54 protein-coding genes (2 of these 54 running past the window's edge) are annotated in these 57,671 nt (G+C 59.8%); 12 read left to right on the top strand and 42 right to left on the bottom strand.

All coding sequences use genetic code 11. The features are described from left to right. Positions 1-695 carry the end of a phosphogluconate dehydratase gene (gene edd, locus J3A65_RS21025; RefSeq protein ID WP_062579135.1) on the top strand. The gene continues 1,123 nt to the left of window position 1, outside the view, so 695 of the gene's 1,818 nt are visible here — the last part of the coding sequence; its start codon lies off the left edge, out of view; the stop codon is at positions 693-695. A gap of 71 nt (positions 696-766) precedes the next feature. On the opposite strand, the gene J3A65_RS21020 is transcribed toward edd, so the two are convergent. From J3A65_RS21020 to J3A65_RS20880, 29 genes are all read right to left on the bottom strand, one after another. Next, the gene (locus J3A65_RS21020; protein WP_092661221.1) at positions 767-1,123 is read right to left on the bottom strand and encodes a hypothetical protein; all 357 of its coding nucleotides are present in this window, start codon (positions 1,121-1,123) and stop codon (positions 767-769) included. A gap of 183 nt (positions 1,124-1,306) precedes the next feature. Further along, positions 1,307-2,395: a sn-glycerol-3-phosphate ABC transporter ATP-binding protein UgpC gene (ugpC, locus tag J3A65_RS21015; RefSeq protein WP_062579131.1), complete on the bottom strand. Its 1,089-nt coding sequence runs from the start codon at positions 2,393-2,395 to the stop codon at positions 1,307-1,309. Between the two features lie 33 nt (positions 2,396-2,428). Beyond that, positions 2,429-4,096, bottom strand: coding sequence for an alpha-glucosidase family protein (locus J3A65_RS21010; RefSeq protein WP_209903203.1), 1,668 nt, complete (start codon positions 4,094-4,096; stop codon positions 2,429-2,431). Positions 4,097-4,122: 26 nt separating this feature from the next. After that, positions 4,123-5,289 carry a carbohydrate ABC transporter permease gene (locus tag J3A65_RS21005; protein WP_209903201.1) on the bottom strand — a complete coding sequence of 389 codons (1,167 nt, stop codon included), beginning with the start codon at positions 5,287-5,289 and terminating at the stop codon, positions 4,123-4,125. A gap of 1 nt (position 5,290) precedes the next feature. Further along, on the bottom strand, positions 5,291-6,304 hold the full coding sequence (locus J3A65_RS21000; RefSeq protein ID WP_192087043.1) for a sugar ABC transporter permease: 1,014 nt from the start codon (positions 6,302-6,304) through the stop codon (positions 5,291-5,293). Between the two features lie 153 nt (positions 6,305-6,457). Beyond that, the gene (locus tag J3A65_RS20995; protein WP_209903199.1) at positions 6,458-7,819 is read right to left on the bottom strand and encodes an ABC transporter substrate-binding protein; all 1,362 of its coding nucleotides are present in this window, start codon (positions 7,817-7,819) and stop codon (positions 6,458-6,460) included. Positions 7,820-7,931: 112 nt separating this feature from the next. Beyond that, positions 7,932-8,831 carry a bifunctional methylenetetrahydrofolate dehydrogenase/methenyltetrahydrofolate cyclohydrolase FolD gene (folD, locus tag J3A65_RS20990; protein ID WP_174195632.1) on the bottom strand — a complete coding sequence of 300 codons (900 nt, stop codon included), beginning with the start codon at positions 8,829-8,831 and terminating at the stop codon, positions 7,932-7,934. Between the two features lie 128 nt (positions 8,832-8,959). Next, positions 8,960-10,792, bottom strand: a complete 1,833-nt coding sequence (locus tag J3A65_RS20985; protein ID WP_209903197.1) for a hypothetical protein — start codon at positions 10,790-10,792, stop codon at positions 8,960-8,962. A gap of 83 nt (positions 10,793-10,875) precedes the next feature. Next, a complete protein-coding gene (locus tag J3A65_RS20980) occupies positions 10,876-11,469 on the bottom strand; it encodes a hypothetical protein (protein ID WP_209903195.1) in 594 nt (197 codons plus the stop codon). A 145-nt stretch (positions 11,470-11,614) separates the two neighbouring features. Further along, positions 11,615-12,151, bottom strand: a complete 537-nt coding sequence (locus tag J3A65_RS20975) for a hypothetical protein (RefSeq protein WP_209903193.1) — start codon at positions 12,149-12,151, stop codon at positions 11,615-11,617. Continuing rightward, a complete protein-coding gene (locus tag J3A65_RS20970; RefSeq protein ID WP_062453786.1) occupies positions 12,151-12,516 on the bottom strand; it encodes a hypothetical protein in 366 nt (121 codons plus the stop codon). The genes J3A65_RS20975 and J3A65_RS20970 overlap by 1 nt, the downstream gene beginning before the upstream one ends. Positions 12,517-12,535: 19 nt before the next feature. Continuing rightward, on the bottom strand, positions 12,536-13,108 hold the full coding sequence (locus J3A65_RS20965) for a rod-binding protein (RefSeq protein ID WP_062579116.1): 573 nt from the start codon (positions 13,106-13,108) through the stop codon (positions 12,536-12,538). 30 nt (positions 13,109-13,138) lie between these two features. Beyond that, positions 13,139-13,558, bottom strand: a complete 420-nt coding sequence (locus J3A65_RS20960; RefSeq protein ID WP_062453788.1) for a hypothetical protein — start codon at positions 13,556-13,558, stop codon at positions 13,139-13,141. Positions 13,559-13,582: 24 nt separating this feature from the next. Beyond that, positions 13,583-14,335 (bottom strand): flagellar biosynthetic protein FliR, encoded by a 753-nt coding sequence (gene fliR, locus J3A65_RS20955; protein WP_062453789.1) that lies wholly within the window; start codon positions 14,333-14,335, stop codon positions 13,583-13,585. Next, positions 14,332-16,416: a flagellar biosynthesis protein FlhA gene (flhA, locus tag J3A65_RS20950; RefSeq protein WP_062454866.1), complete on the bottom strand. Its 2,085-nt coding sequence runs from the start codon at positions 16,414-16,416 to the stop codon at positions 14,332-14,334. Before flhA ends, fliR begins: the two co-directional genes overlap by 4 nt. A 193-nt stretch (positions 16,417-16,609) precedes the next feature. Continuing rightward, positions 16,610-16,876, bottom strand: coding sequence for a flagellar biosynthesis protein FliQ (gene fliQ / locus J3A65_RS20945; RefSeq protein WP_062454868.1), 267 nt, complete (start codon positions 16,874-16,876; stop codon positions 16,610-16,612). Between the two features lie 156 nt (positions 16,877-17,032). After that, positions 17,033-17,464, bottom strand: a complete 432-nt coding sequence (flgD, locus tag J3A65_RS20940) for a flagellar hook assembly protein FlgD (protein WP_092661202.1) — start codon at positions 17,462-17,464, stop codon at positions 17,033-17,035. Next, complete coding sequence (flbT, locus tag J3A65_RS20935; protein ID WP_062453791.1) at positions 17,455-17,904, bottom strand: flagellar biosynthesis repressor FlbT; 450 nt, start codon at positions 17,902-17,904, stop codon at positions 17,455-17,457. Before flbT ends, flgD begins: the two co-directional genes overlap by 10 nt. Continuing rightward, positions 17,901-18,248 carry a flagellar biosynthesis regulator FlaF gene (flaF, locus tag J3A65_RS20930; protein ID WP_062453792.1) on the bottom strand — a complete coding sequence of 116 codons (348 nt, stop codon included), beginning with the start codon at positions 18,246-18,248 and terminating at the stop codon, positions 17,901-17,903. Before flaF ends, flbT begins: the two co-directional genes overlap by 4 nt. A gap of 48 nt (positions 18,249-18,296) precedes the next feature. After that, positions 18,297-19,325, bottom strand: coding sequence for a flagellar hook-associated family protein (locus J3A65_RS20925; RefSeq protein ID WP_092661200.1), 1,029 nt, complete (start codon positions 19,323-19,325; stop codon positions 18,297-18,299). Between the two features lie 3 nt (positions 19,326-19,328). Next, on the bottom strand, positions 19,329-20,768 hold the full coding sequence (flgK, locus tag J3A65_RS20920) for a flagellar hook-associated protein FlgK (protein WP_062453794.1): 1,440 nt from the start codon (positions 20,766-20,768) through the stop codon (positions 19,329-19,331). A 16-nt stretch (positions 20,769-20,784) separates the two neighbouring features. Next, positions 20,785-22,053 carry a flagellar hook protein FlgE gene (locus J3A65_RS20915; RefSeq protein ID WP_062579112.1) on the bottom strand — a complete coding sequence of 423 codons (1,269 nt, stop codon included), beginning with the start codon at positions 22,051-22,053 and terminating at the stop codon, positions 20,785-20,787. Positions 22,054-22,232: 179 nt separating this feature from the next. Next, a complete protein-coding gene (locus J3A65_RS20910) occupies positions 22,233-22,904 on the bottom strand; it encodes a winged helix-turn-helix domain-containing protein (RefSeq protein WP_062579110.1) in 672 nt (223 codons plus the stop codon). A 271-nt stretch (positions 22,905-23,175) separates the two neighbouring features. Continuing rightward, positions 23,176-23,691 carry a transglycosylase SLT domain-containing protein gene (locus J3A65_RS20905; protein ID WP_062454870.1) on the bottom strand — a complete coding sequence of 172 codons (516 nt, stop codon included), beginning with the start codon at positions 23,689-23,691 and terminating at the stop codon, positions 23,176-23,178. 169 nt (positions 23,692-23,860) lie between these two features. Beyond that, positions 23,861-25,468 carry a flagellar hook-length control protein FliK gene (locus J3A65_RS20900; protein WP_209903191.1) on the bottom strand — a complete coding sequence of 536 codons (1,608 nt, stop codon included), beginning with the start codon at positions 25,466-25,468 and terminating at the stop codon, positions 23,861-23,863. Further along, entirely contained in the window at positions 25,465-26,742 is a 1,278-nt protein-coding gene (locus tag J3A65_RS20895) for a chemotaxis protein (protein ID WP_209903189.1), read from the bottom strand. Before J3A65_RS20895 ends, J3A65_RS20900 begins: the two co-directional genes overlap by 4 nt. 6 nt (positions 26,743-26,748) lie before the next feature. After that, the gene (locus J3A65_RS20890; protein ID WP_092661192.1) at positions 26,749-27,957 is read right to left on the bottom strand and encodes a MotB family protein; all 1,209 of its coding nucleotides are present in this window, start codon (positions 27,955-27,957) and stop codon (positions 26,749-26,751) included. Further along, on the bottom strand, positions 27,954-28,601 hold the full coding sequence (locus tag J3A65_RS20885; RefSeq protein WP_192078243.1) for a hypothetical protein: 648 nt from the start codon (positions 28,599-28,601) through the stop codon (positions 27,954-27,956). The genes J3A65_RS20890 and J3A65_RS20885 overlap by 4 nt, the downstream gene beginning before the upstream one ends. 304 nt (positions 28,602-28,905) lie before the next feature. Further along, positions 28,906-29,787: a flagellin gene (locus J3A65_RS20880; RefSeq protein ID WP_062453801.1), complete on the bottom strand. Its 882-nt coding sequence runs from the start codon at positions 29,785-29,787 to the stop codon at positions 28,906-28,908. Between the two features lie 585 nt (positions 29,788-30,372). On the opposite strand from J3A65_RS20880, the gene J3A65_RS20875 reads away from it, so the two are divergent. Continuing rightward, positions 30,373-31,251: a flagellin gene (locus J3A65_RS20875; RefSeq protein WP_062453802.1), complete on the top strand. Its 879-nt coding sequence runs from the start codon at positions 30,373-30,375 to the stop codon at positions 31,249-31,251. 278 nt (positions 31,252-31,529) lie between these two features. Further along, entirely contained in the window at positions 31,530-32,405 is an 876-nt protein-coding gene (locus J3A65_RS20870; protein WP_062453803.1) for a flagellin, read from the top strand. A 105-nt stretch (positions 32,406-32,510) separates the two neighbouring features. Here the strand turns inward: J3A65_RS20870 and fliP are convergent, their stop codons facing one another. The 10 genes from fliP to flgB all read right to left on the bottom strand — a co-directional run bounded on the left by fliP (position 32,511) and on the right by flgB (position 38,678). After that, positions 32,511-33,248, bottom strand: coding sequence for a flagellar type III secretion system pore protein FliP (gene fliP / locus J3A65_RS20865; protein WP_062453804.1), 738 nt, complete (start codon positions 33,246-33,248; stop codon positions 32,511-32,513). Further along, complete coding sequence (locus J3A65_RS20860; RefSeq protein WP_209903187.1) at positions 33,245-33,751, bottom strand: flagellar basal body-associated FliL family protein; 507 nt, start codon at positions 33,749-33,751, stop codon at positions 33,245-33,247. The genes fliP and J3A65_RS20860 overlap by 4 nt, the downstream gene beginning before the upstream one ends. A gap of 46 nt (positions 33,752-33,797) precedes the next feature. Next, positions 33,798-34,520 carry a flagellar basal body L-ring protein FlgH gene (flgH, locus tag J3A65_RS20855; protein WP_062453806.1) on the bottom strand — a complete coding sequence of 241 codons (723 nt, stop codon included), beginning with the start codon at positions 34,518-34,520 and terminating at the stop codon, positions 33,798-33,800. After that, positions 34,517-35,074, bottom strand: coding sequence for a MotE family protein (locus J3A65_RS20850; RefSeq protein ID WP_209903184.1), 558 nt, complete (start codon positions 35,072-35,074; stop codon positions 34,517-34,519). Before J3A65_RS20850 ends, flgH begins: the two co-directional genes overlap by 4 nt. Beyond that, positions 35,071-36,189 carry a flagellar basal body P-ring protein FlgI gene (locus tag J3A65_RS20845; RefSeq protein ID WP_209903182.1) on the bottom strand — a complete coding sequence of 373 codons (1,119 nt, stop codon included), beginning with the start codon at positions 36,187-36,189 and terminating at the stop codon, positions 35,071-35,073. The genes J3A65_RS20850 and J3A65_RS20845 overlap by 4 nt, the downstream gene beginning before the upstream one ends. Then, positions 36,186-36,638 carry a flagellar basal body P-ring formation chaperone FlgA gene (flgA, locus tag J3A65_RS20840; RefSeq protein WP_245341600.1) on the bottom strand — a complete coding sequence of 151 codons (453 nt, stop codon included), beginning with the start codon at positions 36,636-36,638 and terminating at the stop codon, positions 36,186-36,188. Before flgA ends, J3A65_RS20845 begins: the two co-directional genes overlap by 4 nt. A gap of 84 nt (positions 36,639-36,722) precedes the next feature. Continuing rightward, the gene (gene flgG / locus J3A65_RS20835) at positions 36,723-37,511 is read right to left on the bottom strand and encodes a flagellar basal-body rod protein FlgG (protein ID WP_062453809.1); all 789 of its coding nucleotides are present in this window, start codon (positions 37,509-37,511) and stop codon (positions 36,723-36,725) included. A 17-nt stretch (positions 37,512-37,528) separates the two neighbouring features. Further along, entirely contained in the window at positions 37,529-37,867 is a 339-nt protein-coding gene (locus J3A65_RS23510) for a flagellar hook-basal body complex protein FliE (RefSeq protein WP_062453810.1), read from the bottom strand. 2 nt (positions 37,868-37,869) lie between these two features. Beyond that, positions 37,870-38,283 (bottom strand): flagellar basal body rod protein FlgC, encoded by a 414-nt coding sequence (flgC, locus tag J3A65_RS20825; RefSeq protein WP_062453811.1) that lies wholly within the window; start codon positions 38,281-38,283, stop codon positions 37,870-37,872. A gap of 5 nt (positions 38,284-38,288) precedes the next feature. Further along, positions 38,289-38,678, bottom strand: a complete 390-nt coding sequence (gene flgB, locus J3A65_RS20820; protein WP_062453812.1) for a flagellar basal body rod protein FlgB — start codon at positions 38,676-38,678, stop codon at positions 38,289-38,291. 297 nt (positions 38,679-38,975) lie between these two features. On the opposite strand from flgB, the gene J3A65_RS20815 reads away from it, so the two are divergent. After that, a complete protein-coding gene (locus tag J3A65_RS20815; RefSeq protein WP_062579095.1) occupies positions 38,976-39,941 on the top strand; it encodes a flagellin in 966 nt (321 codons plus the stop codon). A 143-nt stretch (positions 39,942-40,084) separates the two neighbouring features. Here the strand turns inward: J3A65_RS20815 and J3A65_RS20810 are convergent, their stop codons facing one another. Genes J3A65_RS20810 through flgF form a run of 3 tightly spaced genes read right to left on the bottom strand, consistent with a single transcriptional unit; the run spans position 40,085 to position 42,787 of the window. Next, entirely contained in the window at positions 40,085-40,630 is a 546-nt protein-coding gene (locus tag J3A65_RS20810) for a flagellar protein (RefSeq protein ID WP_174195621.1), read from the bottom strand. Positions 40,631-40,642: 12 nt separating this feature from the next. Next, entirely contained in the window at positions 40,643-42,034 is a 1,392-nt protein-coding gene (gene fliI, locus J3A65_RS20805) for a flagellar protein export ATPase FliI (RefSeq protein WP_062453815.1), read from the bottom strand. Positions 42,035-42,052: 18 nt separating this feature from the next. Beyond that, complete coding sequence (gene flgF / locus J3A65_RS20800; protein ID WP_062453816.1) at positions 42,053-42,787, bottom strand: flagellar basal-body rod protein FlgF; 735 nt, start codon at positions 42,785-42,787, stop codon at positions 42,053-42,055. A gap of 205 nt (positions 42,788-42,992) precedes the next feature. Between flgF and motA the strand changes: the two genes are divergently transcribed. From motA to J3A65_RS20760, 8 genes are all read left to right on the top strand, one after another. Next, positions 42,993-43,865: a flagellar motor stator protein MotA gene (motA, locus tag J3A65_RS20795; RefSeq protein ID WP_062453817.1), complete on the top strand. Its 873-nt coding sequence runs from the start codon at positions 42,993-42,995 to the stop codon at positions 43,863-43,865. Positions 43,866-43,867: 2 nt separating this feature from the next. After that, positions 43,868-44,806, top strand: coding sequence for a FliM/FliN family flagellar motor switch protein (locus tag J3A65_RS20790; RefSeq protein ID WP_192078242.1), 939 nt, complete (start codon positions 43,868-43,870; stop codon positions 44,804-44,806). Between the two features lie 55 nt (positions 44,807-44,861). Continuing rightward, on the top strand, positions 44,862-45,458 hold the full coding sequence (gene fliN / locus J3A65_RS20785) for a flagellar motor switch protein FliN (RefSeq protein WP_062453819.1): 597 nt from the start codon (positions 44,862-44,864) through the stop codon (positions 45,456-45,458). Between the two features lie 28 nt (positions 45,459-45,486). Further along, on the top strand, positions 45,487-46,524 hold the full coding sequence (fliG, locus tag J3A65_RS20780) for a flagellar motor switch protein FliG (RefSeq protein ID WP_062453820.1): 1,038 nt from the start codon (positions 45,487-45,489) through the stop codon (positions 46,522-46,524). A gap of 225 nt (positions 46,525-46,749) precedes the next feature. Beyond that, the gene (glf, locus tag J3A65_RS20775; protein ID WP_209903180.1) at positions 46,750-47,901 is read left to right on the top strand and encodes a UDP-galactopyranose mutase; all 1,152 of its coding nucleotides are present in this window, start codon (positions 46,750-46,752) and stop codon (positions 47,899-47,901) included. Positions 47,902-48,559: 658 nt separating this feature from the next. Continuing rightward, complete coding sequence (locus tag J3A65_RS20770; RefSeq protein WP_209903178.1) at positions 48,560-51,565, top strand: ice nucleation-like protein; 3,006 nt, start codon at positions 48,560-48,562, stop codon at positions 51,563-51,565. A gap of 215 nt (positions 51,566-51,780) precedes the next feature. Next, positions 51,781-53,832, top strand: a complete 2,052-nt coding sequence (locus J3A65_RS20765; protein WP_113166251.1) for a glycosyl transferase — start codon at positions 51,781-51,783, stop codon at positions 53,830-53,832. A gap of 107 nt (positions 53,833-53,939) precedes the next feature. Continuing rightward, positions 53,940-57,671, top strand: the 5' portion of a protein-coding gene (locus J3A65_RS20760; RefSeq protein WP_209903175.1) for a hypothetical protein. The gene runs 3,105 nt beyond the window's last position; 3,732 of the gene's 6,837 nt are visible here — the first part of the coding sequence; its start codon is at positions 53,940-53,942; its stop codon lies off the right edge, out of view.

Genomic DNA, 57,671 nt, shown 5'->3' with positions numbered 1-57,671 from the left:
TGTTCGGCCACGGGCTCGAGGCCTATACGGTGGAAGCCAAGCTCGACGAAAAGGGCCTTGTGGCACGCCATACGGTTCCGCAGACAAGTGGCGACCCGAAGGTTCTGGCGCAGATCGAAACCCCCTTCCAGCCGACCGGCGGCCTGAAGATGCTGACCGGCAATATCGGCAAGGGTGTCATCAAGATTTCCGCCGTCAAGCCCGAGCGCCATATCATCGAGGCGCCGGCCATCGTGTTCCACGACCAGCAGGAACTGCAGGACGCGTTCAAGCGCGGCGATCTGAACCGCGACTTCATTGCCGTCGTGCGCTTCCAGGGACCGCAGGCGAACGGCATGCCCGAGTTGCACCGTCTGACGCCGCCGCTCGGCGTACTGCAGGACCGCGGCTTCAAGGTGGCGCTTCTCACCGACGGGCGCATGTCCGGCGCATCTGGCAAGGTACCGGCCGCCATCCACATGACGCCTGAAGCCTGCGATGGCGGGGCGATCGCCAAGATCCAAAACGGCGACATGATCCGTCTCGACGCTGTTGCCGGGACGCTGGAGGTTCTGGTGGATGCCGTGGAATTCGACGCGCGCCTGCCTGCCAAGGCGGACCTTTCCGAAAACGAATTCGGCATGGGCCGCGAACTCTTCGCCGCCTTCCGCCGCAACGTCGGCCGCGCCGAGCACGGCGCCAGCGTGTTTTCCTGAAATAACAAAGGGCGGCCTTGAGCCGCCCCTTCAATAACTCCGACAGTGCCCACGGTCCTTGGACAGGTGGCTTACCAGGCCCGGAGATCGATCGTCATGTCGCGGTGGTTCGGATGCGTCGAGAAGACGAAGATGCGGTTCATCTCCTTCTTCGTCAGCATCTTTAGAAAGCGAACCTGAATGGTGTTGTTGGTGTTGACCCGCATCAGGATGCAGCCGACCTTGGAGATGCGGGCGTCCGGGATGTCGAGATAAAATTGCTTGGGCAGGTGGTACTGGGTGATGATGCCGAGAACCGCTTCGGTTTCGGATATCTGCAGAACGTCGCAGCGGCGCTGCGCCATGTTCATCACGCCGTTCTCGGTATACTCGATGCGGGCTGCGTTCATCGTGTCATGCATCTGGAACCGCGCTTCGCGGTCATACATGAACGACTCTTCCTTATTCAGAAAATGGCTTTTTCCAATGGGGGCCGCGGTCACGACAGTGTCTCCTATTCCAATGTCAAAAGAGTAGGGCCTGAAGTTTAACAGAGCGTTGGAATTTCATCTGCGGCCCGAATCGGAGCATTAGTCACAAAATTCCGGTAAATGTAAAGTTATACCGACCCGTCAGCGGCGATAGGTTTGCCCGTCCGCGTCAAAGAGATGCAGCTTCTGCGGATCGGCTGAAAAACGCATGGTGTCGCCTCTTTTCACGTCGATGATCCCAGGCAGTTTGGCGATGATCGGCTCCTTGGCCGACAAGCCTTCGATGTAGAGGAGCGTGACCTCCCCGAGCGCCTCGACGATGGAGACCTTGCCTTCGAAGAGATAATCCTCGCCGGTCGCGATGGTCAGATCTTCCGGCCGGACGCCGAAGCTTGCGCTCTTGCCGTTCGCCCCGGTTTCGGTCGAGATCGGTACGATGACCGACTTTCCGTCGACAAGCGAAACGGTGGTCACGGCGCCGGTTTCCTTGACGGTGACGGGCATGATGTTCATCGCCGGCGAGCCGATGAAGCGCGCGACAAAGAGGTTTTTGGGGCGCTCATAGAGTTCGAGCGGTGGCCCCACCTGTTCGATGCGGCCGGCCGACAGCACGACGATCCGGTCAGCGAGCGTCATCGCCTCCACCTGATCGTGGGTGACGTAGATCATCGTCGTGTCCGGCATCTGCTCCTTAAGCCGGGCAATCTCAATGCGGGTCGCGACGCGGAGAGCTGCGTCGAGGTTGGACAGCGGCTCATCGAACAGAAAGACTTTCGGGTCACGGCAGATCGCCCGGCCAATCGCCACGCGCTGGCGCTGGCCGCCCGAGAGCGCTTTCGGCAGGCGGTCGAGATAGGGCGTCAGTTGAAGGATATCGGCGGCCGCGCGGACACGGCGGTCGATCTCCTCCTTGCTTTCCTTGGCGATCCGCATGCCGAAGGCCATGTTGTCGTAGACGGTCATATGCGGATAAAGCGCGTAGGACTGGAACACCATGGCGATGCCACGGCGCGATGGCGGAACGTCATTCACCACCTGACCATCGATGAGCATCTCGCCGCCGGTGATCGTCTCGAGCCCGGAGATCATCCGCAGCAGCGTGGACTTGCCGCAGCCGGACGGGCCGACAAACACCACGAACTCGCCCTGCGCAATGTCCAGGTCGATGCCGTGCAGCACCTTCACCTGGCCATAGGACTTGCGGATATCCTTCAGTACGACACCGGTCATGACGTGATCCTCCCCGTTACCCTTTGTTGTCTCTTACGTGTGGCGAGCGAAATACGCCCCCCAAGGTGGCAGCTCGACACGATTGCCTTCGACACGGCTGTCAAAACCGTGGCCGACGAGCATGTCCCACTGACCGATCGGCAGGTCGGTCGCGACCTCGCCCGCACTCATGTTGAATAGGCAGAGCAGCGTCTCATTGCCGTATTGGCGTTTGTAGCCCAGCACCGTGTCATCGACCGGAAGAGACATGAACTGCCCCTTGCTCAGGGCCGGATGCAGTTTGCGGAAGGCAAGAAAGCGGCGGTATTGCTCCAGCACCGAAGCCGGATCGCCATACTGGGCGCCGACGGCTTTCAGCTGGTGTTCGACCGGGATCGGCAACCATGTCTTTTCGGCCGTCGAAAAGCCGGCCTGAAGCGCCTGGGCATCCCAGACCATCGGCGTGCGGCAGCCGTCGCGGCCCTTGAATTCCGGCCAGAACTGAATGCCGTAGGGATCGCGCAGGTCGGCATAGGCGATATCGGCCTCGGTCAGGCCCAGTTCTTCCCCCTGATAGATGCAGACGGAGCCGCGCTGGGTCAAAAGAATGGCCGAGAGCATTTTTGCGTAGGCTTCACGGTCGAGCACGTTCATGCCCCAGCGGCTGACATGGCGCACGACGTCGTGGTTGGAAAAGGCCCAGCATGCCCAGCCCTCAGGCGCGGCCTCGGAAAAGGCGGTCTGCACTTCGGCCACGCGGGCGGGTGTCAGAGCGTCGGGCGCCAGGAATTCGAAGGCGTAGCACATCTGCATCTTGTCATCGCCGGACGTATATTCGCCGACGATTTCCAATCCGCGCTGACTGTCACCCACTTCGCCGACGGCAGCGATTGCCGGGAATTCGTCGAGAACGGCGCGGAAGCGCTTCAGGAACGCGATATTTTCCGGCCGGTTCTTGTCGTAGATGTGTTCCTGGAAATTGTAGGGGTTCACGGCGGGCGCCGTCGACGCGTTGCGGCGCGAGGGATCGAGCGCCGGATTGTCGCGCAATTGCTTGTCGTGGAAGTAGAAGTTGATCGTATCGAGGCGGAAACCATCGACGCCGCGGTTCAGCCAGAAGCGCGTCATGTCCAGCAACGCATCCTGAACCTCGGCATTGTGCAGGTTGAGGTCCGGCTGCGCGGTGAGGAAGTTGTGCATGTAATATTGCATGCGGGTCGGATCCCAGTGCCAGGCCGAGCCGCCAAAGATCGACAGCCAGTTGCTCGGCGGCGTGCCGTCGGGCTTGGCGTCTGCCCAGACATACCAGTCGGCCTTGGGATTGTAGCGCGAGGAGCGGCTTTCGATGAACCACGAATGCTGATCCGACGAATGCGACATGACGAGATCGATCATCACCTTGAGGCCAAGGCGATGGGCTTCCGCGATCAGGCCATCGAAATCCGAAAGCGTGCCGAACATCGGATCGACATCGGAATAATTGGAGACGTCATAGCCGAAGTCCTTCATCGGCGACGGAAAGAACGGCGAGATCCAGATGGCATCGGCGCCAAGCGCTGCGATATGCGGCAGGCGCGCGGAAATGCCCTTCAGGTCACCGATGCCGTCGCCGTTGCTATCCTGGAACGAGCGGGGATAGATCTGGTAAATGACGGCGCCACGCCACCAGTCCCGATCCTTTGCTGCGTCCATTGCTCCGGAGACTTCCGCCGAACTTGTCATCCACTATCCCTGTTGGTTCACAGACATCATCCGCCCTTGACCGACCCGGCGAGCAGGCCGCGGACGAGGTATCGCTGCAGCGCAAAAAAGACGATAATCGGGACGATGATGGTTATGAAGGCCGAAGCGGTGAGAATTTCCCATTTGCCGCCCATCGACCCCAACAGCGCGTTGAGAGAGCCGGTCAAGACCAGCTGATCCTTGCCGGTTCCGAGAAACACCATGGCGACGAGAAGGTCGTTCCACGTCCACAGGAACTGGAAGATCGAGAAGGAGGCGAGTGCCGGAAACGACAGCGGAAGGACGATCTTGACGAAGATCTCGAAATCGCTGGCGCCATCGACACGGGCGGATTCGATGATCTCCTTGGGCAGACCTGCGATGTAGTTTCGCAGGAGATAGATCGCGAGCGGCATGCCGAACGCCGCATGCGCAAGCCAGATGCCGACATAGGAGCGCGACGACACGCCGAACAGGTTGCCGATGTCGTTATAGAGCGTCAGCAACGGGATCAACGTCATCTGCAGCGGCACGACGATCAGCCCGACCACGAGCGCGATGATCAGCGACCGGCCGGGAAACTGCATCCAAGACAGGGCATAGGCTGCGAAGGCTGCGATCAGGATCGGGATGATGGTGGCGGGTATTGCGACCGTCAGCGAATTGATAAAGGACTGGCCGATGCCGGCGGACGTCAGTACCGTGCGGTAATTGTTGAGGGTGAAGTTCGGCGGTTGGGTGATCGAGAGATAGATGCGCTTGCCGCGCTTGTCGTCGAATGGGCCGCTCTTCACGTAGGAATAGCTGCCATCCGTGTTGACGGTGAGCTTTTCACCGTCTCCCAGATCGGCTTCCTTGCCGGCCTCGAATTCTGTCGGTGCAGCGACCCTGGTGCCGAAGGCGACGACACTGCCGCTCTTGACGTCGCCGCCATCGAAGACGGAGCCTGAAATGATGTAGTTGGGTCCGTCCTGCAGGGCGCTTGCGGGATCGCCGAGGCGTGCTGCGCTGGTTTCGGCGGCACCGGTCAGCGCCGTCCACCAGCCCGAGGAGGTGATCTGGCCGGCATCGCGGAACGAGGTGACGAGGATGCCGAGCGTCGGGATCAGCCAGATGATACAGATCAACAGAACCGAGGCATGAAGGATCAGTCTTTGAACGCCGATGCGGCGAAGGCTTGCGACAGCGCTCATCTCAATGGTCTCCCATGTCGCGGTTCGCCTGACGGATGTTCCAGATCATGATCGGCGTCACCGCCGCCATGATGACCAGCGCGATGACGGCACTTCGGCCGCTGTCGCCGCCGCCGCGGAACATCCAGTCGAACATCAGGTTGGCAAGCACCATCGTGTTCCACTGACCGTTGGTCATGGTCAAAACGATATCGAACACCTTGAGGACGAGAATAGTGATCGTGGTCCAGACCACTGCGATCGTGCCCCAGATCTGCGGCACCATGATTTTCCAGAAGATCTGCCAGCCATTGGCGCCATCGATGACGGCCGCTTCGACGGTTTCCTCAGGAATCCCGCGTAGCGCTGCCGACAGGATGACCATCGCAAAACCGGTCTGGATCCAGATCAGGATCGCCATCAGAAAGAAGTTGTTCCAGAAGGGCAGCGAGATCCATACCTGCGGATCGCCGCCGATTGCCCGGACGATGGCGTTCAGGAGGCCGATCTGCGTTTCGTTGCCGCCACGGAATTCGTAGATGAATTTCCAGATCACCGAAGCGCCGACGAACGAGATCGCCATCGGCATGAAGATCAGGCTCTTGGCGAGATTTCCCCACCAGATACGGTCTGTGAGCACCGCGATGACCAGGCCGAGGAAGGTGCAGGCTGCCGGCACGACGGCGAGCCAGAGGATGTTGTTGAAGATCGACTGGCGGAACTGCGCGTCGAAGAAGGCCCAGCGGTAATTGGCCAAGCCGACGAAATTGCCGCCGGAACGATCGTAGAAGGACAGGATGAACGTCGCGATGACGGGATAGACGAGATAGACCGCGAGCAGCAGGAGTGCGGGTCCGAGAAACAGCCAGGGGCGGATCGTGGCTCTACGGTTGAGATTGGCCGAGGCCTTGCGGGCATCGCCTTCCGGCACCGGAAGTGCCGCTGATAGCAGCTTGTCGGAAAGCCAGTAGTAGAGCGCGCAGGCAAAAACGCCGGCAACGACGACACCCATGGCAGATGCAATCTGAGCTAACATAGGCCCTCCCCCTTTTCTGCAGTGCTAAGCAGGTCTTCCGTCGTCATATCCGGGAAATGCCAACCCTGGAAATGCCCCTCGCCCCCGCATCCACCCTTCTCCCCGTGGTCGAGGGAGAAGGGCAGTCGCGAGCGCAGCCTTCGACGCGAATGACTACTTCAGACCGTCCCAGGCCTTCTGGATATCGCCGCCCACAGCCTTTGCATCCTTGCCGCCGACATAATCGATCATGCCGGTCCAGAAGGCGCCGGCGCCGATCTTGCCGGGCATCATGTCGGATGCATCGAAGCGGAAGGTGGTGGCGGTGGTCAGCAGTTCGCCCTGCTTGCGCAGTGTGTCGTTGGCATAGGCTTCCGTCTTGGCGCCCTTGAACGGCGTGAGGAAGGAGGCCTGGGCCATCCAGACTTCATGGGCGATCGGCGTCTTCAGGAATTCGATGAAGGCCTTAGCCGCAGGAGAATCCTTGGTGATGGCAAACATCGTGCCGGCACCGAGGACCGGGGTGCCGAGTTCAGGCTTGGAGGCATAAGTCGGCAGGTAGAAGAAGTCCGCATCGAGGCCCAGTTCCTTGTCAGCAGGGAAGAAGGACGGCACGAACGAGGCCTGGTGATGCATGTAGCACTTCGGCGGGATGTCGAAGAGGCCCTTCGGGCTGTCGCGGAAGTCGGTCGAGGCGACCGCTGCAACACCGCCCGCGACGTATTTGTCATTGCGGGCGAACTTGCCGAATTCCTCGATGGCGCCAACCACTGCCGGATCGTCGAACTTGATCTCGTTGGACACCCACTTGTCATAGGTTTCGGCCGACGACGTCCGCAGCATCATATCCTCGACCCAGTCGGTCGCAGGCCAGCCGGTGGCACCGCCCGATCCGAGACCGATGCACCACGGCACGCCGCCATCCTGGACGATCTGGTCGGAGAGCTTGATCAGGTCTTCCATCGTCTTTGGGACTTCGTAACCGGCTTCCTCGAAATTCTCCGGCACGAACCACACGAGCGATTTCAGGTCGGCCTTGAACGGGAAGCCGAAATAGGCCTCTTTGCCGTCCTTGCCCTTGTAGGTGCCGTAGCGGATCCAGTCCTCGCCGGAGCCGTAATTGGTCTTGATCCAGTCGGCATTTTCCTGGCCGAGCGGCGTCAGAAAGCCCTTGGTCGCGAGATCGGCCAGAAGACCCGGCTGCGGGATGATGGCAATATTGGGCGGCGAGCCGGCCTGGGTATCGATGACGATCTGCTGCTCGTAGTTCTCGGACGACGAGTATTTACCGTTCGCACCCGTCGCGGCATTGAAATAGGCGAGCACGCTGTTGAACAGCACCTCGTCCTCGCCACGCCAGGGACCGAACAGGGTCAGGCTCTGGCCCTTCAGGTCACCATGCGCGGATTTGAAATCCTCGTAGCTTTTCCAGTTGAACTTGGCATCTTCGCCGGGCGCGAACTTCAGTTCCTGCGCACCTGCGGCACCAGCCAGCAATGCGACGAAAGCCGTGCCGATCCAAAACGATTTCTTCATCAAAATATCCTCCCCTTTGAAGCGTAATCTACAGGGGGATTTAAGGCAGAGCCAGAGGTTTCAAGGGCGACGATGCAAGCAAAGCGCCTTGAATGTGATGAATGGTCCGAAATCAGAACTTTGGCGCAGGCAGCCCGGCGGCGCGATGGGCGGCGATTACGGTGTTGGCCATCAGCATGGCGATGGTCATCGGACCGACGCCGCCTGGAACCGGTGTGATGGCTGCGGCGACCTCTGAGGCCTCGTCAAAAGCAACGTCGCCGACGAGACGGGTCTTGCCCTCGCCCTTTTCCGGTGCCGGCACCCGGTTGATGCCGACATCGATCACGGTCGCGCCGGGCTTGACCCAATCCGCCTTGACCATTTCGGGCCGACCGACGGCGGCAACCAGGATATCGGCGTTGCGGCAGACGGCGGCGAGATCCTTCGTCTTCGAATGCGCCATGGTGACGGTGGCGTTTGCGGCCAGAAGCAACAGGCCCATCGGCTTGCCGAACAGGTTGGAACGGCCGATGACCACGGCGTTGAGGCCGGACAAGTCTTCGCCGTGGATGCGCTTGACCAGCAGCATCGATCCGGCCGGCGTGCAGGAAATCATTCCCGTGGTCAGATCACCGGTGGCGATCTTGCCGGCATTGGCGATATTGAGGCCGTCGACATCCTTTTCGGGCAGGATGGACTGGATCACCGGCTCCTGATCGAGATGTCTCGGAAGCGGCAGCTGGACGAGAATGCCATGGATCGCCGGATCGGCGTTGAGCGTATCGACGAGAGACTGAAGTGCCTCCTGCGTCGTCTCTTCCGGCAACGTGTGCTGGATCGAATTGAAGCCGCACTGCTTCGCCATCCGGCTTTTGGAGCTGACGTAAGCGTGGCTGGCCGGATCGTTGCCGACGATGACGACTGCGAGGCCGGGCTTTGCGCCGCCGGCCCGTTCGAGGCCTTGCGCTGCCTCCGTGACTGCCGAAATGACCGATGCTGCCGCCTGCTTGCCGTCGATTACCGTGACCACGTGCCATCTCCCGTTGACCGAACAGATCTAAGCCGGAGGCTACTGCCCGAACTGGCTCACCTGCGCCTAATGCTGTCGGGAGCAAACAAAAGCAAGGTCAAATCTTGATCCGGGTGACCGTGCCTGCCCTATCGTCCCGACGCGGTGCGCAGTTCGGAATAGCTCTGCACGCGGTCGCGCAGTTCTATCATTTCCTGTCGCAGGAGCTGCAATTCTTCGATCGCCCGGCGATCCTCATGCGAGAGTTCGGAATAGGCAAGCTCTTCCTCCCGCATCGCATGCCGGTGCGGATCCGAAATTGCGACCGCGAGAAGCGGTGGAACGGCGGCCTGATCGTAAGGCTGTCTGTTTGCCATCAGCAGTTCGCGAAGCTGAGCGGACAGCGGCAGGCCATTGGCGGCCTCGCGCTCCTCCATTTCGTGTCTGTAATCCCCGGACACGGCATAGGTCTCGACATCCTGCGCCCAGGCGTCGGAGCCCGCACCGTGGTCATATTCGTAGGCGGCTGCGATCTCTTCGGAATCATCGGTAAGATCCAGATCGGCGGCCCAACGCGCATCCATCGGCAGCGCGGCGACGTCCTCGACTTCATCCATTTCAATCGGCGCGTGCTCTGTGTCGAGATGCTCGATCGCGGGTTCCTGCGATGGACGGCGTCCCATCAGCATTGCGCCGGCAGCACCGAAAAGAAGGCCAGCCAAGGCGCCAAGACCGCTCAGCGCGTACCAGGGCAAGCCGAGCCAGACGGTCGCTGGTGCTTCGTTGGGGGTGACGGTCAGAGGCTTTGATATCTGCACCCGTGGGGCGGCGACCAGCTTGGAAGAACCTGGGCTGTTGAACCGACCGCTTGAGTAATTGTCGCGCGCTTCCGCAACGGCCGTTTCCAGCCCCGAGAGCGCTGCGATCTCGTCAGACACCGTCTTGTCTGCGGAAAGCTGTTCCAGCTTGGCGCGAAGTTCCGCAAGCTGCGCGGCGGCATGCACCTGCTGGCTGTTCAGCGACTTCACCAGTTGCTTCAACGCGTCCTGGATCGAGAGGCGCGCCTGTGCAAGCACTGCTTCGGCTGCCTGGAAACGCGGATGAAGCGGGCCGAGATCGCTGGAAAGCTGATCGACGGCAAGCTGTGCTTCCACATGCCGCTGGCGCTGATATTCGAGGCCGGTATAGTCCAGACTGTCCGGCAAAGGCTTGTTCAGAACGTCGGCGACCTTCATGGCGGAGGCCTGGCTCAGCCTGTCTTTCAGAGCAACGAGATCGCTCTCGGCCTGCTCGACATCGCGGCTCAGGTCGCGCATTTCGGAGGCCCGGCTTTTCAGTTCGGCAACCTTGTCTTTGCCGGTTCGGCTGACAAACCCTGAAAGCGCCGCTTCTGCGCGGCCAAGCGTGTCGCGAAGGGCTTCGACGGCCGGGTCGCGGCCATCGAAGGCGCCGACAGACAACGCTGTCGGCACGGCATTGCCCAGCATGCCGACGATCTGGCGGGCCTCTTCAGGCTTTCCGGCCGTCGCCGCAATGCGCAGATCCGTGCTGCTGCGGTCGTATGAAATGGTGATTGCGCGGGTCAGGCGGTCGCGCAGACCCGCTTCGTCCTGCAGGGTCGTCGTCCCGGTGCCGGACAGGATTTCGTAGAGAAGGCCGGTCACGCTCTGGGGTTCGGTCGCAAAACTGCTGTCCTTGCCAAGGTTCAGGGCATGGATGAGATTGTCGATCGTGGTTCTGGCGAGAAGCTGCCCCGTCGCAGCAGATACGGTCTGCTCACTGACTGCCCCGACCTTCAGCTGCGTCTGGGCGGTAAACGTCGCCTCGCCGCTGCCAAGGAGGACGAGCGGCGCCACGCCTCCGAGGGCCGTCATCAGACCGATCCCGAGCAGCGCGGACGGGAGTGCACGCCGCGCCGGAAGGTTGTCCCGGGCGCTATCCTCGAGCAGGCTGTCGGGCTTTTCGATCTCAGAATTATCCATGGAAAGACCGTCTTGTTTCGCGGGCAGCACCGAAGCGCTCCGATTTTCTTAAGACAGTCTAAATTTCCATGGCAAAGAAAGCGTTAACGACGCGAAACCTGACCCGGCAGACGGAAGAGATCATCGTTTGCGGCAATCGTCAGAGCTGCGGAGGCAATGGCCGGCAGATGGACGAGGCGATCGAGATCCTGTGGACGGCGAAGATCGGCGATCACGAGATCAAAGCCGCCTTCCAGAACCGACGACGGATCGACAGTCTCGAAACGGTGCCAGGGCGCATGGCGGGAGAACGCGGTGCGCAGTGGCTTGAGAATCGCCACGTCGTTGCCAACCAGGCCGATGCGGCGGTTCTTCTCGGAAAATGTCAGGAACGCCGGGACGAAGGCCGAGGCGGTGAAGCGGTCACGCAGGCCGGGGCCGAACAGGCGTGCCGATATGCCGGCCAGACGTACGCTGCCACGAACCGGAAGCCGCGCGCGCGCAACGTTCTCACCCGTTTCTGAAAGGGTCCGATATTCGACGAGACCGCGTGAAAACGTTATGGTCGACGATGGATGTGGATCGTTGAGCATAGCCTCCGCACGCTCGAATGCGGCAGTCCAGCTCAGCTCTTCGATGCCGTTGCCCAGACCGTGCGGGACTGCCTTGAAGGCGTTGATGTGTACCGAGGCGTTCACGTGTGCTCTCCGCTCGAAAATCCAGTCGTCCTGGAGCCTAGCGGAAAGCGCTGAACCGGCCTTGAAGCCAACCGTTAAAATGCGAGCGATGTGTCGAAAAGACATGGCCGTTGAAGCGGCATGCCTGATCCGGAGCGACGGCTGCCTAGTGCGACGGAGCTGCCGCCGGTGCCTCGACCTTGACGCCCTCGACGATTTTTTGGGCCGGAATGGGGTTGCTGCCGCGTCTCGCCGTGTTCGTGTCGATCGTCTCCTTCGACATGTAGTCGAGCTGTTCGATCAACACGTTGGCGACGACCGTATCGCCGAGCTTGGCGTTGATGCCGTCCTTGATCTTCGTGCGGAAGCTTTCCGGATCAAAGGTGCCGACGCTTTTCAGGTCGATCATCTTTTCGCCCATCAGAAGCGAGAACAGTTGGTCCGTCAGAACGACTTCCATCGGAAGCTGAACGTGCTTGGACTTCATGCTGTCGACCGAAAGCGAGATGCGGCCAAGGAAATAACCCTGCACCGCGCCATTGTTGATGACCGGCAGGCTGACCGGGTTGCCTCGCACGATCGTGGTCACGACCGCGGCTTCCGCCTCGGTCGCCACGGGCGCCTTCGACATCTGCGCAGAGACATACACGCCACCGATCGTGGCGATGCAGACCCAGAGCCCGATCAGCAGAACCTTGATCATCAGGACGTGCCGAACCGGAACTGATGTTCCGAATAGGTGCCGTCGGCGTCCATGTCCTTGACGGCGTTCTTGAGGATGTCGGCAACGGCGCGGACGGCCTCAAGATGCGCTTCGACGCGCTGGGCGTTGAGCTTCAGCTTCTTCTTCAGGCCCTGCAACTGACCAAGATAAGGTGCCGACGTTTCCTTGACGTCCGGCCCGCGGAACAGGGTCGTCAGTTCATAGAGGCAGCGGCTCTTGTGGGCGTTCGACACTTTGAGGTCGAAGCCGGAGTCGCGGCCGATCCGATCATTCTCGTTATCGATGATCATCTCAAGACGGGAGAGCACGGTCTTGATGCGGTAGTCAGTGGAAACGACGTCCATATCAACCTTCTAATGTTAATTAATTTGATTTCTTGGCTGCGCCGGCGTTTTCCGACGGAGACAGGATCTGCCGCTGGAAATCAGTGATCATGCCCACCGCCATCTGGCGATCGCCTTCATCGGTCTTGGCATTCGGTGCCGTGCCACGTGCATGCTGAACCGACTGCGAGAACAGTTTTTCGGCAATACCGAAACCGCCCTGCTTGGAGACGGCATCAGCAATCTGTTCCGCCATCATGCCCTTCCAGAAATCGCCGGCGGAACCCTTGCCGAAGACTTCTTCGCTCTCGGATGGAAGCATGTTCTGGATAAACGTGGAGGCAACGCTTGCCTCGAACTTCCGGTAGGTCTCCGGAATATCCTTGTGGCGCGAAACACGGACGTTTTCGACCGTGGCGTCGGACCCGGCGGACTCTGCGGACTTGGCAGTCTGGCTTACGGCCTGGGCGAAACCCACACCGTTGGAGGCCAGCATGACCGATTGCGCCGTTGCTTCGTTTGCCTTCAGCTTTTCACGTGCGGCCTGAAGCAGGCCCGGATCTGCGGCCTGGACAACATCCAGGACAAGATCGCTCGGGGGGGAAATAGCCAATTCCAGTTCCTCATTATTTAGCGAACTGGATCATCCCTTATCAAGCTTGCTGGAAGCTGGTGTGGAGACCATCAGGCCGAGATCAACGAGATCGTACATGCGCTCGTCCTCGGCAAGCCGGCCTTCCAGCTCCTTTGCGTCGCCCATGCGCTCCTCGAGCCTATCGCCCTTGGTCTTTTCGCGCAGGACCCGCTGTTCCTGCGCCTTCTGCTGGGCAACGATCTGCTGGCTTCGCGAAAACAGGCGTGTCAGCCGGTCGGCGTAATTCTTGGAGAACTGCTGGTGTACGGGATCGGTCGAGGACAGCGCATCAACAGTCGTGTCGATGGATTGATCGATTTCCGCCTTGCGCTGCACCGTGGTGCTGAGCTCGAACTCGGCGAGCTTTTCTAGCTGGCGCTGGACATCGACCAGACGCCGCAGCTTGTCGGATTTCTTGTTGCCTGCCACGCGCGTCCTCCTTGGAAGCCTTGCCTACAGCCCGGTGAATACAAGCGGAAACCCGCGCACGAATTCCTCGATCATGGAGGCGATGCCGAGATAGAGCAGGAAGATACCACCCATCAGCGCATACGGCGTCGAGATGAAGTAGACCGGGATCTGCGGCGCCATCTTGTTGATCATTCCGACAGCGACGTTGAACATGATGCCGTAGACGAGGAAGGGGCTCATCAGCCTCAGGACGATCATGAACGTGGCCGACAACGTATCCGTCAGAGTGATCAGGATGCGCCGCGGATTGAGACCTTCGGCGAGCGGGATTGTCGTGTATGAATCGACCAGCGACCTGATGACGATGTGATGGAAGTTCAGCATAAACAGGACAAGCAGGCCGGACAGAGTCAGAAGACTGGTCAGCTGGCTTTCCGACGAATCTTCCAGCACGTCGGATCCGGGCGGACCGCTGAAGGAGATCGACATGGCGATGGCGGCGCCGGCAAACTGCAGACCCGACGCATAAAGGCGGGCGATCAGGCCGAACACGGCCCCGACGAGGGTTTCAGACGCAATCAGCAGGCCGAGACCCGCAGCGTCACCGGAAACCCTGGGGTAGATCGTATCCCAGACCATCGGCAGCACCGCCATGGACAGCGCCACCGATAAAAACAGCCGGACTTCCATGGGCAATCTGGCAGATGAGAACCCGGGCATGATCATGATGCAGCCGCCGATTCGGCAGAATGCAAGAAAGAGAGCGATGACCGTGCCCTGCGGGTCCGTTATCATGAGATCGATCCAAGTACCTTGATCTCGGTGCCCTTTGCCAGCTCGACATGCGACAGGACGGGAAGGGTTGCGAACAGCCGCTCGATGATCATGCGCACATAAGAGCGTGTCTCCGGCGACGTGACAAGTACGAAGGGCATGCCCTTGTCCATGTATTCACGGATGACTTTGCCCGCCTGTTCGCTGAACTCTTCGAGCGAGCGCGGATCGATGTCGAAATCGATGATGTCGCCCTTCGGATCGCGCTTGATTGCCTGGTGGAACAGAAGGTCCCATTTGGAGCCGAGACGCAGGACGCGAAGGATGCCGTTGTCGGCGAGATCGCCGCAGATCTGCTGGGCCATGCGGACCCGCACGTGCTCGACGAGCTGCTCGGTCTTGCGGACATGCGGCGCGAGTTCGGCGAGCGCTTCGAGAATGAGGTGCAGGTTGCGGATCGAGACGCGTTCGGCAAGCAGAAGCTTGAGAACCGCCTGAAGGCCGGAATAGGACATGTGCGACGAGCACATCTCGTCGGCAAGCTTCTTGTACTCCGGATCGAGACGTTCGATGAGGATCTTGACGTCCTTGTAGGACAAAAGCTGCGGCAGGTTGTTGCGGATGACTTCGCTGACATGGGTCAGAAGCACCGAGACGTTGTCGATCGGGTGGAAACCCTCGCGCTTTAGATCCTCGACGAAATGCTCCAGCACCGAGACGGCCGGCATTCCGAACGTGGGTTCGCGAACCTCGTCGCCGGGAACCGACGGCTTGCGATCCTTGCCGACGATGACGAGGACTTCGCCCAGTCGCAGCGTGCTGCTGGCGACCGTCGTTCCGTGGATGCGGATCTGGTAGGACTTTTCCGGGATCTGGATATCGTCGACGACCTTGATTTCCGGCACAACGAACCCGTATTGCGTGGCAAACCGCTTGCGCATCTTGCCGACGCGGAACCCGAGTTCCTGGTGTGCGCCGAGAAGACGCGGCGAGACCTGCTTGCCGAGCGCCAGTTCGATTTCTGCCGTCTTGAGGACGTTCTTGACCGAATCCTTTTCCGATTCGCGGTTCTCGACGACCTTCTTTTCCTCGCTCTCGCGCACCCTCTGGTTCTCGGCTTCGATCTGCCGCGGAATGACCCAGCCGGCACCGGCGAGAAGGAATGCAAGCGTCATGAACGGCATGAACGGCAGGCCGGGCACCAGTGCCAAGGTCGCCATCATGCCGGCTGCGACCCACAGAGCGCGAGGATAGCCGCTCAGCTGGCCGATAACAGCTACGTCGGTGGAACCCTGGGTACCGCCGCGGGTGACGATCAGGCCGGCTGCGAGCGAAACGATCAGCGCCGGAACCTGGGAAACGATACCATCGCCGACCGACAGCTTGACGAAGACGTCGGCGGCTTCGCCGATTTCCATGCCGTGACGGAAGTACCCGATGATGATGCCGCCGAACACGTTGATCGTGGTGATCAGCAGGCCGGCGACAGCGTCACCGCGAACGAATTTGGAGGCACCGTCCATGGCGCCGAAGAACGAGCTTTCTTCTTCCAGCTCGCGGCGGCGCAGCTGCGCCTCCTTCTCGTCAATGATGCCGGCGGACAGATCGGCATCGATCGACATCTGCTTGCCGGGAATGGCGTCGAGGGTGAAGCGCGCGCCGACTTCGGCGATACGCGTCGCACCCTTGGTGATGACGATGAAGTTGACGACGATCAGGATCAGGAAGACGATCAGACCGATCACGAAATCGCCGGACATGACGAGGTTCGCGAAACCCGCGATCACGCCGCCGGCGGCGGTATGGCCTTCGTGGCCGTGCGAAAGAATGACGCGGGTGGTGGCGATATTGAGCGCCAGCCGGATCATCGTCGCGATCAGAAGGATCGTCGGGAAGGACGAGAAGTCCAGCGGCCGCTGGATCCACAGCGCCACCATCAGGATCAGAACGGAAAAGGCGATCGAAAACGCCAACCCGATATCGATCATGAAGACCGGCACCGGCAGGAACAGGATGCACAGGATGGCCATGATACCGACGGCAAAGCCGATATCGCGGCCATTCGGCGCGGCCTTCACGGGGGTAATGGACGTCTTCGTCATTGCCATATGCGGTATCTCTTCATGAGATTAGAAAGGCGCGTGCTGCGCCCATGGATCGCGCAAAAAGCAAGACATGATAATGCCCGGACCTGTTGCGACAGATCCCTTCTAGGCAGCGAAGCTTGTGTGAGGGTGTCCGCCATCATCGCAGGCGAAGCGTGCGAGCAAGCCTCGCAGCCTTGGCAGCCGTGCGCTAGAAACCGGACTGGACGCGCGAAAAGACGAGATCGGTAAAGAGCGAGATCTGGCCGCCGATGAAGGGAGCGGCAATCCCGAGCGCCAGCATGACGGCGACGATCTTGGGCACGAATGTCAGTGTCATTTCCTGGATCTGGGTCAGCGCCTGAATGAGCGCCACGACCATGCCGACAATCATCGCGGTCAGCACTGCCGGGCTTGAGGCGATTAGAATCGTCCATATCGCCGAGTGCATCATGTCGAGAGCATCGGCTTCATTCATTGCAGGATCATCCGGGGCATTGGTGTCGTGGCCATCATCATCTGGCGCGAATCGCATGCGGATGATGACAGCCACCGACCGCCAATGCAATTGAGCGACCGGTACTGCCCCCGGCAAAACCGCAGGCTCGCCTGCAATTTCATGAATTCAGTCGGATCAGGACTCCGAGGACTTCGTCGCAGATATCGTGATGCCGTCGCCGATCGTGATCTCCTTGCCAGCCTCGGTCGTTGCAACCAGACCGTCGGACGTGACTTCGATCGATTCGACCACACCGCTGGTCTTGCCATCACTGCTGGTGATCGTCTTGCCGATATAGGACGAGGCGTTCGATAGCGACGACTGTGCGATCAGGCTTTCCAGGTTGGTGTTCGTCTGGATCGACTGTTCGACCTGCGAGAAGGTTGCCAGCTGCGAGATCTGTTCGCTGGCATCCAGCGGATCCGTCGGATCCTGGTTCTGCATCTGGGCGATCAGAAGCTGCAGGAAAGCGTCGTAATCGAGCGAAGCGCTTGCCGCAGCGGATGAAGCCTTCGACGAACTGGTTGCAGTCGTCGAGGTTGCGGACGATACCGTATCTACTGCCATAGCCCCATCTCCTTGCGCAGACCGGCGATAGCAGCCGGCGCGACTTCCTTGCTGTTCAGGATTCGCTCTTCGACAGGATAGAGCGCGCGGATTGCCTTCAGTGCTTCAAAAGCGCGATCGGAGGCGACAAGCGCATCGATCTGCTTGAGCTCGTCGATGATTTCCGGATTGCGGAAGCATGCGAGCAGCATCATGACCGACCGGCGGAACATGGTCACGGCCTGGTCCTTGCCTTCCGGATTGATCAGCATCATCTGTGCGATGAAGTACAGCTGACGAAGCGGGGTCGTCGTATCCTCGGGCTGGAGAACATGGTTTTCTAGCAGGAACGTAACGTTGTTGAGGAATTCGAGAGAAACCTTGCGATCAACACGCAGGACTGCGCCGTTGATGAAGATCTTTTCGCCGGACTTCAGCGAGATACGCAGTGTGCTTTTCATCTTAGGCCATCCCTGATGATGGTAGTCACGTCGATAATGCCCTGGTAATTGTCGGACTGCTTCTTACGAATGCGTTCGCATTCCTTCAGTATCCAAAGGGCGATGGAGATCAGCTTTGCGCGCAGCTCGATGCCGAGCTCGTTGTCGGGCTGGTTGAGGTCTTCGATAAACCGGGTCCAGACCCTGCGCGTATAATGGATGGCCTCGACGGCCTCGCGTCCATAATGCGATTTGTTCGGGACTGCAGAGAGGAGCTCAATGGAGCGGGCCAGAACCTGGCGTTCTCTCTCTCTAGCGCTTGCGAGGTCATCCTTGATTACCTCGGCATACGCAAACTGGAACATGCTTGCTTCCTTCATGTTGCAAACCAAATGCCGCGGGGCAACTACCCATTATAGATAGTTGACGAGGCTCAGTCCCTGGATCTTGGAGGTGATGGTGTATGAGGTCTCTACTTGCGTCAACAACGTGTTGAGACGCACCGAAGCATCATAAGTATCCACGCCGACGAGATCTGTCAGTTGGGTGTTGATGATATCCATTTGCGCCGACATGGCGGTATTGGCCTTTTCGACGCGCTCCTGGGAAAGCCCCATGGAAGAGCGCTCAGCATCGATGCCGGACACCGATAGGCCGGCAAGATTGGTAACGGTCGCGTTGACCTTGTTCAGTGCATCGGCGGACAGGCCCGCCGTTGCCAACTGGGACGTGATCAGGCTGCCGAGAACGAGGTTTTTGAAGCCATCGGCATTCAGGCTCGTCGAAGTGGTGACGGTCTCAGACGTGCTGACACGACCGGTCATTTTGGTGTCGGACGCGTTTGTCCAGCCGGACCAGTCGAAGGACGACGTATAGTCGTCGAGGAAGGTCGCCATCTGGCTGGACGATATATCCGATGCGCTGGAGATACCGTTGGCCGACATGAAGCTCGAAAACTGCGTGTTGAAGTCGTCCGTAAGGTCGGTGATGAAGCTGTCGTCCAGAGGTGCGGCATCGGTGTTGATGCCGGAAAACAGATACTCGCCATTGACCGAGACGTTTGCGTAGCTGACGAAATTCTCGAGCACGGACGTCGCCGTATCGGCAGAAACCTGCAAGCTCGTCTTGTCGCTGCTGCCGGAGAGCGCGACCAGCGAATCCAGCAGCGTCTGGCCGGAGTCGGACATCTGCTCCATCGCAAGCTGCGAGGAATCCATTCGCTGATTGGTCAGCGAATTGGAATCGATGATTGCCTGCAGCCGTGATGACTCGCGGCCGTAATCGAGGCTTGCAGACGTCCGCGTACCGAGTTCCAGACCCGTATCCGCATAGGTACCGTTGACCGATTCCTTCTGCAGTTTGGCGATCTCGGTCTGCGAGTTCTGTACGGTCAGCTGCATTGTCTGGCTGACGGACAGGGTTGAGATGGATGTCGTCTTCATGACTTAGTTCGCAGCCTCCATCAGCGCCGCCAGCATCTCGTCGATGGTCGACAAGAGCTTTGAGGCCGCCTTGTAGGATTGTTCGACATCGAGGAGGAGGATCAGTTCCTCATCGAGATTGACGCCCGTTGCGTTGGAATAGGCCTCGGTTGAACGCGACAGCATGGCCGTCGTGGTTTCCGCAGCATTCGTGGCTCCGCTCCGGTATTCCTCGACCCAGCCGACTGAATCCGTTGAGTAATCCAGCAATGTGGCCTTGTCGCCGATCTTGGCGGCAGGATCAAATTCCATGGAAGTCTCGAAGCCCGAGACATATTCGCTGAGCAACGTGGAAAAGCCGCTCGCGCTTTCGGTGTTGACGCTGGCACCCGAAATCGAGCCGTCCCTGAGCTTGGTGGGGTCGGCGACCGCCTCGGCATTGACCGTGATGATCCCAGCGAGGCCGGTGATGATCTCAGCCGTTTCGAAATCGACTTCGTCGCCCGTGGTCGTCGTGAAAAGACCGGCGATCTGGCTTGCGCCATCTGTTTCGGAAAACAGGGAAATCAGGCCGCGGGCGATTTCGTCGAGCTGGTCCTGGTACGTTGGATAGACCTCGTCACGCAGCTGGACGAGTGCCTGAAGCGACCCTTGTGCCGTCGTGTCGCTGCTCTGGCCGGCCTTCAGCTCCACGCCGTCGATATAGACTGCGCCGCCGACCGTCGTTGCATCGTAACCCGCAGTCGAATCGAACGTTACAGGCCGTGCCGTGCTTTCGAACAGCGTGATGCCGCCATTCGTATAGATCGACATGTCGTTGTTGTCGCGCGTCGCTGTGCTGATGCCGACGATGCCGGAAATCTGCTTGAGCAGGCTTTCGCGGGTATCGAGAGCATTGTTGCCGTCGGTGCCGGCCGCAGCCGCCGTCACAACCGCCTTGTTGGCCTGCTCGAACTGCGCAAGCAGCTTATTGAGCTTGTCAACCTGGCCGGAAATCTGGGCGTCGGTGCCAGCGCGAAGCTGCTGCACTTCGGTGGTGCTGGTATTGAGAGCCGTCGCAACATCGACCGCCGAGTTGACCGCGGCCGAAGCGAGCGTGACGTCTCCGGGGGTCGCCGCGTAGGTCTGCAGCGCGTCCCGCAGTTCAGACAGTGCCGTGGACGGAGCAAGCGAATACCCGTCCCCGCCCATGATTGTGTAGACGGATTCCAGTCCGGCCAGCAATGTCTGCTGTCCCGCATCGTCGGCCGTAGACGAGAGTGTCTGCTTCAGCAGCGCGGCGTCTTCCGTCCGCGCTGTCTGAACGGTCGTGGCACCGGTATAGGCGTTCGTGACAGTCGCTGCGGAACGGCGGTTGTAATCGCTGTTCCCGACGTTTTGAACGTTTGTCGACAACACCCCCGTCTGCGTGGCGGTGTTGTTCAAGATATTCTTTGTCGTACTCAGTGCCGATGCGAGTGACATCGCTTAACTCCTGAAACTACCGGACCAGATTAATCAGTACGTCCATCAGATCGGAACCGGTCTGGAACACTTTGGAATTGGCGCTATAGCTGCGCTGCGCTTCGATCATCTCGGTCAGTTCGTTGGCCAGATCGACGTTGGAGGTTTCGAGCGCGCCCGAAACGATCTCGCCAAATCCACTGGAGCCGGCAAAGCCGAGGGTGACCACGCCGGAGCTACTCGTCGTGCGGTAGACGTTGCCGGAGGAGACTTCGAGGTTGTCGGGGCTTTCGACCGTCGCCATGGCGATCTGGTACAGCGACTTCGACGAACCGTCCGCATAGACCGCGTTGATCGTGCCGTCAGATTCGATCTTGACGCTGGAGATGGAGCTCGGCGCGCTGCCGTTGACGCTGCCGCTCGAGATGTTCGACTTGGCCGACAGCTGCGTCATGCCGGCGAGATCGAACTTGATCCCGTTGACCGTGACAGAAAGCTCCTCGGCACCGTCAACCGTTTCAAGCTTGCCGGACGAATTAAACGCGAGCGACAGGTTGGCGAGTTCGCCATCACCGCCATAAGGGAAGCTGCCGGTGCCGGTCGTGCTTGCGTCAGCTGCGTTATAGACGCTGAGCTGCCATTCGCCTGCAGCCGTCTTCGAGAAATAGAAGTCGTAGACGATCGGGTTGCCGAGGCTGTCGTAGCTGGTCAGCGACGTCTTCAGCGTGCTGTCCATGTCGACGTCGACATCTTCGGTGTTGTCGGCCGGCAGGTCGGCGGCGACGACATCGGACGCGCTGTTGAGGTTGCCGGAGAGCGACCCGGAGGTCGACGCGACCGCACTCAGTTCCGAGCCGCCGACATTGATCGGGACCAGGCCGTCATAGCTGTTGACGACGGTCGTCGGGGTTCCGGAATCGTAGGAGTAACCGAGGAGCGTATAGCCTGCAGAGTTGACCAGGTTGCCCTGCTCGTTCGGCGTAAAATCGCCGGAACGGGTCAGAAAGGTCTCGCCCGCTGAATTCTGTACGACGAAAAATCCGTCGCCCTGGATCGCAAGATCGGATCCTGACGTGGTGTATTCGAGAGCACCCTGCTCAGAAATAGAATACTTCACGCTGGTTTCGACACCACCGGAATTGTATGAGCCGGCCGTCGATGGCAGCACTAGCGACGCAAACTGCGTGGACGACTTTTTGTAGGCAGTCGTCGACGAGTTAGCAATGTTATCGCCAACGGTGCCCAAACGGTTTGCCTGCGCATTCATGCCCGATACGGCGGTTTTCATAGTTCCGAAAAGGCTCATAGCAATCCTCGTTGCACTTAGGCTTATGACTTTAGGGGATGGGCCTTGCGTGAAGCTGTCTGCGTGCTGGCATCGAGCGCTGATCTGCGTCGAAGTCGAGGGCCCTATCTGTCTGACAAAAATGACAAATCGAGCACGCAAAAAAAATGGCACCTCATATTTGGGTGCCATTTTCAGTGTTAGTTCCAGTCGATGCAGTATCCTAGGAACCGCTTCGAATCGATGGGATCGAAGCCCAGTTTCTTGCGAAGCTTCTTGCGAAGCTTGCTGATGTGGCTTTCGACCACGTTCTCTTCGACGTCCTCGTCGAACACGCCGTAGATGGCGTTGAAGATCTGCGACTTGGAAACACGACGGCCGCGATTGGCAATCAAGTATTCCAGGATGCGGCGTTCGCGCCGTGGAAGTGCAAACGCTTCGCCTTCGACTTCGGGATCGCGGCCATCGGAGAAAACCCGGATCGCGCCGATGTCGGTGTGATTGGCAACCGCGTTCAGGCGGCGGCGGATAGCCGCTGCCCGTGCCAGAATTTCCCTCGGATGAACCGGCTTGCGCACAACATCGTCGACACCGCAGTCGAAAAGCGCAAGCGTGGATTCCAGGGACGGCTGATCGCTGACAGCGATTACCGGTGCACTGCTGCGTCCACGGATTGCCCGTGGCAAATCATGGATCAGGTCGCCCTGACCAATCAAAAACGCCTCGATTGCAGCAATATCGGCTTCCGCTGCCGAATTCACCCAATCTGTAAATTCTTCCGGATCAAACCCGGTAGAAGGAACGCCTTCGCGCCCAAACAAAGACGTGTAACCGTCTTTCACTATTTCTCGTTCATCAACCACTACGATCATTCGTCCGCCTCCGAATCAATATCGCATCTCTGTGAGAGAGTGATACGAATCGTCAGGAATCTGGGCAACTAGAGGAAGTAACAGGGGCTTGCTAATAATTGATTAACCATGTTGCGCCGATTTGGTACTAGATCTAGTGGAAAAAGGGTGGCCTCCCCATAATGCGCGGTGGAAAATTAATTTTTGAGAAAATGCTCACTTGAAAACGCAGTTTGAACGCATTCTCTCATCGGCAGCCGTAAACAGATATTAGATTTCACTAATTTCTATTTCAGGTTGCGCTCGGACCACAAAAATTCGTCGCGTTCCGCGTCCATTTTCCGAAGTCGGTGGCAACAAGATTGGCGATCACCCGGCACACATAGCGCTGCTGCGCCGGATTGTTGTTGGGACCGGCATGATATCTGGCGACTGCCATCGTCCATGTCTCGTGCTTGTCGTGCAGCCGTTTCAGAAATAGCGCCGCATATTCGACGTTCTTTCTCGGGTCGAGCATGTCCGGAACCGAGGCAAACTCCTCGCCATGGAAGTGGTGATTGATCTGCATGCAGCCGAGATCGATCAGCTTGGCGCCCGTGCTCTTCGCCTGGGTAAAGAGCTGCATTGCCTCCTGCACAGACGACGCGAAATAGGCCTTGCCTTCGATATTCAGCGCATAGGGACTGAGCGATCCCTTGCGTCCGGTCTCTGTCAGTCCCACCGAGTAGAGGATGCCTTCAGGGACGCCGTATTTGCGCGCTGCGGCCTGGATCTGGGCCTCGCAGATGCTGACCTGTTCCGAGGTGATCTTGCCGTTTCCAGCCTGGCCAGTCCCTGGCTGGGCGGTTCGGGCCTGATCGCGCCGCTGCGGCGCGCCGGCGCGCTTCTGCGTCCCCGGCTGCGCGGCGTTGGGCACGTCTGCCTGCTGAGGAGGCTGCTGGGTGGCGTAGAGCTGCCAGGCGCGGGTTTCGACCGCGCTACAGGTAAATGTCGCCAGTGCCAGCGCTGCCGATGTCAGTTTCAACGACAGTCTCATTGCGCTTCTCCATGTCGTTGCGATTGCCGTCGTTGGAGCGGCCACCCTGAGCCTGTCCCTGCTGGCGAGCTGCCTCGCCGTCGCGGGCGAGCTGCTGCTGTGTCTGGGCGCCGCTGCCGCCCTGCTGCTGGTCTGCAGACGAGTTCGAGCTGTCGGTCGACGGTGCCATGCTGACGGTCACCTGGTCGACGTTGAAGCCTTGGGCCCGCAAGGCATCGAGCATCGGCTTGCTGTCATCGCTGAGCTCGCGATAAGCCATGCTGCTGTGGACGGTAAGATGGATGCTCAGCTGATCTCCCACCAGCCGCATATGCGCGGTCACGGTGCCGAGATTGTCGGGCGTCAGCTGGAGCTTGAGCGTATTGACCACGCTGCCGGTGCCGGATGTGCGGGTCGGATCGGTCAGAGCGGAAGACGGCTGCATAGCCGCGGTCCATTCCCTGTTGCTGGAGGCGGCACTCAAAAGATTGCTGGCATTTTCGCCGACGCCAAAGCCGAGATAGCGCCGCGAGTCGAGAACCGTGACGGTTTCGGTGTTGGCTGTGCCCGGAAGGCTGTCCTGCAGGTCGGATCCACCGTCCGCGCCTGTGACGATCGACAGGCTGACAGCCGCAATCGCATCTCCGGCTTTCTGGAAGCGGTAGGATTTGACGTCTGTCTGGGGTTCTGCCTCGCCCGTATCGAGGAAATCGAACGACGTGGCAGCATCCGTGTCGTCGGACGGCATGCTGGCGTCCGTCTTATCGTTCGGGATCCCCGTCTCGGTCACGGAGATCATGGCCGACAGTGCGGCTATATCCGCGGACTGGGCCGGGTTACCGGTCTCGACGCTGGCCGTCAGATTGAGCAGTGCCGCTGTTGAGAGTGCAGCCGTTGAATCTGACACAGCGGCCGCGAGGGCCAATCCTTGGCTTTCATCGTCCGGCACGTCTTTCGAAAGCACATCGGCGATCTTCGCCTTTCCATCGTCGCCAGCAACAGTCGTGACGCGCTTGGTTGCAGTAGCAACCAACTGGGTAACGTCGATCTGGCCGCCGGCCTTATCCGGGCTACCGGTCTGTTTGATGTTGCCTGTTTGGTTGAGGCTGTCACTCTGGTGCTGACCCGGAATCTCTTCCGGCAAGGTTTGTCCGACAAGCTCTTCATTGACCGCTTCGTCTACAGACGGCGCCGGAACCGGCTGGGCGACCGGGTGCGGCACGTCCACCTGCGGGGCTGCGACCGGAAGCTCGGCTGCAGCCTGGACAAGCGTTGCAGCGGATGGAGCAGCGGTATCCGCAGGTTCCGTCGGCTTGAAGTTTGCGGCAAGCGATGTCAGGTCGGTAAGCGTCTTGAAGCGGGAACTGCCGAGCGAAATCTTTCCCGTCCCGGATCCGTCCTCGGCAACCGCCGTGCCGTTCTCTGTCGATTTCCCGGCATCGGCGTCCGCGTCTGTCAGCACCTGGGCAAATTCGCCGGCTTCGCCGTTCTGCGGCGATGCCTTTCCGAAAAGAGTCCCGACCTGCCCGTCTGATACTGCCTTAACCGAAGCGCCTGCTACGTTCGTCATTCATATGCCTCATCGCTGAGCAGGTCGTCGATCTGCTTCAGCTTCATTCTGTTCTGCTCTACATAGGTCTGGAGGCTTGCCTCCATTTCCGGGTTCTCGGTCTTTGCTGCGGGCTTGGCCACAGAGGTGGCGGGTGCCGGCGCCGAAGGAATGGTGGCGGACGCCGTCGCAGCCTGACCCGCTTCGCCCGCGGGCATCACCACCGGCTCTGACGATACGCTCGACGTTTCGGGTGCCATCAGGATCTGTTCGACGACCTTTTGCGCCGCTGCACGCAGGTTCCTGTCGCGTTCGGAAAGCGCGCCATCGGGGATCTGCGACAGACTCTTTGCCGCTTCCACCACGTTACTGGACGAAATGCTGGCAAGATCGCCATACAGCTGCCCGATCGCATTGTTCTCCGAACCGGGACTGGGGGAGAGACGTTCCGCGTTCAATGCCGCAAAGCGAGCCAGATCCTTGTTGCCCGCGAGCAAGGCGCGCCTGGATACCCGGAGGTAGAACTCGTGCGCGCGCGGATCGTCCATCATTGAGACGACGTCGGTCCAGCGGCTCCGGTCACCCTTGCCGTCATCGTCAGTGGCAAGTTGCACGAACATGTCGATAAACTGGCTGGCATAGGGAGAATAGAGAAAACGACGGACGTATTTCGCCGCCAGATCGAAGCCCCTGCCCGGCTCCGTCGGTAGGATCACGGCAAGCGACCGTCTGAGCGCTGCCTCTTCCAGATTGGTCCCGGGTGCGAGCAGCCGAACCTGATCGAAATAGCCGATCGCCTTGGCGGGGTCGGCATTCGCCGTGATGTTGCCGGCGACGAGCGCCAGATAGGGGCCAACCGGGCTTGTGCCATACTCCTTGACCAAACCCTCGAATGCAGCGACCGCCGTCAGGCCCTGCCCCTGGAAATAGCGACGGAGAACGCGCGCCAACCGGCCATCGAATTCACCGTAGACATCGCGTGCCGCAAGAAAATCCAGCGTCTGCGGATTGCCGCCACTCATGGCGAATACGAAAACCGCATCGACGTTGCGGGGATCCTTGAACACATCAGGTGATGCCGTGCGTAGCCGCTGGTCGAGTGTCTTGAGAAGGAAGCGCTGCATTTCGTTGGCGGAATGATCGCCCGCGACGATCGCGTCCTGCAGATATTGCAGGGAGCGGATCATCTTGTATGGCTCAAGATCCTCACTGGCCACGGCGTTGCCCGCAGCGGCGAGAAAAACCCCGGCGACCAGTGAGCGCAGCAAGTTATGGCGATCGCGCGAACGCATCATCTCGATTTATCCGTTGCCCAGCAGGATTTCGATACGGCGGTTGGCGCCGCTCATCGGATCTTCGACGTTTTGAAGTCGCCGGTCGGCAAATCCAGAGACCTGCTTTACCCTCTCCTCGTTCAAGCCGCCCCGCACGAGCATGTAATAGGCCGCATGCGCGCGGGACATAGACAGGCTCCAATTGTCTCCGGTGCGTCCCTTGAAAGGCCGTCCGTCCGTGTGGCCACGAATGATCACCGACCCTGGACGCGCGGCCAGGAGTTTGCCGATCTTTTCCATGGCGAGCACGAGCTCCTTGCCGGGCAATGCGGATCCAACATTGAACATCGCGGTATTTGCTTCGTCCGAGATCGTGATCAGCGTGCCGCCTTCGGCCGGCTGCACCACAATGCCCTCGGCCAGCTTGCCGGCAATCCCGGCGACCTGCGCCTGAATTTCCTTCTGAAGCTCTTCGGCCTTGTCCTGTCCGGCGGCGTCGAGTTCAGCCTTTGCCGTCTTGACCGATGCATCGGAAGCATCGGGTGCTGAGACGGCATCCGGCTTTACCGATACTGGGACAGTTTCCACGGCGGGCGGCTGGGAAAAGGCGCTCGCCTGCTCGCCCGGCAGACTCGTGTCCGAAGCAAGCTTGGCTTGCGCCGGGGTGTCGAGCTGCTTGCTCCAGAAATCCGGATCGAAAGGATCGCGATAGGCTTCTCCGCCATCCGCACCGGTGGACGGACCGGAATCGCTCGCGCCGCCCTCGCCTTTCGTGCTGACATTGGCCTGTTGGCCTACTTCCTGAGCGATGCTGGCAAGCACGGAATAGGGATTCTGGAACAGAGCTGCTTCGGAAAAGGTCATGTCGTCGCCAGAGGCGGAAATGGACTCGCCATCCATGCCCGCCTTGCCGCCGCCCGTCTTGTCGTTCTCCACGGTGGACTTCTTGTCGGAATCTTCGCCCTTGGCCTGATCCGACGGCTTCTTGATGCCCTTCGACGCGGGCGTGTCGTCAGACAGCGGCACGGGATTGAAATAGCTCGCGAGCGATGCCTTCGTTTCCTCATTGGCGGCGTTGACCAGCCACATGACGAGAAAGAAGGCCATCATGGCGGTCATGAAGTCGGCGAACGCAATCTTCCACGCACCGCCGTGATGGCTGTCGTGATCGCCGCGGTGACGCTTGATGATGATGATTTCGTTTTTGCCGTGATGATGGTTCTCAGCTTCGCTCATGCCAGCACCCTCTCAAGGTCGGCGGCAAAGGCAGAAAGGCGCGTCACGAGAAGCGAATCACCGATCTCGACGCGGATGTCGGTGTCATCTGTGTGGACGAACGACACCGCATCGCCTTTCTCCTCAAGCTGGGCTTTGAGAAGATCGCAGAGGTGCTCCGGTCCGAAGACCGTAATCTGCTCCAGAATTTCCTTGGCGAGCGTCGGTTTCAGCTCCTCGACAAGCTCGTTGATAGCGCCGCGCATCACCTGTTCTTTGAGCAAGGGAGACAGAACGCGGGCCGTCGCCTCGGACAGTTCGGCAGAGACCCGCGACGCGAGATCCGGAAGAGCCTTCGAGAGATAATCGGCCAACCCGTCCTCGAACTGGAGACGCTGCTGTTCGATCTCCTGCGCATGCTGTTCCTTCAGCGCTTCGAGCTCTTCGGCATGCTGCGCCGTCAAGGATTGGGTCGCCGCAAGATGACCTTCATCATAGGCTTCGCGACGCTCGGCCTCGAGATCGACTTCTACGGTCTGCGCAAAGCTTTCCAGCGCCGGCATCTCGGCGGGCGACGCAAAGTGAGAGGGCGTTTCTATCGGGGCCGCAAGCAGCGCAGCCTCGGCGCCGAAATCTCTGAGATACCGCGCAAGTGGGGAATTCATCAACGCACTCCATCAACGTCGTTTGCGGAATAAGGCCGCAACGTCTCACGCATCGCCCGTTCTGTGATGCTCCACACCGGCCTCCGGCCCGCGCCCGATCGCCGGGGCGGCGGAGTTCGCCATGGGAATAGATCAGAAATTAGGAAGTTAAACTTGTGCGAGGATGATGCAGTCCTCGTGAACCTGAACGACAAGGTGCGACGACACCAAGATACCTGACACCTACGCCGCAAGAGCCGTACAGCAAATGCAATCGGCCGCGCTCGAAAGCGCGGCCGGCATAATTTCGCTGGTATGTTCAATCTTACTGCTGGAAGAGCGTAAGAATGTTCTCGGAGCTGGAGTTTGCAATCGACAGCGACTGGACGGCCAGCTGCTGCTGCGTCTGCAGAGCAGACAGTCTGGCAGACTCTTCTTCCATGTCGGCATCGACGAGGCGGCTGATGCCTTCTTCGATCGCATCCGTCAGAGTTCCGGCATAGCTGGTCTGAAGGTCGATACGGGTGGTCAGCGCGCCGAGGGCAGCTCCAGCATCCGTGAGGCTGGAGAGAGCCAGTTCGACATTGTCGAGATATTCTGCGAGTTCTGTGTCCGTGGTGTCGGCCGTCAGCGCAATGTCCATGACATCGCCGAGGAGACCGCCCGAGCCGACGCCGTCAGTGATAACTTCGAACATGGCGTTGGTTGAAACGTCATAGGATGCCGTCGTGACTTCGACCGTACCGTCGTCGTTGCGGATAAAGCCGTCGACGACCGATTCTGGCTCGGCGCCGTCTTCTGCAACCATCCAGTTCTCACCGCTGAACGAAGCACCTTGGGCGATCGAGGACAGCTGTTCCTGCAGCTTGGTGATTTCAAGCTGGATCTGTGCCTTGTCGGTCGAGTTTTCGTTCGCGGTGACGATCTTCGACTTGATTTCGTTGACGACGTCGATAGCGCTTTCCATGGCGGCGTAGGCCGTATCGACCTTTGCAGCACCAACTCCCAGAGCGTCGGTCGCAGCCACCAAAGCGTCCTTGTCGGAACCCATCGTGGTCGAGATCGACCAGTAGGCAACGTTGTCGGAGGCCTCGGATACGCGATAGCCCGAGGATACACGGCTCTGCGCCTGCTCCAGGCTATCGTTGATACCCCTCAACGTCTGAAGTGCAGAGTTTGCGGCGTTGTTGGTCAAGATGCTGGTCATTAAAACTGCCCCTTATGGCATTGGATGGGAGGGCATCCCGGGTGTTCCGGTAACGACGATCAGCTTCATGCCTGCCGCGCCCTTGCATTCGGCTCGCCGTTGCGATGGACACAGAAAATCATCTTATGGTTAATGTAGGGTTAAAGCGGGAACAAAAGTTAACGCGGGCTGGAACATTTTTAGCTTTCGCGAACGAAGGTTAATGGGCGGTAGGTTTTAGGGGACCCTGAATGACTGCCTCCACTGTTTGTTCGCAGGATAGAAGTGGAAAGGATCCCATCGTTGCACCGCAGCTGCAACGCGGCTCCGACGCCGCGGCGCGTTCCACCTCCGGACAGCCTTCTGAACCAACCTGCAATGGCATGAATTTGCTTTTGTTTTGAAGTCATTAACCACGCTGGAAGCTGTTTTAGCAATGCCACCAGATTTAATACCTTGGCAAGGAATGGCTGCGAAATTGCAGCCTAGATGACGGGCTTGGATCCGGTAAGGAACAAGAGGCATGAAGCCGGGCCGTCATTTGCCGGTGACACTACCGAACCCGGTATGTCCTCCTTTTTTGTATAGAGTCCAAGGGGACAATCCATGACTAGCATCAACTTTAATTCTTCTGCTTCGTCCGCTCTTCAGACACTGAGCACCATCAACAAGAGCCTGGAGCAGACGCAGAACAGCGTTTCGACCGGCTACAAGGTGAGCAAGGCTTCGGATAACGTTGCCTACTGGTCGATCTCGACCACGATGAATTCCGACAAGGGCGCCCTCAACGCTGCTTCCGACGCTCTGGGCGTTGGCGCTGCCAAGGTTGATACCGCCTATGCCGCCATGGAAAGCGCCATCGACGTCGTCAACGAAATCAAGGCCAAGCTTGTTACCGCTTCGGAAAGCTCGACCGACAAGGCTCAGATCCAGCTCGAAGTCGGCAAGCTGAAAGAACAGCTGTCCTCGATCGCCGAAGGCGCTTCGTTCAGCGGTGAAAACTGGATCGTCCAGGGCGACCAGACAACTGCAAGCGTTGTCGACGGCTTCGTTCGCGACTCCGAAGGTGCGGTCAAGGTTACGACGGCAACCTACGACATCACCAACAACGCATTGTTCGAGTCTGTTGACGCTGGCGTCGGCACGGGCGGCATCCTCGGCGACCTGATGGAAACCGCAGACCTCACGGACGCGACGACGGACGCGGAAATCGCGACCTACCTCGAAACCGTTGAAACGGCTCTTTCCAGCATGACGATCGCTGGCGGCGCACTTGGTGCTCTGACCACCCGTATCGACCTGCAGTCGGAATATTCCGGCCAGCTTTCTGACGCGATCGAAGAAGGCGTAAGCCGCCTGGTCGACGCCGACATGGAAGAAGAATCTGCCAAGCTGTCTGCCCTGCAGACCCAGCAGCAGCTCGCCATCCAGTCGCTGTCGATCGCGAACTCCTCTTCGCAGAACGTGCTCTCGCTGTTCCAGTAAGAAGACCAGCCTTCACGTCTGGTTTGTTCAAGGAAAGCCCCGGGTCATCCCCGGGGCTTTTTTCGTACCTTCGATCCGGCCATGGTAAAGAAAGATCTTTTTTCTCGTCAAAGACCGTCTACCTTCGGACTTCATTAACGTTAATGCTGTTATCTAAGCTCATCTAAGCGGCGGGCCGGAATGAGTGAGTATTTTCCGACTGGCATGATGCACTCAGGCCGCTTTCCGGTGCTTCCGGAATGTCCCCTCTTTTTTGTTTTGCCTAGGGGTTTAGTAACATGACGAGTATCCTTACCAACAGCGCAGCCAATGCTGCACTCCAGACGCTCAGCAGCATCAACAAGGGCCTGGAAGACACTCAGGACCGCGTTTCTTCCGGCTACAAGGTCAGCAAAGCATCGGACAACGTTGCTTACTGGTCGATCTCCACCACAATGAATTCCGACCAGAAGGCGCTCAATGCCGCTACCGACGCACTTGGCGTTGGCGCTGCAAAGGTCGACACTGCCTACGCCGCGATGGAAAGTGCCATCGACGTCGTCAACGAGATCAAGTCCAAGCTCGTTACGGCAACGGAAACCTCGACCGACAAGGAACAGATCCAGCTCGAAATCGACAAGCTGCAGGAACAGCTGTCGTCGATCGCGCAGGGTGCATCCTTCAGCGGCGAGAACTGGATGGTCACCGGCGACCAGACCGACGGTACGGTCGTAGACGGCTTCGTCCGCAGTGACGACGGCACCGTAAAGGTAACGTCCGCCACCTATAGCATTTCCACCTTTGCACTGTTCGACGACGTTACCGGCGGCGTCGGCACCGACGGCATCCTCGGCGAGGTCATGGACATCGATCTGTCCACGATCGCTGACGAAACTGAAATCGCGGCGATGCTCACCACGGTTGAAGATGCTCTCGCCACGATGACCATCGGCGGCGCCGCGCTCGGTGCTCTGACTACACGTATCGATCTCCAGACAGACTATTCCAACCAGCTTTCGGACGCCATCGATGAGGGCATCAGCCGTCTCGTAGACGCCGACATGGAAGAAGAGTCTGCCAAGCTGTCTGCCCTGCAGACGCAGCAGCAGCTCGCTGTCCAGTCGCTGTCGATCGCGAATTCCAGCTCGGAAAACATCCTCACGCTCTTCCAGTAAGACGCGTTTGGTCCAACATACGAAAGAAAGGCCGCGCTCAATGCGCGGCCTTTCTTCGTCACGTTGTCCGGGAATAAAACTTCGCCTTGGAGAAGGCGCCGTGCCTTACGAGAACGATCTCACCAGCGAGCCGACGAGAAGGTTCCAGCCGTCGATAAGGACGAAGAAAAGGATCTTGAACGGCAGCGAGATCGAGGTTGGCGGCAGCATCATCATGCCCATCGCCATCGTAATGCTGGCAACGATCATGTCGATGACAAGGAACGGCAGGACGATGAGAAAGCCGATTTCGAAGCCGCGGCGGATTTCCGACAGCATGAATGCCGGGATCAGCACGCGGTAGTCCGTCTGCGCGCCGAGCGTGACCGTCTGGCCGCGTTCCCGGGCGATGTCGACGAACAGCGCCACATCCTTGTCGCGGACGTTGGCAATCATGAATTCGCGGAACGGCTGCGCGATGCGCTGTATCGCTTCGGCCTCGTTGATCTGGTTCTGCAAAAGCGGCTGTGCGCCATCCTGCCAGGCACGGTCCATTGTCGGCGCCATGACGTAGAAGGTCATGAACAACGCCATGCTGGTCAGGATCATGTTGGACGGTGTGGTCGAAAGGCCCATGCCGGACCTTAAGATCGAGAACGCGATAATGAAGCGCGGGAAGCTCGTCACCATGATCAGGATGCCGGGCGCGATGGACAGAACCGTCAGTAGGCCGAAGGTGCGGATGATCCAGGCGGAAACCGAGCCGTCGACCGGCAGGTTCAGCATGTCCAGGGCAGACTGTTGCGCATTCGCCGCGTCGGGTAACGCAGCGAAGAGAGCAAGAACGGCTAAAAAACGAATCATTCGATGATGAAAGTCCTGAACACTAGATCAGCAACCTTGCCCTGAGACCTCAGCTTGGCGCGTTCCTTCAGGTCATCTCGGAGATAACCGAAGCCGCGTGGCCCCTGAATTTGCTGCAGCGACAAGGTCCGCATATAGGCGAGTATATCTTCCTGAATGGAAGCCGCCACCGCTTCATCGATGTTTTCACCGAATATTAACGAAACCTCGAGGCGGACCATGCTGTCCGAAGGATAGGCGAGGTTGGCAATGATCGGCTCCAGCGGCCGGACGTGGCTCGCACCGGCAGCGGCGCCGTGCTCCCCTCCCCCAGCAGGAGCCGCGGCTGCGCCGTGACCGGCGGCAGGTGCCTCCTCCACGACCGGCGCCGGGACGATCATCTTGCCGACAACCCAGCCTCCGCCCACGCCGACGACCGTCAGTCCCAGTACGGCCGCCGCAGTCATCACCAGGGAAGACTTTTTCTTCGCTGGTTGATCCGCCGTGAGGCTGGCGTCGGTCATGGTGGCTAAACTCCGCTAGTAGTGAGGGACATCGAATCGCGCCCGGTCAGATTGGCGAGAAGATGTCGCTGATCTGCTGGCCGACCGGCGGCTGCTGGACTTCCATCAGGCGACCGCGGCCACCGTAGGAAATGCGGGCTTCGGCGATCTTCTCATAGGATATCGTGTTCTCCGCATTGACGTCTTGGGGCCGCACGATGCCGGCAACGTTGAGGATGCGGATCTCATGGTTGACGCGCACTTCCTGCGAGCCGCTGATGATGAGATTTCCGTTTTCGAGAACGCCGGTGACGACCGCGGCCACGAGAAGCGTCAGCTTCTCGGCGCGGCTGATGGAGCCCTTGCCGTTCGACTGGCTGTCGGAATCAAAGCCCGCCGTCGAATCTGCCTCCGGCTTCCAGCCAAGGATTTCCGCGGCGGCCTGCCAGTTGGTGGTCTTGGAATTCTTGCGGCTGCGATCCGTCTCGTTGTCAAAGCTCGCCTTGTCGTTCATCGAGATATTGACCGTCAGGATGTCGCCCACGTTCAGCGCGCGGGCATCCTTGAACAGGGCGCCCTGGCTGTCGCTCCACAGCGAGAAGCCGCTCGCCATGTGGCGCGGCTGCTTCGGATACATCGACATCTGCTGCGTCTGGCCATATTGCAGGCCGCTGCCGATCGGGCTCATGGCCGGCGCATTGCCGATTTCCTTGATGGTCGTCATCTGCCCGTTCTGACATCCGGCGATCAGCGATGTCATCGCAAGAAGAGCCGTGAGTTGCTTTTTCATGACGGGTCCTTGGAAGTATTGGGGTCTGCGGCGCTCGCCATGATCATTGCGACCATGGCAGCCTTCTGGGCGTCCATTTCGGCAAGGATCAGGCCCGATTGCCGCGGTGGCAGCTGCATGATGATGGCGGCCGCAATGTTGATGTTCATCTGGTCGAACTGCGGCGCGACTTCGTCAGCCTTTGCCGTCTTGTAGATTTCGACCAGACTGGCCTTGGCGCTGGCCAGGAACGCGTTGCGTTTCTTCAGCCAATCCTGATATTCGGCGCGCCGATTTTCGAGCTCGGTGATGCGCGTGTTGATGTCGCCCTGCAGCTTTTCCAGTTCCTGCTTCTGCAGGAGATAACGCTGGTCGCGGGCCGAATCGACAATGTTGCCGCAGAACTGCTGGACTTCCTGCTGGTTGCCTCCGGCTTCCTGTGCGGCGCCAAGAAGTTGCGGCTGCTGCTGCGCGCGGGCGCCCGGTAGGAGGCAGAGCGAGAGAGCGGCGGCGGTCAGATAGACCGAGCTGCGAGTAGCGAGAACCGGGAACCTGCCTGAAACTGTGTTGGTCATTGCAGAACGAGCTCCGCTTGCAGGGCTCCGGCAGACTTAATCGCCTGGAGGATCGAGATGATGCCGTCCGGCTTGACGCCGATATTGTTCAGGCCGGCGACCAGCGTCTTCAGATCAGGTCCGTCGATGACGGCAATCGGTCCGCCGGTCTTTTCGGCCATGATGTCGGTCTGCGGCTGCACCGCCGTTTCTCCCCTAGAGAACGGTTCGGGCTGGATGACCTGCGGCGTCTCGGTGACCTGAACAGTCAACGTGCCGTAGCTGACCGCAACCCGGGCGACCCGGACATCGGCGCCGATGACGATCGTACCGGTGCGCTCGTTGATCACCACGCGTGCGGGGGCGTCGGTCTGGACCACGAGATTTTCGATGTCGCCCATCAGGCGGGTCAGGTCGGCTGAGCGCGGTTTCTGGACAACCACTTCCTGGCTGTCGCGCGCTTCGGCGATCGGATCGCCGAAGGTGCGGCGGGCATAGGCGTTGACGACATCGGCGATACGAACCGATGTCGAGAAATCCGGGTTGCGAAGCTGCAGCACCAGATTGACCGAATCCTTGAACTTGGACGGAAGCTCGCGCTCGATGATCGCTCCCGACGGCACACGACCGGCTGTGGTGACGCCTTCGGTCAGTGTCGCAGCAGCACCCTGTGCGTTGAAGCCGGAGACGATCACCGATCCTTGCGCGACGGCATAGATCTGTCCGTCGGCACCGGTGAGCGATGTCATGATCAGCGTGCCGCCCCGCAACGAGGTGGCGTCGCCGAGCGAGCTGACATTGACGTCGATGCGGCTGCCGGGGCTTGCAAACGAGGGAAGATTGGCGGTGACCATGACCGCAGCAATGTTCTTGGCGCTGGACTGACCGCCCTGCGTCGAGATGCCGAGGTTCTGCAGCATGGCGCGCAGCGACTGATCGGTGAACGGAGACGAACGCAGGCTGTCGCCGGTTCCCTGCAGACCCACGACCAGGCCATAGCCGATCAACTGGTTCTCGCGACCGGACTGCAGCGAAGCGATATCCTTGATGCGGGACGACGTGGCCGTGGCATCGGTGACGGGCAGCATCGTGACGACCGCGATCGCCGCAATCATCAGTTTCCGGACCATACTCATTTCTGAACCACCTCGACGCTGCCGTCCGCCATCACCGTGCCGTTGACCATGACGCCCGTATCGAGGTTCCTGACCTTGATGACCTCGCCTGTCATCGCATCGTCCATGGGCGCGCCGCGGGCGGCGATGACCATGCGCTGCGACGAGAAGGTAAGCCTAACACTTGTGCCGCGCTTGACCGTGAAAGGATCGCGGAGAACGTTCAAAGGAATGGTGCGGCCGGCAAGCAGCGTCTTGCGCGTGACCTTGCCGACTACCTGATCCAGCGAACTGGCATAGCCCGGCGCGATATTCGGATTGGTGACGGCCACCTCGCTGACGAACGCTTCGTCGATCGTATCGCCCGGATAGATCGTGGTGCTGGGCACGACGGCATTGCGCGGCTCCGCGAATGCCGCCCCCGGCAGGATGAGCGCGCTCAAAAGCGCCCCGGCCAGCCAGGTCTTCATTCCGGTTTTCCAGCTGCTTGCCCGACCGGTCTTCCGGACGTTCTCTTGCCAAAGCATCATGCTCGGTCCGCCTTCTATCTTCCGCTACTTGAGGTTCTGGCTGACGATCTGCGCCATCTCGTCGGCGGTGGTGATCACCTTCGAGTTCATTTCATACGCACGCTGAGCGGAGATCAGATCGGTGATCTCCTTGACTGAATCGACGTTGGAGTTCTCGAGATAGCCCTGCTTGAGGTAGCCGAAGCCAGTCTCCTGCGGGTTGGCGACCACCGGCTGCCCGGATGCCGCCGTTTCAGAAAACAGGTTGTCGCCCAAAGGCTTCAGACCGGCATCGTTGACGAAGTTGGTCAGAGTGATCTGGCCGAGTTCCGTCGGGGTCGTCGATGTCCCGATCGTCGCATTGACGATCCCGTCTTCGCTGACGCTGACCGACGTCGCGTCAGTCGGAATGGTGATTTGCGGGATGACACCGTAACCGTCGGCAGTCACCAGTCTTCCGTTGGCATCCTTGTTGAAGGACCCTGCGCGGGTGTAGAGGGTCTCACCGTTGGTGCCTTCGACCATGAACCAACCACGCCCGACGATCGCCATGTCGAGATCGTTGCTCGTCTGGGTGATTTCGCCCTGGATGTGGAGCTTGCGGACGGACTGCGTCTGAACACCGAGACCGATATTGGCACCTTCCGGCACAGCGGACTGATCGGCGCGGTTGGCGACGCCCGAAGCGCGCTCGGTCTGATAGAGAAGGTCGGTAAACTCGGCACGCGACCGCTTGAAGCCGGTCGTGTTGATGTTGGCGATGTTGTTTGCGATGACTTCGAGATTGGTCTGCTGCGCATCCATGCCGGTGGCGGCAATTGCTAGTGCTCTCATGGTCTCTGCTCCAGTCTCTAGATCTGCATCTTGGTGATGTCGAGGTAGGCGGACACGATCTTGTCGCGGAACGCCGTTGCAGTCTTCAGCGCCTGTTCGGCCTGGAGAACGGCATCGACCACTTCACGGGTGTTCGCCTTGCCCTGGATGCCGGCAAACGATGCAGTTTCACCGCCCTTGACGGCGTTGATCGCGTCTGTTGCCATGCTTCCCAGGACATCACCGAAGCCCGGTCCTGCAACGGCCGTCGTTGCCGCGTTGACCGCGGTGCCGAGAACATTTGCTGCCGTATTGTCGCCGGAGACGCCGTCGGTCTGCTTTGTGAACAGGCCAAGGCCCTCAATAGGATTGATCATCTTTAACCTTTCAAGAGATCGATGGTCGCCGAGATCAGATCACGGGACTGGCGAATGCTCTGGAGATTTGCCTCGTAGCTGCGGTTTGCTTCACGCAGGTCTGCCATTTCGATCAGCATGTTGACGTTCGGCATCTTGACGACGCCGTTTGCGTCCGCTGCCGGATTGCTGGGGTCGAGTTCTTCGACGAAGTCACCCTTGTCGACACCGATCTTCTGGACGCCGACGGTCCTGACCCCTGTTGCCCGGTCGAGTTCGGCGCCGAACGTCACCGTCTTGCGGCGATAGGGATCGGCACCCGGCGTATCGCCGGTGGTGCGGGCGTTGGCGATGTTTTCCGACACGATGCGGAGCCTGGTCGCTTCCGCTTCCATGCCGCTGCCAGAAATCTTGAGGGCTGCTGATAAAGGATCCATTGGGCTCACTTGCCGACTGCGGTCAACATCATGTTGTGGAACGCCTTCACCAGCTGCGTATTCAGCTCGTACTGGCGCTTGATCTCCCCGCTCTTGGAGAGTTCGCTGGCAACAGCAACCGTGTTGCCCGACTCCTGATTGCCGATCTCGTTGTTGAGATCTTCGTCCCTGACGTCGACATTGTCCGAGCCGAGGCCGACGCTGGCGAAATGGGCCGAATTGGTGCGCGCCATCGGGATGTTCGAGGCGTCGAGTACCGATTGGAACGGCGTCACGTCCTGTGCCCGGTATTGCGGTGTATTCGCGTTGGCGATGTTGGTGCTGACGACTTGTTGCCGGATCGACAGCCACTCCGCCTGCCTGGAGGCAAGCTCAAACAATTGGATCTGTTGCATCACGTCTTCTCCGTCTTCTCGACAAAGGAGTAAGATTAGAAACTTGCGTGGGACTTGTGCTGATGCCCGCAGACCCGCGGCGAGCCCGGCATCCAAGATGAATCCTGCGTGGGTGCGGACCCGTTGCACGAGGTTTTGCCGGTCGACCGTTGAGGCCTAATTAACTTTCTGTTAAACATAAGCTTACAAATTGCTGCAAAAGCGATGGGCCTGCGTCTTCGACCAGGCGGGCATGAAGCCATTCGATCGCAGCCAGATGTTTTGGCAAAATCCCTTAGTTTTCAAGGATCATGCCTGATGTCCGACGCTATCTCCGTCAGCTATATCCAGAGTGCGTTGCAGACTCTGCTGTTCACCAGTGATTCGCTGGAAGAGGCACAGAAGCGTACCTCCAGCGGCTACAAGATCAATTCCCCGGCGGATAATGCGAGCTACTGGTCGGTCGCAAATTCGATGACGTCGGACACGAAAATTCTGAGCAGCGTGAACGATGCGCTCGGTCTTGGCGCCGCAAAGGTCGATGCCGCCTATTCCGCTGTCGAATCGTCGATCGATATTGCCGACCAGATCGTGGCCAACCTGACCACCGCCAAGGAAGACGGTGTCGACCAGAGCGCCGTCAACGCCACAATCAGCGATCTCAAGGCCAGCCTCTCGTCACTGATCAAATCCGCATCGTTCGGGAGTGACAACTGGCTTTACAACTCGTCGGAGGCCGACGCTGGCGCGAAGACCGTTCCGGCCTATTTCCAGCGCAGTGTGTCGGGTTCAGTATCGCTGTCCTACGCGACATTCGATGCAACAAATTCCACGCTGATCGATACCGGCGATGCAAACCGCGGGCTTCTTACGAGCTCGATCGATCCGAGTACTCTTGCCTCGAACGGAACCGGCTCGGGCAAACAGTATTATCTGCTGGACGCAGGGTCGGAGATCGCCACGGATGGTTCCCCGATCGAACTGACCGACGAGACGACGTCCGAAGACATCGACGACATGATCAACGTCATGAACTACATTCAGCAGAAGCTGACGACGCTCGGTTCAACGCTTGGGACGATGTCGAACCGGATCGATACCCAGTCGAGCTTCGTTTCGAGCCTGGCGGACGTGTTTGACAAGAGCATCTCGCACCTCATCGATGCGGACATGGAGGCGGAGTCGACCAAGGTCAGCGCCTATCAGGCCCAGCAGGAGCTTTCGTCCCAGATCCTCGGCATGGCCAATACCCATCTGCAGAGCCTCGCGACCCTCTTTAGGTAGGGCGGCCCTCTTCAGCGCCACGGCTCTGAAATTATCCCAATAAAAAGCCTCGGACGCCGGTGAACTGACCCCATCAAAGCTGGATACAGCTTTGATGGGCAGCGTACGGACGTGCCGAAGCTTTTTGCTATGCTGCCAGTTGCTTACTGGGCGCTCTCGTACATTTCTCCGGTGGAGGTGACGATCACCCATTTGCCGTTCTTCTGGGTAAGCGCGGCCAGGCGGCTGTTGTCCGGCAGGACCGAACCCGTCTGAACAATGTACATTCCCCGATCGTCCTCGATCATCGCGCGTCCGTTGGCGACGTGAAGAAGACGGAAGCTGGAGCGTCCAGGGAACGGCTGCTGAGTGCCCGTGTCCTCGCCTTTCGCATCGGCCGCGCCCGCCTTGGGAACTGTTGCCGTTACAAGCAGGTCGGTCGGGTCCTCGGGCGGTTTGCGGGCCACCGACATCGGCGGCACTTCGACCACGTCGCGCTGACGGAAGCTGCGCAGGTCGCGCAGTTGCTCCCAACCCGAAACGTTGACGCCGAACTTATCTTCGTTGAGGAAGACGTACCACGGGAACATGGCGGCGGCGACGGCGAGCAACAACGTGCCGCCCTTCAGCGTGATGTCTGCCGCCGTGGTCTTTTCGTCCGACTTCTTCTTGAAGCGTTTTGCCAGTTTCTGCCGTTGCGTGAATTTCATCCCCAATCCTCATCAACCCCTCTTGAGAGCCGGCATCTGGCCTTGGGCCGCGACATTGCGCAGCGCGATGGCCAGCTCCGCGTAGGCGTCGGCAACGCGCTTGTCGCCGGGCGTCTGCTTCAGCACTTCATAGATCGCGGGCACCTGCCTCACCGCCATGTCGAGATCGGCATCGGTCCCTTGCCGGTAGCCACCGATCAGGCGCAGATCGCGGGTTTCCTCGAAGCGATGCATCAGTGTTTTCAACCGCATGACCAGTTTCTCCTGGTCGGGCGTCCAGGCTTTTCGGGCGAGACGCGAGATCGACGACAGGGGATTGATCGGCGGGTAGCGACCTTCGTCGGCGAGACCGCGCTCCAGCACAATGTGGCCGTCGAGAATGCCGCGGGCGGAGTCGGAGACCGGATCGTTGTGGTTATCGCCGTCGACGAGGACGGAAATGATGGCGGTGATCGTGCCGCTGTCTTCGAGGCCCGGCCCTGCCCGTTCCAGCAGTTTGGGCAGTTCGGTAAACACCGACGCCGGATAGCCGCGCGAAATCGGCAACTCGCCGCCGGCGATCGCGACTTCACGCACCGCATGCGCAAAGCGCGTCACGCTGTCTGCGATGAACAGCACGTTTTCGCCCTTGTCGCGAAAGTGCTCGGCAATGGTCATGGCGATCAGCGGCGCCATCTTGCGCAGCATCGGGCTTTCATCGCTGGTGGCCACCACGGCGATCGATTTCTTCATGTTCTCGCCCATCGTGTCTTCGATAAATTCGCGCACCTCGCGGCCGCGTTCACCGACCAGCGCAATCACAACGCGGTCGAACGCATCGGCGCCGGCCATCATGGACAGGAGCGTCGACTTGCCGACGCCCGAGCCTGCGAAAATGCCAAGGCGCTGGCCGAAGCAGAGCGGCGTGAAGATATCGATCGCCTTGACGCCGGTACGGAAACCTTCCTCGACACGGCGGCGGGACATGGATGGCGGCGCGGTACTCATGATCGACCGCGCCACGTCGCCCTGCACGAGCGGGCCGCGGTCGTCGATCGGCCGGCACAGCGCATCGATGGCGCGACCACACCAGCTGTCATGCGGGGATACCTTGAACTCACCGATGCGCAGAACACTGTCACGGATGCCGATCGGCTCTCCCGGTTCGATCGGGCAGATATGAACCTGGTCGGACTCGACCTTGATCACCTGGCCGAGATGCGTACCAACACTGCTGCAATGCTCGACGAAGTCGCCCAGCCTGACATGTTTCGAAAGGCCGCTGACGGTGTAATAGGTCGCGGAAATTGCGGTGACCACGCCGCCCGGTGCAAACGCAAAGGCCGGCCCGGTGTGGCGCCCAACAAGGGCTGCCAAGAGATCGAGCTTGTTTGCCGGGCCGTGAACTGTCTGACTTGCGGTCATGAGGGATCGTTTTCCGGCTTACTGGCTACCGCCCAAGGTCTTGATGGCCTCGGTGAAGCTGCTGTCTGTGGAGCTGAGAAGCGAGGAAATGCTTTCAAAATTGCGGCTGATCGAAATCAGCTCGGTCATCTGGCCGATGCCGTTGACGTTCGACTGCTCGATAAAGCCCTGCATGACGCCGACGTCGCTGTTGTCGACGACCGGCTGTGCCGGTGACGACGGCAGGACGCCGCTGTTTTCATAGCGCAGATAGCCCTTGGAAAGATCGGCCTGGAAGAGGCCGAGCGAAGCGACAATCCTGCCGTCCTGCATGATGCGACCATCGGTGCCGACCGAGGGCGGGCCGCCGTTGCGGTCGAGCTGGATGGCGCCACCTCCGGCATCGAGAACCGGATAGCCCCGGATCGACTGGAGTTCGCCCGTGTCTGCCATGGTGAAGCGTCCGTCACGGGTCAAGACCTGGCCCGCCGGCGTATCGATCGCCATCCATGCGTCACCCTTGACCGCAAAGTCGAGAGGGTTGCCGGTCTGCTGCAGTTCTCCCGATCTCGTGGAGAGGTAGTCGTTGCCCTGCGACACGAAAGAGACCGACGCGGAGATGTTGTTGTCGATTTTGGCGAGCATCTGGTCGAACTTTACTTCGGTCGCCCGGAAGCCGACGGTGTTCATGTTGGCCATGTTGTCCGCGACGGTCGTCAACCGCCGCTCAAGCGCCATTTGGGCCGACAGGCCAACATAAATACCAGATTGCATCGATGGATCTCCTGAGATGAAGCGGCTCCTACCATCGAGGAATCGCCGAGCGGCCTGAACCGGCCTTCGTGCGCATTCAAACAGGGGTTGCTTGTGTGAAGCTGATCGAAAATGCGAAACGGCGGAGAGGCTGCGATAGCCAGCTTCACGCAAGGCTACCCGCCTAGATGTTCCGCTGCATTAATGACGGCGGATACACATCAAAATGATGATCATTGTGGGTTTCATAATCACTATTGGCTGCGTGCTTGGTGGCTTCATGGCCATGGGCGGCCATCTCAATGTTCTGTTCCAGCCTTTCGAGCTGGTGATCATCGGCGGCGCAGGCCTGGGCGGCTTTATCATGGCCAACCCGATCAAGGTCGTGAAAGACAGCGGCAAGGCACTGGGTGAAGCCTTCAAGTTCGCGGTTCCCAAGGAGCGCGAATATCTCGACATCCTCGGCGTTCTCTACGCACTGATGCGCGACCTCAGAACCAAGCCGCGCAACGAGATCGAAGCGCATATCGACAATCCGCAGGAATCGTCGATCTTCCAGACGGCTCCGACGGTTCTAAAAAACAAGCAGCTGACCGTGTTCATCTGCGACTATGTTCGCCTGATCATCATCGGCAACGCCCGCAGCCACGAGATCGAAGCGCTGATGGACGAAGAGCTGGAGACGATGCTGTCGGACAAGCTCAAGCCCTATCATGCGATTACCGCAATGGGTGACTCGTTCCCGGCTATCGGTATCGTCGCCGCCGTTCTCGGTGTCATCAAGGCCATGGGCAAGATCAACGAGTCGCCTGAGGTCCTGGGCGGACTGATCGGCGCCGCACTGGTCGGCACCATGCTCGGTATCATTCTCTCCTACTGCGTTTGCAATCCGCTGACCTCGCAGATCAAGGTCGTCCGCACAAAGCAGCATCGCCTCTACACGATCGTCAAGCAGACGCTCATCGCCTACATGAACGGCTCCGTACCGCAGGTCGCTCTCGAATACGGTCGCAAGACCATCGGCAACGGCGATCGTCCTTCGATCGACGCCGTCGAGCAGGAGATGATGAACCCCGGTGGTGAGAGCAAGGCGGCCTAACGATGAACAATCCGTCGAGCGAAGTCACTAAGCCGATCGACCCGATCGTCCTTGCGCGGCTGACAGGCAGCCTGGGTGACGTGAAGACGATTGCCCATTGCTGCAGCGATGTTGCGGCCCTGCAATGCCAGCTTCTCGGCGATGTCGTCCAGGAGGAAATGCAGCTCGACATCGGCGTCGAGTATGCTGGCCACGTCTCCGGTCTGCGCTCTCAGGTCATCGCGGGGCTTGGCTCGGGTTACACGCTTGTCAGCGCCAGTCAGCGCAACTGGTGTACCCATTTCGTGATCGCCACCCGGAACAGCCTGCCGATCGCCATGATCGCGCAGCTGCTCGGCGATACCGACCAGCCTTCTGATGACACGCGCACGTTGACGTCTATCGAGGGCGATATCGCATCGCTGCTCGTTTCGCGGATCGCGGGCGTGCTTCGCCTCGGCCTCGGCCCCAAGGGGGAGTTCGAGCCGGTGCTGTCGCCATGCTATCCGATCACCGACTACGCCCGGCAGTCGCTGGAGATACCCGACTGTTTCGCAGCCGCGGTCCGGCTTCAGGTCAAGCTTGGATCGCTGACGGGTGAGGTCGTGATCGTCATTCCGCAAAGCGTGTTGCTGAAGACGACGATCACCCGTCCTTCCGGACAACTGGCAAACAGTCTTCCGGCGCCGGCCGACGCCGTTGCCGATCACGTGCTGCGCTCGCAGATCGATCTTTGCGCGCGCATCAAGCTCACGCCGCTCAAGCTTGGCTCAATTGCCAGATTGAAGCCTGGTGATACCATACCGTTCGAAGACATCGGCGACATTGGGGTCGATATGGATGCGAACGGGAAACTGATCTACCGCTGCGAGTTCGGCCGGTCCGGCGACAGCTATTCCGTAAAGATAAAATCCAACGTCTCTCCAGACGGCAATATACTCAAAAAAATTCTCGATAATTGACGCGGCGCTTCCGCGCCCGGCAGCTTCAGACAAGTTTCGATGTGGATAATAGATCATGGCTAGAAAAACGACCGTCAAAAACGAACTGACTGAAGATCCGATCGCTTCAAGCAGCCTGGATCTGGAACACGCGATCGACGACCTGCGTGGCGCATTGAAGGCGGACGAGGACGGCACGCTGCTGTCGGCCGATCCGTTCGCGTCACCGGCCTCCGATTTCGGCAGCGACAGCTTCGGTTCGACGGATTTCGGAACGAGCGACTTTGGCTCGACCGATTTCGGCGGCAGCGATTTTGGTGGTGGCGACCTTGGCAAGTCCGACTTCGGAGCCAGCAGCTTTGGTGGTGGCGCAAGTGCGATGCCGAGCTTCGGATCCGACACGCATGGTGAAAGCCTCGAGGCCAATCATGACCTCATCTTGGACATTCCGATCGATGTCCAGATCGTGCTCGGTTCAAGCCGCATGCCGGTCAAGGGTCTGATGAGCCTCAAGGAAGGCACGACGATCACGCTCGACAAGAAAATCGGCGAGCCGGTCGATATCACCGTGAACGGTCGCCTGATCGCCCGCGGCGAAATCACGCTTCTCGAAGACGACGATACACGCTTCGGCGTAAAGCTCACTGAATTGTCAGGAGCTCCCAAGAGCTAAAATGAATTTAGCGTTTTAGGACAAGCCCATGATGGACTTCGATACCTTTAGTGACAACCTGCCCGGCCAGCCGCTTTCTCAGGCAGAGAAAGCGGCTGCGGTTCTGCTCGCAATGGGAACGGGCGTTGCAGGTAAGCTGCTGAAGTATTTTACCCAAGCCGAACTGCAGACAATCATTGCCTCCGCGCAGAGCCTGCGCGCCATTCCGCCAGACGAACTGACCACTCTCGTCAACGAGTTCGAAGACCTGTTCACCGAAGGAACAGGTTTGATGGACAACGCCATGGCGATGGAAAAGATTCTCGACGAAGGCCTGACGCCGGAAGAGGTCGACGGCCTGCTCGGCAGACGCACCGCGTTCCAGACCTACGAGGACAGTCTCTGGGACCGTCTTCAGGACGCCGATCCGGTGTTCATCTGCAAGTATCTCGGCCGCGAACATCCGCAGACGATCGCCTACATCCTTTCGATGCTGCCTTCCGCCTTTGGTGCGAAGATCCTGGTCGAACTGCCGGAAAGCCTGCGTGCCGACATCATGAAGCGTGCGGTGAACCTGAAGAACGTCAATCCGCAGGCGGTGCAGATCATCGAAAAGCGGATCGCCGATCTCGTCAACGAAATCGATGCCGAGCGGAACTCGACCGGCCCGGTCAAGGTCGCGGACCTGATGAATCAGCTCGAAAAGCCGCAGGTCGATTCCCTGCTCGAATCACTGGAACAGGTCAGCCAGGAAGCAGCCCAGAAGGTTCGCCCGAAGATCTTCCTGTTCGAAGATCTCATGGTCATGCCGCAGCGCAGCCGTGTCATCCTGCTCAACGATATCGCGGGCGACATCCTGACGATGGCGCTGAAAGGTTCGTCGGCACCGATGCGCGAATCCGTGCTCGTCTGCCTCAGCCCACGCCAGCGCCGCATGGTCGAATCGGATCTTGCCGCCGGCGGCACGATCAACCCGCGCGAAGTGGCGCTTGCCCGCCGCGCGATCTCGCAGGAAGCGATCCGGCTTGCCAATTCCGGCCAGATCGAACTCAAGGAAAAAGAAGCACCGGCAAGCGAAGCGGCCTGATTGCCTCCGCTGCCGGACGCATCCAACACCGAAATGCCCGCCTCGTGCGGGCATTTTGTTATCCTTCGCCGTCTCGCATGCGGTCAAGCATAGCCGGGACACGATGGAAACTATGCTCGCAGCGCCGCGAATCGGTTAAGGCTTTCGCGCTCGCCGAGCTGGACGAGTATGGGGAGATGTCGCGCTTTCGTGGGCCGACATGCTGAATGCCACTGGGAGAGATCGATGTCGAATAAGCGCATATTGCTGGTCGGAGCCGGATTGTCGGGCGCCGTCATCGCCAGGAAACTTGCGGAGGCCGGTCATTCCGCTGTCGTTCTCGACGAGCGCGCCCACATCGCCGGCAACTGTTTTACCGAGCGTGACAGCGATACGGGCGTGATGGTGCATGTCTACGGACCGCACATCTTTCATACCGACGATGAGCCGGTCTGGGATTATGTCAACCGGTTCCAGACCTTCATGCCCTATGTCAACCGCGTGAAGACGACCAGTGGCGGGCGCGTGTTCCTGCTGCCGATCAACCTGCACACGATCAACCAGTTCTTCGGCAAGACGCTGCGACCCGACGAGGCAAGAGAGTTCATCGCGTCGCTGGCCGATACGTCCATCGGTGAGCCGAAGACGTTCGAAGAGCAGGCTTTGAAATTCGTCGGCCGTGATCTCTATGAGGCGTTCCTGAAGGGCTACACGGTCAAGCAATGGGGCTGCGAGCCAAGCCAGCTGCCGGCCAGCATTTTGAAGCGTCTGCCCGTCCGTTTCAACTATGACGACAACTACTTTTTCCATCGTTTTCAGGGCATGCCTGAGAACGGCTATACGGAAATGGTTGAACGCATTCTCAATCACGAGCGCATCGAGGTCAGGCTCGGGACCCGTTTCACCCGGCCAGATGCCGCGTCATTCGACCATGTCTTCTATTCGGGACCGCTTGACGGTTACTTCGACTTCGAACTGGGTCGGCTAGGCTATCGGACGCTGGATTTCGACCGCTTCAGCTACAACGGCGACCACCAGGGCTGCGCCGTGATGAACTACGGCGATCTCGACATTCCCTATACCCGCATTACCGAGCACAAGCATTTCTCGCCTTGGGAAACCCATGAGAAGAGCATCTGCTACCGGGAATATTCGCGCGCCTGCGGACCAAGCGACATCCCCTACTATCCGATCCGCATGGCCGACGAAAAGGCCTTGCTCGAGCGCTATGTCGAGCTGGCCCGGACGCAGCAGAACGTGACATTCGTCGGCAGGCTCGGGACCTATCGCTACCTCGACATGGACGTGACGATCCGCGAGGCCCTGGACACGGGGGACGCCTATATCAACGCCCTGCAGGGGAAAGGCGCGCTCGGAGCGTTTTTCGTTAATCCGTAGAGCCGATGTAACAGGGCATAGTCTGCAAGAAGGGTTGCCCGGATTTGCGGGAAACGGATGGCTGCAACGGAATTGGTGAAAATGGCCGCGCTATACTTTGTCGCGTCGACAATATCTTGCGGTTCGATTGCGCGATGCTGTTCGTCGCTGACGAAAAGACCGCCAATTCAGTGGAACTTTAGGTCGCTGCTTCCTGCGACAGTGAACCGGCAAATCAGGTTCCATTGAGTTCTTGCCGGGCGTAGTAAACTCCTGAAGTCTCGCTCGGCATTAACCCAAAATTAAGCGGTACTCCATTACATCTTTAGTGATCGCGAAAGTTCAAACACAGGTCCCATTCCCCCATGCGTCAGACGCAACGCGGGGAGGCTTTGTATGGAATCTTTCTCGGCCACCGGCGTAGGGGGTCAGAGCTGTCGAACAGCTCTGGAAGCATGATGCCCTTCCAATACGCAGGCTCGCAGGAGCCATGTCTCACTTGATATTGTTTCGTCCGTCATGAGGTCCGAGTTGTGGTCGCTGAGTGCGCCCGGCTACGTGGGCATGATTGCCGGCAGGCGCCTTTGCGCGCCTGGGTCGCTGTAGGAACTGTTCGTTCATTACGCAGCCAGGGACAGGGGAATGCGTACGTGATCAACCAACTCCGAGGGCGCACATAATGACTTCTATCGTATCATCTCTAAGCGTAAACCAGATCAAGGCGATGTCCACGACGACGATTGCGTCGCTGAGCACGGATGACGTCGCCGCTCTGAGCTCCACTCAGATCGCAGCACTTTCATCGTCGCAGATCGCTGCGATCGAAACCGGCGACTTCGAGGTCATGTCGTCCGCACAGATCAGCGCCATCTCGGCCGCTGCGGTGCTGGGCATGTCGACCGACCAGCTTGGTGTCCTTTCGACCGGCAATGTGCAGGGTCTGTCGACCTCGCAGCTCGCCGCGATGTACTCCACCCAGATCGAAGCTCTCGATGCCGATCAGGTAACCGCGCTCAGCAGCACGCAGATCGCGGCTCTCGGCTCCGCGTCGCTCGCCGTGATGTCGACGGATGAACTTGCGAGCTTCACGACCGACGAAATTGCCGCCATCAGCACCAAGGCTATCGTCGCTCTCGACGCCGACGATTTCGCTGCATTCGGCAGCAACGTGTCGGCCCTCACCTCCAAGCAGGTCTCGGCGCTCAGCACGGACCAGATCGCACTTTTTAGCACCACCACGATCGCTGCATTCGGTTCCGACCAGGTCGCTGCGCTGACATCCAGCCAGATCGGCGTTATGTCGACCGCCGCGATCGCCGCAATCGCGACCGACACCATCTCCTCGCTGACGTCCAAGCAGCTCTCCGCGATGTCCTCCGACCAGATCGCCGCACTTGATCTCGACCGGACCACCGCGCTGACCAGCTCTCAGATCTCCGGCCTCGGCTCCGACGCAATCGGCGCAATGACGACGGACGAAATCGCAGCCTTCACGACCGACGAACTCGCCGCTATCAGCACCAAGGCCATTGCAGGCCTTTCCACTGACGACTTGACCGCTCTCGGCACCAACGTCACCTCCTTGACGTCCAAGCAGATCTCGGCACTGTCGACCGCCCAGATCGCATCGCTGAGCACCGACGTCATCGCCGGACTCGGCAGCAGCCAGATCGGCGCGCTGACATCCACTCAGGTCGCAGTTCTGTCCACCGCCGCTATCGCCGCAATCGCGACAGACAACATCGCCGCCCTGACCTCCAAGCAGCTCTCGGCCATGTCGACAGACCAGGTTGCAGCTCTGGATGTCGACCAGGTGACGGCTCTCTCCAGCTCGCAGATCGCCGGCCTGAGCTCGGGTGCCATGGCTGTCATGTCGACCGACGAAATCGCAGCCTTCTCGACTGACGAAGTCGCCGCCATCAGCAGCAAGGCAATCTCCGGCCTGTCCAGCGACCAGATCGCTGCCCTCGGAACCGACGTGACTGTCCTGACCTCCAAGCAGATCTCGGCAATGTCGACCACCCAGATCGCATCGCTGAGCACGGATGTCATCGCATCGCTCGGCAGCAGCCAGATCGGCGCATTGACGTCCACTCAGATTGCGGTTCTGTCGACCGGCTCCATCGCAGCGATTGCTACCGACAGTATCGTTGCTCTCACCTCCAAGCAGCTTTCGGCCATGTCGACAGACCAGGTCGCAGCTCTTGATGTCGACCAGGTGACGGCTCTGTCCAGCTCGCAGATCGCAGGGCTGACCTCGGGTGCCATCGCTGTCATGTCGACCGACGAAATTGCAGCCTTCTCCACTGACGAACTTGCCGCGATCAGCAGCAAGGCAATCTCCGGCCTGTCCACGGATCAGCTTACTGCCCTCGGCACCGACGTCACGTCCATGACGTCCAAGCAGATCTCGGCGATGTCGACCGCGCAGATCGCATCGCTGAGCACCGACGTCATCGCCGGACTCGGCAGCAGCCAGATCGGCGCAATGACGTCCACGCAGGTCGGAGTTCTGTCCACTGCCGCTATCGCCGCAATCGCGACAGACAACATCGTTGCCCTTTCCTCCAAGCAGCTGTCGGCCATGTCGACAGACCAGGTTGCAGCTCTGGATGTCGACCAGGTGACGGCTCTCTCCAGCTCGCAGATCGCCGGCCTGAGCTCGGGTGCCATGGCTGTCATGTCGACCGACGAAATCGCAGCCTTCTCGACTGACGAAGTCGCCGCCATCAGCAGCAAGGCAATCTCCGGCCTGTCCACGGATCAGCTGGCTGCCCTCGGGACCGATGTGACTGTCCTGACTTCCAAGCAGATCTCGGCGATGTCGACTACCCAGATTGCATCGATGAGCACGGATGTCATCGCTTCGCTCGGCAGCAACCAGATCGGCGCACTGACGTCCACTCAGATCGCGGCTCTGTCCACCAACGCGATCGGCGCAATCTCGACCGCCAGTGTCGTTGCCCTCACCTCCAAGCAGCTTTCGGCTATGTCGACAGACCAGGTCGCAGCTCTCGGTATCGATCAAGTAACGGCTCTCTCCAGCTCGCAGATCGCCGGCCTGAGCTCGGGTGCCATCGCTGCCATGTCGACCGACGAAATCGCAGCCTTCTCCACTGACGAAGTCTCGGCCATCAGCACGAAGGCAATCTCCGGTCTCTCCACGGATCAGCTTGCTGCTCTCAGCGCTAACGTTGGTTCGCTGAGCTCCAAGCAGATTGCGGCCCTGTCCACCGACCAGGTCGCGTCTCTGAGCACTGATACGGTTGCAGCCCTCAGCTCCACCCAGATCGGCGCGCTGACCTCCAGGCAGATCTCGGCACTGTCCACCGCCGCGATCGGTGCAATCGAAACGGCCGACATCGGTTCGCTGAGCTCCAAGGTGCTCTCGGCCATGTCAACCGATCAGGTTGCAGCGCTCAGCCTGGATCAGGTTACTGCACTGACCAGCTCGCAGATTGCCGGTCTGACCTCTGGCGGCATCGCCGCAATGTCGACCGACGAAATTGCAGCCTTCTCGACTGACGAGATCGCCGCGATCAGCACCAAGTCCATCTCCGGCCTGTCTACAGAAGACATTGCCGGCTTGGCCTCGACACAGCTCAATGCCCTGAACTCGCGTCAGATCCAGGCCCTGAGCGACGAACAGGTCGCAGCTGTCATTGCCGCATACTCGTCGGTCTGACGACCAGCGAAGGCGATACGCTCCATCATCAAAGGCGGCGCAGCTTAGGCTGCGCCGCCTTTTTGGTTGACCGCAGGGCATGCAAGTCTGGATTGCCCTCACCCTGCTTCGCGACCGCAATAACAAGCCCGACGCAAGCTAACCCCGATAATTACAAGGATAAGACGCGTGGAGTGCGTCAATCGTCAGCATCGCTGCCTTGGAACGGGATGGTCATGAACGCCAATATCGCACCTGCAACTGCCCAGGCTTCGCCCTTCGCCAGTATTCTGGAGAAGGCGCAGAACCAGCAACTCTCGCTCGGCGATCTGTTCCAGGTTGCAGAAGCGCTCAATTCCAGCGGCCAGCAGGCGCGCGCCGTCGAGGTCTACAAGGTGTGGACCGCCTTCAACGAAACCCACCCGCTTTTGCATGTCGCCTATTTCAACTACTCCGTGACGCTGCGACAGCAGGGCGACAATGCCGGCGCCATTCTCGCCTTGCAGGCGGCCAACAGGCTCGATCCGCTTTTCGGCCCGGCCCATATCAATCTGGGACGTACGCTCGAAGATTCCGGCCTCATCAATCAGGCACTCCAGAAATGGCGCACCTATATCGATCTGACCGACGAAGTCATTCCTGACCGCATCAACAACCGCCTAATGGCCATGCAGCATACCGGCCGCGTGCTCGAAAACGCAGGTCGGCTGGATGATGCGGAATCCATCCTGTGGCAGGCGATCGAACTGCAGCCAAACAAGACGGAGGCCGGCCAGCACTGGAGTTCGATTCGCCAGCGCCAGTGCAAATGGCCGGTTCTGACTACGACATCGCCGCATGTGACGCCGCGCCAGCTTCTCGATGCGATGTCGCCGCTGACGCTGTCGTGCTATTCGGACGATCCGATGTTCCAGCTGGCCAAGGCCTATCGCTACAGCAAGCAGCTTATCGGCGGGCCGTTCGACCTCAGCGCCTTCCCCCGCAAGGCGGCCAAGAAAAAGACCGGAACCGGGCAGCGTCTGCGCATCGGTTATCTCTCATCAGACCTTCGCGACCATGCCGTCGGTTTCGCATTGCGTGAAGTGCTCGAGTTGCATGACAAGGATAGCGTCGAGATCTACGCCTACTATTGCGGCGAGGCCCGCACCAACGATGCCACGCAAGACCGCATCAAGGCGGTCGCCGACCAGTGGCGCGATATTGCGGCACTTGGCGATGCGGAAGCGGCGAAGACCATCCGCGCCGACGAGATCGATATCCTGATCGACGTCAACGGCTATACGAAAATGGCCCGTGCGAAAATCTTCGCCTACCGTCCGGCACCGGTCATCGTCAATTTCTGCGGCTATCCGGGATCGATCGGCAGCCCGTTCCACCAGTACATGATTGCCGACGGTCACATCGTGCCACCGGAAAACGAGATCTTCTACACCGAGAAGGTGCTGCGGATCGCCTGCAACCAGCCGATCGACCGCAAGCGCGTAATCGCCCCGACGCCGAGCCGCATCGATGCCGGACTGCCGGACGGCGCCTTCGTCTATGCCTGCTTCAACGGCATGCAGAAGATCACATCGGACTGCTTCAATCGCTGGATGAAGATCCTGTCTGCAACGCCCGGCAGCGTCCTCTGGCTGCTCGCGGGGGACGAGGATGCCAATGTGCGGCTGCGTCAGTTGGCAGAAAAGCAGGGCATCGCGGCAGAACGGCTGATCTTCGCGCCGAAAGCGCCGAACGCCAATCACCTTGCCCGCATCGCCTGTGCCGATCTCTTCCTCGATACATTCCCCTACGGCGCGCATTCGACGGCATCGGACGCCATCACCATGGGTCTTCCGATCCTCACCGTGTCGGGCAACGGCTTTGCCTCGCGGTTCTGCGGCAGCATTGTTGCCGCCGCCGGCATTCCGGAGATGATCTGCGCCACACCGGAGGAGTATGTCGCGCGCGCCATCGGCTTTGCGCATGACCGCGAGAGCCTGCGCGCGATCAGAACGTCGCTCTGGGACAAGCGCGACACGAGCGCGCTTCGGGACATGCCCGGCCTCGCGCGTCGGCTGGAAGAACTCTACTGGCAGATGCAGGGCGAGGCCGAGCGTGGGGAGACGCCGGTGCCTGATCTTCGCAATCTCGACATCTATTACGAAGTCGGCGCGGAGCTCGTTCTCGAGGGGATCGAGTTCGAAACTGCCGATGCCTACCGGAAGCGCTACACATCGAAGCTGGCATATCAGAACGAATATGCGCCGATTCCCTACGACGACCGTTTCTGGAAACAAAACAAGGGCTGAACTGTCCTGACCCGGCTGTTCTCGATCGAGAGCGTCCGGGTTTTCGGCAGTCTCAAAGGCTCAAAATCCATTTTTAAAATCAAATGCCGCATCAAGGATCATAGCGTATGACCTCGACAATTTCCTCCCTGAGTGCCTCTCAGGTCAGGTCCCTCTCAACGGCAAGCGTCGCTGCGTGGACCACGGAAGATGTCGCATCGCTTTCGACCAAGCAGATCGCTGCGATGTCGTCCTCGCAGATTGCGGCCCTTGATGTCGAAGACGTCGACGTGATGAACACGGTGCAGCTCAATGCCATTTCGCAAAATGCGATCATCGGCCTGACGCTGGACCAGTTGTCCATTCTCAACGGGAACGAAATCGCCAGCCTGAGCACGAGACAGGTTTCCTCACTGTCGACCGCACAGATCAGCAGCCTTTCGGACGATCAGGCCGAGGCTCTGACCTCCGTCCAGGTCGGCGCCCTCACCTCGGAACAAATCGCGGCCCTTACACCGGACGAGATCGCAACATTTTCGACCGCCGACATGGCTGCGATCAGCGCGAAAGGTGTGCGCGGCCTGACATCGACGCTGATCGCCGCACTGTCGGAAGAACAGGTTGCAGCGCTCAACACAGCGGCGATTTCCAATCTGGCCACGAGCCAGATTGATGCCTTTTCCGCCGATCACCTTGCCGCGCTGAAGACAATCCAGATCGCCGCTCTCGGCGGGTCGCAAATGGGCGCATTGACCAGCAACGATATCGCGGCGCTGTCGACGGATCAGGTTGCGGCGCTCAACACAAGGGCGATCGTCGGTCTCAACACCGATCAGATTGCTGCTCTGTCCATCGACCAGGCCGAAGCGCTATCCTCGGTCCAGGTAAAAGCGCTGACCTCGATCCAGCTCGCGGTTCTGAGCGCAGAAGCGATCGAAACGTTTTCGACGGCGGACATTGCATCGATCAGCAGCAAGGCGGTCTCCGGTCTGACAACCGACGTGATCTCAGCCCTGTCCGAACAGCAGATCGCCGCCCTGACCGTGGGGACGGTTGCGAAGCTTTCGGCAACGCAGGTGGCAGCGCTCTCGGTCGATCAGTTCACTGCCATGGCGACAGCACAGATTGCAGCGCTCAGCGCAACGCAGATCACCGCCATCAGCACGGGCACCATAGCCGAATTTTCCACGCAGCAGATTGCAGCACTCGGAACCGCGACCGTTGCCAAGCTTTCCACGGTGCAGATTGCAGCACTTTCCGAAGATCAAGCGGAAGCGCTCTCCTCGGTCCAGGTAAAGGCCCTGACCTCGTCGCAGATCGCAGCCTTCAGCGATTCGGCAATCGCCACCTTCTCGACCGACGATATCGCTGCCATCAGCAATCGTGGCATTGCGGGGCTGACCGTCGAGAACATTGCCGCGCTGACAACCGGACAGATCGCTTCGCTCAGCACGTCCGCCATTTCCAACCTCGGCACGGACGAGATTGCCGCCCTTTCGGTCGAACAGGCCGAGGCCTTGTCTTCGGTCCAGATCAAGGCGCTGAGCTCGAAGCAGCTTGCCGCACTGTCGCCGGAGGCAGTCGCAACCTTTACCACCGCCGAAATCGCCGCGATCAGCAGCAAGGGTATCGGCGGCCTGAGTTCGGATGCGATCGCAGGACTTTCCATCAGCCAGGTCGCGGCTCTCGGCACGGGTGCGATCGCCAAGCTTTCGACAACCCAGATCGCCAGCCTTTCGGCCGAGCAGGCGGATATCCTATCCACCCTGCAGATCGCGGCACTGACCTCGAAACAGCTTTCAGCGCTTTCCCCCGAGGCAATCGCGACGTTTACGGCCGCAGAAATCGCGACGCTCACCAACAAAAGTATCGGCGGCCTCAGCACCGATATCATTGCGGCACTCACGACAGCGCAGATCGCCGCTCTCGGGACGAGCGCGATTGCCAACCTCGGCACGCAGCAGATTGCGGCACTGTCGACGGATCAGGTGGCTACGCTTTCGGCGGCTCAGGTGAAGGTCCTGTCTTCCAAGCAGGTTTCTGCGCTGACGGAAGACGGTATCGCGACACTGTCGACGAACCAGGTGGCAGCACTGTCAACAGGTGCCATCAAGGGCTTGGTCGCGGACCAGATCGGTGCAATGTCGACCCGGCAGGCCGAAAGCCTGACGTCGGCACAGGTCGGCGCCCTGTCGTCGAAACAGCTCTCGGCGTTCGACGATGATCACATCGCCACCTTCTCAACGCTCGATATTGCAGCAATCGGATCGAGCGCGGTTGGCGGGCTGTCGGAGGATGCGATCTCGTCGCTCTCCGCAAGCCAGATCGCAGCGCTTGGGACTGGTGCCCTGGCGGCACTTGGTACAGGCCAGATCGCAGCTTTTGCGACATCCCAGATCGGAGCGTTGAGCACCCAGCAGATCGCCGCCCTGAAACCGACACAGATCGCAGCGCTCGGCGCGAGCGACATTGCGGTTCTCTCCACGGCGCAGGTCGCCGCACTGAGCGCCTCCGCAGTGGCAGCGCTTGGCGTCGATCAGGTCGAGGCTCTCACATCCGCACAGATCACGGTGCTCGGCTCCAAGCAGATGGCGGCCCTGACATCGACGCAGGTCGCAGCGCTTGATACCGCCGACATCGCACGGCTATCTTCCATGCAGGTCGCAGCCCTAAGCGCCTCCGGCGTTGGGGGTCTCAGCACCAGACAGCTCGCCGTTCTGTCGGTCGATCAGGCCGAAGCGCTGAATTCCAATCAGATCGGTGCACTCACATCCTCGCAGCTTGCTGCACTCGGGACCGACGACATCGCGACATTCTCGACCAAGGAGATTTCGGCGATCGGTTCGGGCGCAATTTCGGGTCTGTCCACGTCAACGATCGCCAGCCTGTCGAGCGAGAAGATCGTGGCGATCAGCACAGCCGGTATCTCCGGCATGACGACACGGCAGGTCGATGCCCTGAGCGCTGGTCAGATCGCGATCCTTTCCACGAAGCAGGTGTCGGCGCTGACCTCGCTGCAGGTCTCTGTTCTTGAGACTACAGATATTGCCGCTCTTTCCTCGAGCCAGGTGAACGCACTCAGTTCCACCGGTGTTGTCGGCCTGACCACGAGCCAGATTGCCGCGCTCTCCTCGGATCAGATCGCAGCGCTGTCCACCCGCCAGGCTGCGGTTCTGAGCTCGTCGCAGATCGTGGCGATCATCTCCAACAATATCGAGGCGTTTTCCGCCAAGAACCTCGGCGTGATCAGCTCCAGCGCGGTTGCCGGGCTTTCAACATCGGTGATCGCTGCTCTTTCGACCGCAGCCATCGCGGCGCTCAGCACGAACGGCATTTCCGGACTGACGACGAAACAGGTGGATGCGCTGACATCCGACCAGGTTTCGGTCCTCACCACGAAGCAGCTCGCGACACTGACCTCGGCGCAGGTCGGTGCTCTCGGCGCCAGCGACGTGACCGTGCTGACGACCTCCCAGATCGCGGCGCTTAGCGCGGCGGGTGTCGCCGGGCTTTCGACCGGCCAGCTGAGTGCGTTGAGCACGGCGCAGGTCGAAGCCATGACGGCCTCGCAGGTCGGCGCGCTCAGCTCCAAGCAGCTTGGAGCGCTCGGCACCGACGATATCGCCACATTCTCCACCGCAGATATCGCCGCGATCGGCTCGGACGCCATTGCCGGCCTCTCCACCGACATGATTGCGGCACTGTCGGTCGACCAGGTCGATTCGCTCAGCACAGCCGGCATAGCCGGTCTCAGCACCAGGCAGATCGACGCCATGGACTCGGCGCAGATCGAGGCGCTGACAAGCAAGCAGGTCGCGGCCCTCAATTCCCGGCAGGCGACGGCGCTCGACACTGCCGAT

It is taken from the genome of Rhizobium sp. PvP014 (genome assembly GCF_017876855.1).
GTDB classification, from domain to species: Bacteria; Pseudomonadota; Alphaproteobacteria; order Rhizobiales; family Rhizobiaceae; genus Neorhizobium; species Neorhizobium soli.
The sequence above is the reverse complement of the archived record's forward strand: the minus strand, read 5'-3'. Positions and strand labels throughout refer to the sequence as shown.

Coding starts and splice junctions, on each gene's coding strand:
- J3A65_RS21020 (WP_092661221.1), bottom strand. CDS start 1,123: ATGTATGACCGCGAAGCGCGGTTCCAGATGCATGACACGATGAACGCA.
- ugpC (WP_062579131.1), bottom strand. CDS start 2,395: ATGACCGGTGTCGTACTGAAGGATATCCGCAAGTCCTATGGCCAGGTG.
- J3A65_RS21010 (WP_209903203.1), bottom strand. CDS start 4,096: ATGACAAGTTCGGCGGAAGTCTCCGGAGCAATGGACGCAGCAAAGGAT.
- J3A65_RS21005 (WP_209903201.1), bottom strand. CDS start 5,289: ATGAGCGCTGTCGCAAGCCTTCGCCGCATCGGCGTTCAAAGACTGATC.
- J3A65_RS21000 (WP_192087043.1), bottom strand. CDS start 6,304: ATGTTAGCTCAGATTGCATCTGCCATGGGTGTCGTCGTTGCCGGCGTT.
- J3A65_RS20995 (WP_209903199.1), bottom strand. CDS start 7,819: ATGAAGAAATCGTTTTGGATCGGCACGGCTTTCGTCGCATTGCTGGCT.
- J3A65_RS20985 (WP_209903197.1), bottom strand. CDS start 10,792: ATGGATAATTCTGAGATCGAAAAGCCCGACAGCCTGCTCGAGGATAGC.
- J3A65_RS20975 (WP_209903193.1), bottom strand. CDS start 12,151: ATGATCAAGGTTCTGCTGATCGGGCTCTGGGTCTGCATCGCCACGATC.
- J3A65_RS20970 (WP_062453786.1), bottom strand. CDS start 12,516: ATGGACGTCGTTTCCACTGACTACCGCATCAAGACCGTGCTCTCCCGT.
- fliR (WP_062453789.1), bottom strand. CDS start 14,335: ATGATAACGGACCCGCAGGGCACGGTCATCGCTCTCTTTCTTGCATTC.
- flhA (WP_062454866.1), bottom strand. CDS start 16,416: ATGACGAAGACGTCCATTACCCCCGTGAAGGCCGCGCCGAATGGCCGC.
- fliQ (WP_062454868.1), bottom strand. CDS start 16,876: ATGAATGAAGCCGATGCTCTCGACATGATGCACTCGGCGATATGGACG.
- flgD (WP_092661202.1), bottom strand. CDS start 17,464: ATGGCAGTAGATACGGTATCGTCCGCAACCTCGACGACTGCAACCAGT.
- flbT (WP_062453791.1), bottom strand. CDS start 17,904: ATGAAAAGCACACTGCGTATCTCGCTGAAGTCCGGCGAAAAGATCTTC.
- flaF (WP_062453792.1), bottom strand. CDS start 18,248: ATGTTCCAGTTTGCGTATGCCGAGGTAATCAAGGATGACCTCGCAAGC.
- J3A65_RS20925 (WP_092661200.1), bottom strand. CDS start 19,325: ATGAAGACGACATCCATCTCAACCCTGTCCGTCAGCCAGACAATGCAG.
- flgK (WP_062453794.1), bottom strand. CDS start 20,768: ATGTCACTCGCATCGGCACTGAGTACGACAAAGAATATCTTGAACAAC.
- J3A65_RS20915 (WP_062579112.1), bottom strand. CDS start 22,053: ATGAGCCTTTTCGGAACTATGAAAACCGCCGTATCGGGCATGAATGCG.
- J3A65_RS20910 (WP_062579110.1), bottom strand. CDS start 22,904: ATGATCGTAGTGGTTGATGAACGAGAAATAGTGAAAGACGGTTACACG.
- J3A65_RS20900 (WP_209903191.1), bottom strand. CDS start 25,468: ATGACGAACGTAGCAGGCGCTTCGGTTAAGGCAGTATCAGACGGGCAG.
- J3A65_RS20895 (WP_209903189.1), bottom strand. CDS start 26,742: ATGATGCGTTCGCGCGATCGCCATAACTTGCTGCGCTCACTGGTCGCC.
- J3A65_RS20890 (WP_092661192.1), bottom strand. CDS start 27,957: ATGAGCGAAGCTGAGAACCATCATCACGGCAAAAACGAAATCATCATC.
- J3A65_RS20885 (WP_192078243.1), bottom strand. CDS start 28,601: ATGAATTCCCCACTTGCGCGGTATCTCAGAGATTTCGGCGCCGAGGCT.
- J3A65_RS20880 (WP_062453801.1), bottom strand. CDS start 29,787: ATGACCAGCATCTTGACCAACAACGCCGCAAACTCTGCACTTCAGACG.
- J3A65_RS20875 (WP_062453802.1), top strand. CDS start 30,373: ATGACTAGCATCAACTTTAATTCTTCTGCTTCGTCCGCTCTTCAGACA.
- J3A65_RS20870 (WP_062453803.1), top strand. CDS start 31,530: ATGACGAGTATCCTTACCAACAGCGCAGCCAATGCTGCACTCCAGACG.
- fliP (WP_062453804.1), bottom strand. CDS start 33,248: ATGATTCGTTTTTTAGCCGTTCTTGCTCTCTTCGCTGCGTTACCCGAC.
- J3A65_RS20860 (WP_209903187.1), bottom strand. CDS start 33,751: ATGACCGACGCCAGCCTCACGGCGGATCAACCAGCGAAGAAAAAGTCT.
- flgH (WP_062453806.1), bottom strand. CDS start 34,520: ATGAAAAAGCAACTCACGGCTCTTCTTGCGATGACATCGCTGATCGCC.
- J3A65_RS20850 (WP_209903184.1), bottom strand. CDS start 35,074: ATGACCAACACAGTTTCAGGCAGGTTCCCGGTTCTCGCTACTCGCAGC.
- J3A65_RS20845 (WP_209903182.1), bottom strand. CDS start 36,189: ATGAGTATGGTCCGGAAACTGATGATTGCGGCGATCGCGGTCGTCACG.
- flgA (WP_245341600.1), bottom strand. CDS start 36,638: ATGAAGACCTGGCTGGCCGGGGCGCTTTTGAGCGCGCTCATCCTGCCG.
- flgG (WP_062453809.1), bottom strand. CDS start 37,511: ATGAGAGCACTAGCAATTGCCGCCACCGGCATGGATGCGCAGCAGACC.
- J3A65_RS23510 (WP_062453810.1), bottom strand. CDS start 37,867: ATGATCAATCCTATTGAGGGCCTTGGCCTGTTCACAAAGCAGACCGAC.
- flgC (WP_062453811.1), bottom strand. CDS start 38,283: ATGGATCCTTTATCAGCAGCCCTCAAGATTTCTGGCAGCGGCATGGAA.
- flgB (WP_062453812.1), bottom strand. CDS start 38,678: ATGCAACAGATCCAATTGTTTGAGCTTGCCTCCAGGCAGGCGGAGTGG.
- J3A65_RS20815 (WP_062579095.1), top strand. CDS start 38,976: ATGTCCGACGCTATCTCCGTCAGCTATATCCAGAGTGCGTTGCAGACT.
- J3A65_RS20810 (WP_174195621.1), bottom strand. CDS start 40,630: ATGAAATTCACGCAACGGCAGAAACTGGCAAAACGCTTCAAGAAGAAG.
- fliI (WP_062453815.1), bottom strand. CDS start 42,034: ATGACCGCAAGTCAGACAGTTCACGGCCCGGCAAACAAGCTCGATCTC.
- flgF (WP_062453816.1), bottom strand. CDS start 42,787: ATGCAATCTGGTATTTATGTTGGCCTGTCGGCCCAAATGGCGCTTGAG.
- motA (WP_062453817.1), top strand. CDS start 42,993: ATGATGATCATTGTGGGTTTCATAATCACTATTGGCTGCGTGCTTGGT.
- J3A65_RS20790 (WP_192078242.1), top strand. CDS start 43,868: ATGAACAATCCGTCGAGCGAAGTCACTAAGCCGATCGACCCGATCGTC.
- fliN (WP_062453819.1), top strand. CDS start 44,862: ATGGCTAGAAAAACGACCGTCAAAAACGAACTGACTGAAGATCCGATC.
- fliG (WP_062453820.1), top strand. CDS start 45,487: ATGATGGACTTCGATACCTTTAGTGACAACCTGCCCGGCCAGCCGCTT.
- glf (WP_209903180.1), top strand. CDS start 46,750: ATGTCGAATAAGCGCATATTGCTGGTCGGAGCCGGATTGTCGGGCGCC.
- J3A65_RS20770 (WP_209903178.1), top strand. CDS start 48,560: ATGACTTCTATCGTATCATCTCTAAGCGTAAACCAGATCAAGGCGATG.
- J3A65_RS20765 (WP_113166251.1), top strand. CDS start 51,781: ATGAACGCCAATATCGCACCTGCAACTGCCCAGGCTTCGCCCTTCGCC.